We start from the raw sequence: 57671 nt of genomic DNA, 5'->3' as shown, positions 1-57671 counted from the left end.
ATGATCCTCGATGTAGCGCTGGGATGAAAAGAAAAGACGCGGCGGGGAGCTGTCGCGGAAAGACAGATTGCGTTGCCGAAAGAAAAATTCGAGTCGGCCTCTTTACAAATCGGAAGGGATGCTCTAAACTGTGAATAGTTATACAAGACTAACCAATCGAAACAGAGTTCGCTCAAACCAGAATTTGGCCAACCCGGAATTTGGTCAAAACGGAATGGAGGCGCTGTCCAGCGCCTTATTTCCGGGCGATTGGTTAGTTAAATCTAACCGATTGGAGTATAACAGCGATGTCCGAGCAATTCCTGATCGAGCATTGTTCGCCGACGCTGGCGGGCCTGAAATCCGCAAATCTTTTTTCCGCAGAGTACAAAGGCGCAAAGCGTCTCGCCGGAGAGCTCCGGCGGCTTAACCGGATGCTGGGGCCGGTGGGGCTCCGCGTGGTGCCGGTCCGTGCAAGACGCGGACGCGTGCTTCTGTATATGTACCGCCCGGCTCTTCTGCAAAGAGATTTCGGAGACGCGCAGGCGAGCGGCATGCTGCGGGCGCGCGGCTACCGGGGCGGGAATGCGGAGCAGCTGGTGAAAGAAATGATCGGCCGTGTTCGGGAATCGGAAGAATTTCCGCATGAGATCGGACTTTTTCTCGGCTATCCGCCGGAGGACGTGGAGGGCTTTATCCGCAGTCCGCAGGAGGGCTGCAAGCTGACCGGCTACTGGAAGGTGTACGGCGATGTGAACCGCGCGGCGCGCTGCTTTGCGGAGTACCGCCGCTGTACCGAATGCTACCGGCAGAGCCTCGCGGCCGGCAGATGCCTCCGGGATCTGGCCGTGCGGATCTGAACAGACACTCTGCGGAGCGGTGATCACGAACCCGCGGGGACCGGAATCGGCGGAAAACGCAGGCAACAGCAGCGGGCAGCGGCAACAGACAACGGCAGGACAGTAAGTACATACAGAAAGAGGGAGATTACAATGAGCAAGGTAGCAGTGGTTTTTTGGAGCGGCACCGGCAACACCGCAGCGATGGCGGATGCGGTTGCAGAGGGAGCGCGGGCAAAGGGCGCCGAGGTCACGGTCCTCGGGCCGGCGGAGTTCTCTGCGGGCGATGTGTCGAACTATGATGCGATCGCGTTCGGCTGCCCTTCGATGGGTGCGGAGGTTCTGGAGGAGACGGAGTTTGAACCGATGTTCTCCTCGGTGGAGGGACAGCTCTCCGGAAAGAAGATCGCCCTGTTCGGCTCATGGGGCTGGGGCGGCGGGGCGTGGATGCTCGACTGGGAAGCCCGCTGCCAGAGCGCTGGCGCGGCGCTTTGCTGCGACAGCGTGACCTGCCAGAATGAACCGGACGACGCGGCAAAGGCGGAGTGCAGAGCCCTCGGGGAAGCGCTGGCATAAGCAGCGCTTCGGGAAGCGGGGTGATTCTGTGAGACCTACGATACAGAAGAGAATCGATGAGCTGACAAGGCTTGTGGAGCTGATCCGCAGGTGCGTAAAGTGAATCCGCAGACGGCGGCGATGATTTTTCAGAGCCTGCGGGCAGACATGCGCCGTTATATGGCAGGATCCGGCTGTTTCCCGGTCAGAGGGGGAGCAGCCGGATTTTTGATGTGTTCGTGGAGCGCCTCGAGATAGCACTTGCCGTAGCGGGAGAGTATCATATCTTTCTGGGTCACGGCGCCGATGCGCATGATTTCGTCCGAGACGAGGGGGCGGGCGATGATGCCGGAGCCGTCCAGCGTTTCGCTGATGACGCCGGAGCTCACGGTATAGCCGTCGAGACCGATGAGGAGGCTGAACAGGGTGGCCCGGTCGCGTACCTTGATGTTTTTGGGACTGTCCGCTGCGCTCAGAATTTCCTCCGAAAAATAAAACGAATTGTATTCGCCCTGCTCGAACGAGAAATACGGGTACGACTGCAGCTCCTCGAGCCGGATCTGCTCCCGTCCGGCGAGCGGGTGTCCGCGCCGGAGAAAGACGTGGGGCTTCGCCTCAAAGAGAAGCTGGAAGCGGAGCCGGTTCCGGTGGAGGAGCTTGCGGATGATCTCTTCGTTCCGGGACGAGAGATAGAGGACACCGATTTCGCTGGTCAGGCGGCTCACATCCTCGATGATCTCATGGGTCTGCGTTTCCCGCAGTGTGAAATCGTAGTCGGAGGCGTCGAAGCGGCGGATGACGTCGACGAACGCCTCGACAGCAAAGGAATAGTGCTGGCACGAGACGGAGAAGCGCGGGCTCTGCCGCTGCGTGTTCTTGTATTTTTCCTCGAGAAGATTGGCCTGCTCGAGAACCTGCCGCGCGTAGGAGAGAAAAGTCTTTCCCTCAGAGCTGGGCTCGACGCCGCGGCTGCTTCGGACAAAGAGAGAGAGGTTCATTTCCTCTTCCAGATGACGGACGGCATTTGTGAGGCTGGGCTGGCTGACGAAGAGTCTTGCCGCGGCAGCAGTGATGCTGCGGGTCTCGGTGATGGCGACGATGTAGCGGAGCTGCTGGAGTGTCATAGGGGCCTCCTTTTATCGTGAAGCGGTTTGATTGGTGATGAAAATGTTATTTTGTGATAGCCTGAAACTATTACAGAATAACATTTTTATGTATTTTGCAAAATGTTTTGTAACGGCTACAATTCATGTAAACGATTTCGAAAAGCGTGTCAATGACTTTACAAAGCATGCAGCCGGACGCAGTGTGTCCGGCAGAGGAGGATTGGATGAGTACAGGGACGATAACATCTCCGTCGCGCTATGATGTGGTGGGAAGCTTTCTCCGCCCGGAGGCGCTGAAGAAAGCGCGGGCTGATTTTGAGGCCGGACGGATCGGCGCCGGGGAGCTGAAAGAGGCTGAGGACGCGGCGATTCGCGATCTGGTGGACAAGGAGAAAGCGGCGGGCCTGAAGACTATTACGGACGGCGAATTCCGCCGGGCGACATGGCATCTGGATTTCATGTGGGGCTTTGAGGGCGTCGGACACCGGCCGACGGAGACAGGGCTCCCCTTTCACGGCGAGACGGCAAAGATCGATGATACCTATCTGACCGGCAGGCTTTCTCTGGCGGAGCATCATCCCTTTATCGAGCATTTTCGCTTTGTCAATTCCCTGACGGACGAAAGGACGGCCGCAAAGCTCACGATCCCCGCGCCGGCGCAGTTTCTCGAGCAGTTCACGATGCCCTTTGCCGCGGAGCACAGCCGGCAGTTTTACCCGGATTTTGACGAGCTGATCGCGGACATCGCCGCGGGCTACCGCAGCTTTATCCGGCAGATCTACGAGGCGGGCTGCCGGACACTTCAGTTTGACGACTGCTCGTGGGGACTCTTTGTCGATCCGCTCGCCAAGCGCTTTTTTGATACCGACGACGCCGGGCTCGAGAGACTCAAGCAGCAGTATCTCGAGATCAATAATCTTGCGATCGAGGGAAAGCCGGCGGATCTGGCGATCAACACGCATGTGTGCCGCGGCAATTTTCATTCCACATGGGCGGCGCAGGGCGCTTATAATGACGTCGCAAAATTTCTGTTTGCGCGGGAGAATGTCGACGCGTTCTATCTGGAATTTGACGACGCCCGTTCCGGGGGCTTTGAACCGCTCGCCGAGGTTGCGGAGGGCAAGACCGTTGTTCTGGGCCTTGTCACGACCAAATCGCCGAAGCTCGAGGACCGCTATGCGGTGAAGAAGCGGATCTTTGAGGCTGCAGAATATCTTCCTCTGGAACGGCTCTGCCTCAGTCCGCAGTGCGGCTTTGCCTCCTGCGAGATCGGGAACCGGCTCACCGAGGAGGAGCAGTGGAAGAAAGTCGCTCTGGTGCGCGAGATTGCCGAGGATACATGGCAGGATGCGTGAGCAGAGAGCCGGCAGGGCAGTTTTTTCGCGGCAACGCAACATTCGTTATTGAATGTATCAGATTAGTTGGTAATATGGATATGGGCGCTCCGGGTGTGCTGACCCGAGGCGTCTGTTTTTGTCCGACAACAGGGAACAGAACTCCGCTGCGGCAGCGCCCGGCTTCGGAGCAAAGGAGGATCCATGCAGTTTTACATGCCGGTACAGGTATATGATGAAGCGGACTGTGTGCGGCGGCATGCGGAGGTGTTTGCCGGAGCGGGCAGGCGCGCGCTCGTCGTCACGGGGCGTCATTCCGCCCGGGCGAACGGCTCGTATGATGATGTGTGCGCTGCGCTGAAAGCCTGCGGCACGGAGCATGTGCTGTTCGATGCCATAGAGGAGAATCCGTCGGTGGAGACGGTGATGCGGGCGCGGGATTTCGGCCTTGCGGAGGGAGCGGACTGCGTGATCGGCATCGGCGGCGGCTCGCCTCTCGACGCGGCAAAGGCGATTGCGCTGATGCTTGCGTATCCGGAGGAACCGGCAGATTTTCTTTTTCACGGAGAGCTGAAAAACGGGCGTCACCGCCTGCCGCTCGTGCTGATTCCCACGACCTGCGGGACCGGCTCCGAGGTGACGGCGGCCAGCGTCCTTACGCTCCATGATCAGCAGACAAAGGCGGCGATTCCGCACCGGATCTTCTGCGATACGGCTCTGGTTGACGGGAAATATCTGGCGGTCGCGCCGGAGACGGTTATCCGCAACACCGCGGTGGATGCGTTGGGACATCTCTGGGAGAGCTGCCTCAACGCCGATGTGAGCGATGCCGCGCGGATGTGCGCCGATGCCGGGCTGAAAGTGTGGAGCCGGAGCCGGGAGCTGCTGCTCCGCGCGGCGAAGTCCGGAGACGGAAAGCGGCTTTACACGGCGGAGGACTATACGAATCTGATGCGCGCATCCATGTTCGCCGGCATGGCGATCGCACAGTCCGGCACCTCTCTGCCGCATGCGCTGTCCTATCCGATCACTTATTCCGAGCATATGGCGCACGGCGCGGCCATCGGATACTTTCAGGCGGGATATCTCGCGGAGGGGCCGGAGGAGCTGAGGCGCTATCTTCTCGAGACGGCGGGCTTTGCGGATCTCGTCGACTGGCAGCGCTGCTATGAGCTGCTGTGCGGCGGCGGGAAGCTTCCGGAGAGCATTCTCGAGCATGCTGTGGATACCGCCATGGAGAACACGGCGAAGCTGAAAAAAGCGCCGTTTGCCGTGAGCCGTGAGACGCTGCGGCGAATCGCATACTGGGGACGCTGAGGGGGAATCATGAAAGAGCTTCACAGAAGAATTCTTATGACGGTGCTGGGCGTATCGGTTGCCGGGCTTTCCGTCGGTATTTTCAGCTACTCCGATCTGGGGCTTGACCCCTTTCAGGTGTTTGCGCACGGCGTCTGGGGACTGACGCCGATCGGCTTCGGAACGTTTTACGCGATTCTGAACGCGGTGATGCTGGTCGTGATTTTTTTTGTGAACCGGCGCAAGATTGGTCTGGGGACAGTGATCAATCTGTTCCTTATCGGATATCTTGCGGAATTTATGGAATGGTGTCTTGACCGGCTCCACCCGAATCCGGGCTTTGCGCTGAGGCTGGCGGCGCTCTTCACAGCGGTCGTGATCATGTGCTTTGCGTCGGCTCTCTACATGACGGCGGATATGGGAATTTCGACCTACGACGCGGTCGCCGTGACCATTGACGAGCGGGTGCCGAAGTGGAAATTCAAGTATATCCGGATCGCGACGGATCTGATCTGCGTCGTGATCGGGGGGCTCCTCGGCGCGACGTTCGGCCTCGGAACGATCATCACGGCGTTCTTCATGGGGCCGCTGATTTCCTTTTTCAATCATACGGTCGCGGAACCGCTCCGCTACGGGAAGAAAAAATGACGGTGGCCCGCGGCTTATCATCGCAGAGGGGCCGGCGTAAAACGGACGGCTTCGCAGCGGCGGCGGAGCCTGCGGCGTATACAGCGGCGCGCTGTATTTGCACTTTCTGCCGCGCTGTGCTAATATTTCTATGTTTGCAGTGAATACAGAGAGAGCTGGTCTGGCAAATGGCGTCGGATCAGCTTTTTTGCGCGGAGAGCAGAGCCCTCTGCGCGGGAGGGTCCGCTCCGAAGCCCGGGCCGCTCCGTGAGCCGGCGCTTCGGTAGGGTGAGAACTTTGTCATTTAAGGAACTGAAACTGAAACGGGACATTCAAAGTGCGGTCGGCAAGGCGGGATACAGCGAGCCGACGCCGATACAGGAAAAGGCGATTCCGGAGATCATCGCCGGACGGGATCTGATCGCCTGCGCGCAGACCGGAACCGGAAAGACAGCGGCCTTTGCGCTGCCGATTTTGAACCGGCTCGAGGAGATCCGGCCGAAGAAAATCCGCGCGCTGGTGCTTACGCCGACGAGAGAGCTGGCGATACAGATTTTTGACAGCTTCCGGAAATACGGGCGCTATCTGAAGCTGCGCACCGTCTGCGTCTACGGCGGTGCAAAGCCGGGCGCGCAGATCGCGGCGCTGGAGAGGGGCTGTGACATTCTGGTCGCGACGCCGGGGCGCCTGCAGGATTTCATGAACAGCGGATACATCCGCATTTCGGAGGTGGAGATCTTCGTCCTCGATGAGGCAGACCGTATGCTGGATATGGGTTTTATCGGCGATGTGCGTAAGATCGCTTCCCATCTTCCCGGAGAGAGGCAGACTGTCATGTTTTCCGCGACCATGCCGCCGAAGATCGAGGAGCTCGCAGGAGAGCTGCTGACAGACCCGGCGATCGTCAAGGTGGCGCAGACCACTGATCCCGCGGACACGGTGAACCAGTCTCTGGTCTTTACGGAAAAGGTGGATAAAAAGCATCTTCTCGGCGATCTTTTGAAGAAAGAGGAGGTGAAGAAATCCATCGTCTTCACACGGACAAAGCACGGCGCGGACCGTCTTGTCCGGGATCTGGGAAAGGAGGGGGTCGCGGCCATCGCGATCCACGGCGACAAGACGCAGGGACAGAGGCAGAATGCGCTCGAGCGCTTCCGTTCCGGCGGCGTAAAGGTGCTGGTGGCGACGGACGTGGCCTCCCGGGGAATCGATATTCCGAAGATCACTCATGTGTTCAATTACGATCTGCCGATGGAGAGCGAGTCGTATATTCACCGCATCGGACGCGCGGGCCGGGCCGGGGAGAGCGGCGAGGCGGTGACGCTCTGCTGCGAGGAGGAGCTGGAGCTTCTGCGCGATATCGAAAAAATGATGAAGAAAGAGATCCCGGAGATCGAGACGAGCTATTCCGTTCCCTTGGAGAGGAAAGCCGCGCGCGCCGCCCGGCGAAAGAGCGGCGCGGACAGGAGACACTCTGCGGGGAGAGGCTATGGCAGCTCCGGCGCGGCAGGCGGCAGGAACAGCCGCCCGGGCATAAGCGGAAGACGCCGCAGCGGCCGGGACGGAAGCCCGGACAGGAGACCGGGCAGCGGGACGTCGCGATATGGAAAAAGTCAGTATCAATCACATAGCGGAACAGTTTCTGTATGAATATTACTGCCGCCCGGAGGCGTATGACTTCGAGGACGGCAGGGAGCTGGAAGCCCTCCTTGCACAGGCGGAGGAGGCGGAGCGGCGGGCGGCGGAGAGCGCCGGGCAGACTCTGCATGAAGAAGGTCCGGCGCTGCGCGAAGAGGCCGGGGCCGGGAGTTCCGCCGCGTGTGAAGCCTTAAAGACCGCGGCCGTGCTTCGCCGGCAGGCGTGCGACTGCTACCGCATGGTGTACGACCTCACGGGAGAGAGAAAACTGGCGGAGCGGATCCGCAGACTTTCGTAATGGAAACTCGTAATGGAGACATTACGGAGACATCACGGAAACATCGCGGGAACATCGTCGTGGGAACGTCTTTTATGAGCGGGATGCGTACGCAGTCTTTGTGCGGATCCCCGGGAGCCGTCCGATCCGTCCGGTGAGCGCCGAGGTGATATCGGTGGGCGCGTCGATGGCAATGGAGATGATGTGCACATCTTTTTTCCGGTAGGGGATGCCCATGCGGCCGATGATGTATTCGCTGTATTCGTGCAGAATTTCATTGAGCGGCGCGGCGGCTGCGGTGTCCTCGATGATGATGCCGATGACGGCGATGCGCGACTCCTCTGTGGCAGAATTCGTATTCATGTTTCTCCTTTCATGCGGGGGAGCGCTGCGCGGCGGCGCCCTTGAAGAAAGCCCCCGAAAACAGACGGCAGATGATGCGCTCCAATTCCTCGGCGGATTCCTCCGCGCCCTGCTGGATATAGGTTTTGGCAATGGCGGACAGACCGCCTGCAAAAAATTCGGCGCAGTAGATCCGCTCGGACTCGCTCCGGGCAGGAAGAAAGCAGCGGCAGGAAAGAAACGAGGTATAAAGACTCTCGTGCATCAGGTAGATGATGTCGTTGCGGACGAGAAGCGAGAGAACATGCTTTTTTTTCGTGATATAGACGGCGCAGCTGGTGCTCAGCTCGGCGAGAGAAACCGCAGTCCGGCTGCACTTCTCGCCGGGATCGTAGCCGTGCTTTTTTTCGAGCACGTAGCTGATGATATTTTCCCGGGAAGCAAAAAGAGAATAGAAGGTCTGACGCGACACGCCGGCTTTCTTGCATATTTCACTGATGCTGATAGAGGAATAGGCCCTGTTTTCGAGCAGCGAGACGAACGCTTCGGCGATCTGCTGCTGGGAGGACAGGGCTGTTTTGTTGGAACCGGTATACATGGACAGAATCCCCGCAGATGTAAAGATATAAACAGTTTGTGAAAAGTAAACCATGAACGTTGACAGTTGTCAAACCGCGGCGTAATATCGAGAGTAGTTAGCACTCCTTTGATTTGAGTGCTAACAGAATAAAACAGAATGAGGAATGATGCGCTTCGGCGCGGAGGATATGATTATGTTAGTGATTCCCGTATACAACAAGATTGTGATGCCCGATACTAATATTTATTTTCAGACGCAGGAGTTTTACAAGCTGGCCGGCCGCGGCGGCGCACTGGACGAGAAGGTGGTGCTCCTTGTTGCAAAGGAAAACGGGACCCGCGAGGCGATGAACGAGGAGAGCTTTCACCCGATTGGCGTGCAGGGCGTTATCAGTGAGGTGAGTCAGGAAGGCTATATCGGCATCAAGACGCTGGGGCGCGTCAACATCGATATGATATGGATGAACAGCGACCGCAGCTTTGATCTCACCATTTCGCGCCGGGCCGATCAGCATGACATGGACGAGGCCGAGAGCTATGAGCGCCTGCAGGCCCTGAAGAAAGCGATGGAGACCTACGCGGACGGCTTCGACTGGGCAGAGCAGGCAAAGGCATGGATCGGTCAGATCGAAAATATGAACGGCGTCGTGGTCTCGCTCTCTCCGTGGCTTTCCATCGATCATGAGGAGCGCTACGCGCTGCTCGCGGAGGACAGCATTGCGAAGCGGACGGCGATGATCGAGCGCGTGTCCTATGAGTTCCTCGAGATCTCGCGGGTGACGAACGAGGCGCATTCCGAGCGTCAGCAGGAATATCAGAACATGTACCGTGAGTCTGCGATCCGCAAGCAGATGGAACTGTTGCAGAAAGAGCTTGACGCGCTGCATCCCGAGAACGTCTCCGATGTGCAGCGCTTTGAAAAGAAGATCGCCGAGTCCGGCATGAACGAGACGGCCCGGAAAGAGGCCGAGAAGATTCTGAACCGCCTGAAGCAGGAGGGCAGGGAAAACTCGGAGACGGCGATGCTTTATGATTATCTCGATTTTGTGACAAGCCTTTCGTGGAAAAAGGAGGAGGCGCGCTTCATCGATCTGGGAGAGGCGGAACGCATTCTCGACGAGGATCATTACGGACTGAAAAAGGTCAAGCGCAGAATACTTCAGCAGATCGCAGTCATGAATCTCAGGAAGCAGCAGGCGGGCTCCATTCTTCTCTTTGTCGGCGCTCCGGGCACCGGCAAGACCAGCATCGGACGGAGCATTGCACGGGCGCTCGGCAGAGAATACGTCCGCATCGCGCTCGGCGGTGTCCGTGATGAAGCGGATATCCGCGGACACCGGAGAACCTATATCGGGGCGATGCCCGGCCGTATCATGAACGGCATTCAAAGGAGCGGTGTTTCCAACCCGGTTGTGGTGCTCGATGAGGTGGACAAGCTCGCCGTCTCCTACAACGGCGATCCGGCGAGCGCACTGCTCGAGGTGCTGGACCCGGAGCAGAACAACAGCTTTACGGACCACTACATGAATGTCCCGTATGATCTGTCGAATGTCATGTTCATCTGCACTGCGAATACGACGGACACGATCCCTGCGCCGCTCCTCAACCGTATGGAGGTGATCAGCTTCACCGGCTATACGCCGGAGGAGAAGCTCCGTATCACCAAGGAGCACCTGCTTCCCCGGGCGATGGAGGCGATGGGAATCGCGGAGGATCAGCTCTCAATCAGTGAAGAAACGCTGCGCAGCATCATCGAGGACTATACCATGGAGGGCGGCGTGCGGGGCCTGCGCAAGCGGATTGACACGCTGTGCCGGACGGCGGCCGTCCGGATCTCCAGGACGCCGGAGGAGCACGTTTCCGTGAAACCGGAGGAACTGCGCGAGCTCCTCGACATGCCCCCGGTGCGGCACGACCGCATTCTCGATGAGGGCAGGCCCGGTGTGGTGACGGGGCTTGCGTGGACACAGGCCGGAGGCGAAATTCTGCATATTGAGACATTGTTTACCGGGGGAAACGGGAAACTCACGATTACCGGGCAGCTCGGCGACGTGATGAAAGAGTCGGCGCAGATCGCCGTCAGTCTTGTAAAAGATATGTTTCCGGATAAGGCAGAGCTCTTTGAGAAGAATGACCTTCACATCCATGTCCCGGCCGGGGCGGTGCCGAAAGACGGTCCGTCGGCAGGCATCACGCTGACAACGGCGCTCGCCTCTCTGGTGACAGGAAGCGTCGTTCCGCAGGATGTGGCAATGACGGGCGAGGTTTCGCTCCGCGGTGCCGTCACGGCGATCGGCGGACTGCCGGAAAAGCTCCTCGCCGCGCAGAGAGCCGGTGTGCACAGGGTCTTTATCCCGGAGGAAAATGCAGAGGATCTGACAGAAGTCTCCCCTGAGGTGAGAGAAAGTCTCACTCTTGTCCCCGTGCGGACGGCGGGTGAGGTGCTCGCGGCGATCGGCGTGGGCTGAGAGAAAAACAGTCAGCGCAGCGTCACGATGATGGAGGGCATGGCGGAAAAGCGCAGGCCCTCATCGGTAAAGACAGCGGTAAAGCGATAGTCGCCGGCGCGGTTCGGCTGATAGCCGCGGCAGACCCAGTTGACTTCTTCGGTCACCTCGTTTGTGGAGGTGACGCCGCCGGACTTTGTCGTGAAGACGACATTCAGCCGCTCCGGAAACAGCGCGGTGATCTCTTCGATATCGGAGCCGAGCCTCCGGACATAGGAGCTGGCCGCGGGGGAAGCAACGCGGGTGATCTGTGTGGCGTCGGAGAGTATGACCCGGATTACCGGCATGTCGAGCGCAGCGGCGCAGGGGCTTCCGCCCTCCGAAGCATCCGGCAGCTCGCAGTCGAGCCAGTAGCTTCCCGCTGTGCCGGCGTCGTAATACCCTTTCCAGTCGACCTCGGAGACGCTCTGGATTTCAGCCCCCTTGTCCGTCGTCATCGTGATGTTCAGACGGGCGGGCAGGCCCATGCTTTCCAGCGAGGTTCCGACAGGAAAGTGGTATTCACGGACCGCAGGGGCACTGACAGCGGTGACCTTGCCCTCTGCTCCTGCGGCCGCATAGACGCTGCCGGACGGGGCGGAGAGAAAGGCCGCGGCGCCCAGTGCGCACAGAGCGGCGGACAGACGGAAATGGATGGAACGGGAATGGCGGAAAAAACGATCCATGGAAGTCCTCGAAGATGAAGCATCCTGTGCAGAATATACTAAATATTGTGGATTATTGTCCTTAGTCTACACAAGTTGACTTATTTAGTCAAGAATCAAAAGAAAATATTTCGCATTTTTATGGCAGGAATATCCGGTCAATATGAGAAGCGAAAGTATGTTCGAATATGCGTGCAGGTAGTATAATAGCGGCATGACGACAGAAATGCGGGTATCTGTTCGCAGTCTTGTGGAATTTGTGCTGCGGAACGGCGATCTGGATAACAGGGCGGGAGCAGCGCCGGAAGAGGCCATGCTTGCGGGGGCAAGGATGCACCGCAGGCTTCAGAAGCAGGCGGGGCCGGATTATCAGCCGGAGGTTTCGCTGTGCTGCCGCTGGGAATATACCGAACCGAACTTCCGTCCGTTTTCCGTCCTTGTGGAAGGACGGGCGGACGGTATCTTTACGGGGCGCCTCCCGGACGATCCGGCGAGCGAGGAGGGACCGGTCATCGATGAAATCAAGTCCACCTACCGCAACCTCGCCCGGATGACAGAGCCGGACCCGGTGCATCTCGCACAGGCCAGATGCTACGCATGGATGTACTGTGCGGAACAGGGGGCGGAGTTTGTCTATGTGCGCCTCAGCTATGTCAATTTGGACAACGAGGATATCCATTATTTTTATGAAAGGCAGACCCGCGAAGAGCTGGCGGCATGGTTCGGGGCGCTGATGCGGGAATACCGGAAATGGGCGGAGTATGCTCTGGGCTGGCTGGAAAAGCGGCAGAATTCGATTCGGGCGCTGGCCTTTCCCTTTCCCTACCGCGAGGGACAGCGGGAGCTGATGGGGCATGTCTACCGGACGATTGTGCGCGGACGGAAGCTTTTTCTCGAGGCCCCGACCGGGACAGGCAAAACCATCGCAGCTCTTTTCCCGGCGCTTAAGGCCATGGGGGAGGGTAAGGCGGAACGCATCTTTTACCTCACGGCGCGGACGGTTGCGGGAGCTGTCGCCGAGGATACGCTGCAGCTCTGCCGTGCGGGGGGACTTGCCGCAAAGAGCGTGACCCTCACCGCAAAGGAAAAGCTCTGTGTTCTCGGCCGGCCCGACTGCAATCCGGATGCCTGTCCCCGTGCGCAGGGGCACTATGATCGGATCAACCGTGCGATTTACGAGCTGCTGACGCAGGCGGATCATTTCGACCGCGGGACGATCGCGGCCTGTGCGGAGAAGCACAATGTCTGCCCCTTTGAAATGACGCTGGACATGAGCCTGTTTTCGGACGTCGTGATCGGGGATTACAATTACGTGTTCGATCCGCATGTCTATCTCCGGCGCTTTTTCGGGGAGGGCGAGCTGCGGCGGGCGTATCTTTTTCTTGTGGATGAGGCCCATAACCTCGTGGATCGCGGGAGAGAGATGTACAGCGCGGCCATCGATCAGGGCTTTCTGGAGAGTATGGAGGCGGTTCTGCGAGGGACGCGCTCGGAGCTTGCGGACGGCACGGTGGGCTGTCTTCTCGCGCTCGGGGCGCTGCGGCGCAGGCAGCAGACGGAGGCTCTGCTTGTCCGCGGAGAGGACGAGACCGCGACCTTTCATGACGCGGTGACGGCGCTGCACGGCCGGGTAGGGAAGTGGCTGGAGGAGGAGCGCCGGAGGGCGCGCCGCCGTGTGAGGAAGCCGTCCCGGAGGAAAAAGGAGCTGCAGGAAAAGATCCTGAATCTGTACTTCGAGCTCTCGCACTATCTCCTTATCCGGGAGCTGATGGACGAGCATTACCGCATCTACACTGAATTTGCGGATGGGAGCTTCCGCATCCGGCTGTTCTGCGTGGACCCGGGCAGGAATCTGCAGCGGTGTATGGACAGAGGTGTGTCCTCCATCCTCTTTTCGGCGACGCTCCTGCCGATTCAGTATTACAAGAAGCTCCTCGGCGGCGGGGCGGAGGATTATGAGGTGTACGCGCATTCTGTCTTTGATCCCGAGAGGCGGGCGCTTCTTATCGTGCGGGATGTGACCAGCCGCTACGCGCGGCGGGGGCCGGAGCAGTATGACCGTCTCGCGCGCGGCATTCATTACATGACCTCGGGGCGACACGGAAATTATCTCGTCTTTTTCCCCTCGTTCGTCTTTCTCCGTGAGGTGGCAGAGGTCTATGCGCGGCGCTATCAGGATGCATCCGTGACGGAGTGCATTTGTCAGCAGGAGAGAATGGACGAGGCGGCGCGAAGTGCTTTCCTCGCGCGCTTTGCGCAGAGCTCGGATGAGCACACGCTGATTGGCTTCGCGGTGCTCGGCGGTATCTTCTCGGAGGGCATCGATCTCCGGCGGGATTCCCTCATCGGCGCCGCCGTGGTCGGGACCGGGATCCCGCAGATCTGCGGAGAGCGCGAGCTCCTCCGCGAGTACTTCAATGAAACCGGTGTGAACGGCTACGATTATGCCTACTGTTTCCCCGGCATGAACAAGGTGATGCAGGCGGCGGGACGGGTGATCCGGACGCAGCAGGATATCGGTGTGATCGCGCTGCTCGACGAGCGTTTTCTGACGAGTGGGTACCGGCGTCTGTTTCCGCGCGAGTGGTCGGATTACGAGGAGATCTCTACGGAGGAACTCCCGGGGCGGATCGACCGCTTCTGGAATGAGTGGCTGTAATGCTGGTTTGAATATCAGCATCCCTATTCGCATCCGCTTCGCGGATTGCTCATACGGGCGCTGAATTGGTATAAATCGTAGAGAAAATTCAAAAAATTTCAGAAACAGTTAGATATCTACTGAACAAGTCACTGTGGAAAACTGCGTCGAAATGAGTCAAAAGGCCTATTATTGTGGATAACTCTGTGGATTCTGGGGATTTCTCGGCCAATTAGGCTCCAGTTCCGGGGGAAAAACCGTTCGGACCGGTCAATCATGAAATTGTGTACAAAGTCATGATAATTTAATTGACTAATACAGTCAAACAATGAAAAATGCCCGGATGCGCCGTGGAGATTGCATTCTCGGAAAAATGCAGTTACACTGGGACGGTATGGGACGTTTCCCGGAGAGGCGTCCGGGAGGAAGCAGACAGATGTGGGCTGACGAGAGTGTTTTTTACCATATTTATCCATTGGGGATGTGCGGCGCGCCGCTTCAAAATGATGGAGTCGAAGCGCATCGGATCCGCGAGGTGCTGGACTACATTCCCCATCTTGTGAGGCTGGGCGTGGGTGCTGTCTATTTCGGCCCTGTGTTTGAATCGGACGCGCACGGCTACGATACTCGGGATTACCGCAGAATTGACGTGCGCCTCGGGACGAACGAGGATTTTCGCGAGATCTGTGACGCGCTCCACAAAGCGGGAATCCGTGTCGTGCTGGATGCGGTGTTTAATCATGTCGGCCGGGGCTTCGGCCCGTTCCGTGATGTGCAGGAGCACCGCCGGGAATCTTCCTATAAGAACTGGTTTCATATCAGCTTCGACGGGGATTCCGCCTATCATGACGGCTTCTGGTATGACGGCTGGGAGGGACATTACGAGCTGGTGAAGCTGAACCTGCGTGAAGATGCGGTGGTGCAGTATCTTCTCGATACCGTGCGCTTCTGGACGGAGGAATTCGGCATCGACGGCCTGCGGCTCGATGTGGCGTACTGCCTTGACCGGGATTTTCTCCGGAGACTTCGGCGCTTCACCGATGAGCTGAAGCCGGATTTCTGGATGGTGGGCGAGATCCTCGGGGGCGATTATAAGACCATTATGGCAGACGACATGCTGCATTCGGCGACGAACTACGAATGCTACAAGGGGCTGTTTTCGAGCTTCAACAGCATGAATATGTTTGAAATCAACCATTCGCTCCAGCGGCAGTTCGGTTCGGAGCCGTGGTGCCTGTACCGCGGGAAGAACCTCCTGACCTTTGTCGATAACCACGATGTCACGCGCGTTGCCAGTATTCTATCGAACCCGGCGCATCTTCCTCTTATTTATGCGCTGGCATTCGGGATGCCCGGGATCCCCTGCATCTATTATGGAAGCGAATGGGGACTGCGCGGTGATAAAAAAGACGGCGATCCGGCGCTCCGCGTACCGGCGCCAAAACCGGAATGGACGGAGCTCACGGATTTCATCCGCAGGCTGTCCGAGGCGAGACGAGGGTCGGAGGCGCTCTGCTTCGGCGATTTCCGCAGCATTCTTCTGACAAACCGCCAGTGCATTTTCGAGCGCAGGACAGAGCGGGAGAGAGTTCTTGTCGCGATCAATGCGGACGGAGCGGACTTTATGGCGCATTTCGACGCGGGATGCGGGACGGCGGAGGAGCTCCTCACCGGAAAGACGCACGACTTCGGCGGAGGAAGTCTTCTTCCGGCATACAGCGCCGCGTTCTGGCGGATGGAGCGCTGAGCGTGAGCGGAGGAGCCGGCTTTTTTTGAAAATCTGTTGTTGACAAACAGACAGGCGCAGTGTACAGTACGGTAAAGAAATTCAAAGCATATTGAAACAGTAGGAAATAAAAGAGATTCATCGCACGGCGCGGGGCGGGAGATATTCCCGTATCGCGCGGGCGCCGGCAGGTATGTATTCGTTCCGCAGAAAGTACAGAGAGTCTGCTGTGCAGACAGGGCAATGGCAACGGGCCCGCAGTACGGATTTTGCAAGAAGAGCTCTTCGGGACAGCGCATACGACGGCGGCTGTCTTTTTTTGTTTCGGAAAGCGGTGCTTTGAGCGGCGGGGGCAGTTATGTCTTACATTATTGAAGTAAAGGATCTGTTCAAAACCTTTCAGACCAAGGAAGCGTCGGTGGATGCGCTGAAGAATATTTCTCTCCGGATCGAGGAGGGGGATGTCTACGGTATCATCGGGATGTCCGGCGCAGGCAAGAGCACGCTTGTGCGCTGCCTCAATTTCCTTGAGCGGCCGACCTCCGGCACCGTGACGGTGGAGGGGAGGGACCTCTCATCCCTCAGCGATGCAGAGCTGCGAAAGCTGCGCGGCAGCATCGGCATGATCTTCCAGAGCTTCAATCTTCTGATGCAGAGCACCGTCATCAGCAATGTCATGTTTCCTCTCGAGATTGCGGGCATGAAAAAGAGCGCGGCCAGACAGAAAGCAAAGGAGCTTCTGCGGACGGTGGACCTCTCGGACAAGGAGCTTGCCTACCCGGCGCAGCTCTCCGGCGGACAGCGTCAGCGGGTGGCGATTGCCCGTGCGCTCGCCACAGATCCGAAGATTCTGCTCTGCGACGAGGCGACCTCGGCGCTCGATCCGCAGACGACGCAGTCGATTCTGCAGCTCCTGCGGCGAATCAATCGTGAGATGGGGGTCACGATCGTCGTGATCACGCATCAGATGTCGGTCGTTCGGGAAATCTGCAGCAACGTCGCGATCGTCGAGGCCGGGAATCTTGTGGAGAGCGGCCGGGTCGTCGATATTTTCAGTCATCCGAGGTCGGCCGCGGCAAAGCGTCTTATCATAGAGGGAAAGGACCCGGATGAGTGGCAGGTTCCGCAGGAGGAGCGCCCCGCACCCGCGAAGACGGGATTTCTCCGTGAGCTTCGGGGAAGCCGCTGCATCCGCATCGTGTTTTCTACAAATTCGGCCTACGAGCCGGTGATCGCCAACATGATCCTGCGCTTCGGCGCGCCGGTCAATATTCTCAAGGCCGATACCAAGGATGTTGGGGGCACGGCGCGGGGAGAGATGATACTGGGACTGCCGGAGGGCCGGGAGCTGCAGCAGGAAATGATAGCCTATCTCCGGGGCAGAAAGCTGGACGTTGAGGAAATAGAGCTGAATGGCGGGGAGGTGGACAGGTGATGTTTGACAGCAAGGTGGTATCCATGATCGTACAGGGCATCGGAGAAACCCTGTATATGACCTGCGTCTCAACGGTGTTCGGCTATCTTCTGGGACTTCCGGTCGGCGTGCTCTGCGCTGTCACGGATCGTGACGGGATCCATCCGAACCGCGTCGTTTACCGCACGCTCGATTTTATGATCAATATTCTGCGCTCCGTTCCATTTTTGATTCTGCTGATTCTGCTGATTCCGTTCACTCGTTTTGTGGTGGGCAAGAGCTACGGCCCCACCGGTGCGATCGTTCCTCTGGTCATTTCCGCCGCGCCGTTTATTGCCCGCATGGTCGAATCCTCTCTTAAGGAGGTGGATCACGGCGTTATCGAGGCGGCGCAGGCGATGGGGGCCGGCAACGGCACCATCATCCGCCGGGTGCTTCTTCCCGAAGCGCGGGTTTCGCTGATTGTCGGCGTCACCATTGTATTCGGAACGGTGCTCGGGTATTCGGCGATGGCGGGAATCGTGGGCGGCGGAGGGCTCGGCGATATCGCGATCCGCTACGGCTATTACCGCTATCAGACGGATATCATGATGGTGACGGTGTTTCTGCTGGTTCTGCTCACCCAGCTCTTCCAGCTTGCGGGGACAGGGTTCGCGGCCAAGCTGGACCGGCGGCATTCGTAAGATATACCGGGCGGCAGTCTGTGCGGCTGTTCGCCTTGTATATAGATTTTTAAGGAGGTGTGCGCAGACAGACCGCGCGTGCCGGCATCAGATGCTTCGGCAAGGAGGAGATTTATGAAAAAGAAAGTATTGGCAGGACTGCTGACCGCGGCTCTTGCGGCGGGCGCGCTTGTCGGCTGCGGAAGCGGCGCGGGCGCGGCATCGCAGGCGGACGCCCTGGAAGCGGCAGAGGCACAGACCGCAGAGGACGGCGGGACAGAGGCATCGGCGGTCCCGGTGACGCTCAAAATCGCGGCGAGCCCCACGCCCCACGCGGAGATTCTGGAAAAGGCGGCGGAGCTTCTCGCCGCAGAGGGCGTCACCCTTGAGGTGACGGAGTTTGAGGATTACGTGCAGCCCAACGAGGTAGTCGAGTCCGGCGATTTTGATGCCAACTACTTCCAGCATGTTCCGTATCTGGAATCGTTCAACGAGGAGAAAGGGACGCACCTTGTCGTGGCCGGCAAAATTCATTACGAGCCGTTCGGCATTTACCCGGGCACGAAGAAGAGCCTCTCGGAGCTGGCGGACGGCGATACCGTTGCGGTTCCGAACGATACGACGAACGAGGCGCGGGCACTTCTTCTGCTGCAGGACAACGGTCTGATTACGCTGACCGAGGATGCGGGACTTACCGCGACCGTCAATGACATCACGGAGAATCCGAAGAATCTGAAAATTCAGGAGGTGGAGGCCGCGCAGGTTCCTCATCTCATTGGAGAGGTATCCTACGCTGTCATGAACGGAAACTATGCGCTGGCGGCAGGCTACACCGTCTCCGGCGATGCGCTGGCCTATGAGTCGTCCGAGTCCGAGGCGGCGAAGACCTATGTCAACGTCATCGCGGTCAAAGAGGGGAACGAGAACAACGAGGCGGTCAAAAAGCTCGTTGAGGTTTTGAAATCCGATGAGATCCGCCAGTTCATCAACGACAATTACAACGGGAACGTCATTCCCTACGACGGAGAATAAGGCTCTTTCAGTGGAGAAGCTCCGCGGCGATCGTCTGCGCCATCAGCATACAGCCGGTGGCGTTCGGATGGACGCCGTCGGCTGTGGTGAGCAGCGCGCCGTTTTCGGGAGTGATGCCGCAGCCGTGCACGTCGATCACTTGGATCCCGTGTGCGGCTGCCGTCACCCGGATCACGTCGTTGAAATCCCGGATGGAGGCGCCGAAGACATTGGTCGGCGCAAACCATTTTGTGTGCGTTTCATCGGTATAGGTAATGATTTCCGTGCAGGTGAACGCAATGATCTCGCTGTCCGGGTAGGCTTCTTGGAGCTTTGTGAGCAGCAGATCGTAGGCATCCGAGAACACAATGATATTATCCGGTCCCTCGGGATCGCCGAAGCTGATGACAGCCTGCTGAAAGGCGTCGGGGCGCACCGGACGGTTCTGTGCAAAATCATTGATGCCCCCCTCGACGAAAATGATGTCGGGAGAGACGCCGCGCGGTCCCGCGAGCTTTTGAATGCGGACGTCGCTGGTGAAGCACTTCCCGGTCGGGTCCTGCGGATTTCCGCAGACGGTTGCTCCTCCGACAGAGGCGTCGGAGAGGAGACGCAGGCCGGTGAGACCGGAGAGCTGGCCCCACCATGTTTTGGAGGGCGAATCCACGTCCGTATCTTTCGGATAATAGAAAATATCCGAATCCACATATCCCTCATAGGTCGAAATGCTGTCGCCGCAGATGGAAAAGCTCCTGCCTGCCAGCTCCGCGGCCGCCGCCGTGAGCGGCGCCGGAAGAAACGCGGCGAGAGCGGAGATAAAGGCGAGAGCGGCAGAAAATCTCTGCGCGGCACGCCGGGATTTTTTATTTTTTATAAGAAAAGACAGTTTTTTCAATATCATATCCCCCATAAATCTGTTGTGCGCTTTTATTGTCTTTGCATGGAGGCCCTCTGTCAAGCGGAAAGGGCCGGTGTGCGGATTTTTCTATCAGGAAGCAGGGCTCTATGCCTTTATGGAGCAGGAAAGCTATATGCTTATCCCGGGTTCTGCCGCAAAATCCGGCTTTGCCGGGGAATGTGCAGACAGGGCGGCAGAGTAAGGGCGGCAGAGTATGGAGATGTAAGTCTTGTGAGGTATCGTGATATTCTGGGTAAAATTCTTATGCTAAAATAAAAACACATTCACTAATCGCTCCGAAAATTCGTTATGATCTTCTTGATGCTTGGTGGATGCGGAGGACAATATTATGATACGGAAACTGACGGAGGAGACACTGCAGGGTTTTGTACGGCGCCTTTCTGAGGAAGAGAAAAGTGCGGTCACCATAGAGAAATATCTGCGGGATGCGCGGGCGTTCCTACGCTATATGGGGGGCTGTACGGTGACTAGGGAAAGGGTGATCGGATATAAGAAGGCGTTGCAGAACGAGGGCTATGCGCCGGCCAGCATCAATTCCATGCTGGCAAGCCTTCACAAGCTGTTCGGCTTTCTTTGCTGGAAAGACTGTTGTGTGCGTACACTTCGGATTCAGAAGCCGGTTTATTGTCCGGTGGAGCGGGAACTGACAAGAGAGGAATATTTCCGTCTTCTGCAGGCGGCGGAGAAGAAACCTCGGCTGAGCCTTGTTCTGCAGACTCTGGGGAGCACGGGAATCCGCATCTCGGAGCTGTGCTTTTTCACAGTGGAGGCGGTCCGGAAGGGGAGCGTCACGGTGTCGTGCAAAAATAAAATGCGAACGGTGCTGCTCCCGGTAAAGCTCCGCCGCAAGCTTCTTTTGTATGCGAGGTCGGAGGGAATCCGTGAGGGGATCCTTTTCCGGACGCGCGGCGGCCGGCCCCTTGATCGGAGCAATGTGTGGTCGGAGATGAAAAGGCTTTGTCTTTTGGCCAAGGTAAACCCATCTAAGGTATACCCCCACAGCCTGCGTCGTCTGTTTGCCAGAGCGTTCTATCAGATCAAAAGGGACCTGGTCAGACTGGCGGATATTCTTGGCCACTCGACGGTGAATACCACGCGGATCTACCTTGTGAGCAGCGGACGGGAGCATCTGCGTCTCATCGAAAAGTTGAGGCTTGTGACCTAGCGGCCAGGTATGTACCACATAATAAGAATTATGTGGTAAACGACAGAATCAGAACCATGAAGACGTTCCTTGAGAAATGTTTTGCCCGGCAAACCACGAACAAAAAACGAAACTATAATGCTATATTATACGATTTTTCGGTAATTTTCATTGCCTCCTGCGGCAACTCTGCATAGAAGCCGTTGCCTCCTGCGGCAATCAGAGCCTGAACATGCGTTCAGGCTTTTTGCTGTCCATAAGACGACCGATCGCCTCAAGCAGTCGCGGATGGTGCAGTACAAGGTGAAGATTCGGCGCTCTGTTCCTTGAGATGACGGCATATTCCCCTGGACGGAGCGTGATCTGGATGTTCCGGAGACAGGGGGTCCGGTCAAATGTGAGCTGATACCCTTTGCAATGAGCGGCAAATGCCTCGGTTTCCCGGAGATGTTCCCGGTATTCCTCGTAGCTGTAGTACACGTCGGTTCCGCCGGAGAGATAGATAAGGGAGAGCGGGACGGGGGCGCGGGTATATTCCTCCGGAGACCACAGGGAGATGATTTCTTCAAGTGTGCTGCGCTTTAAGAGATGCCGTATCCTTTTTCTCGATGCCCGGACATATGCCCGGATGGGTTCCGCCATGTCCGGGGTGATATGACTGCGGGCAAGGAGCTTTTCGAGAAGATGGTCGCTGATGGTATGGACTGGGGGCGCGGTCAGAAGCCGCCGGCAGGGGGCGGAGGAAGCCATTTCCTGCTGAAGAAGCCTTTCGAGCGCCTCGGCGCAGCTTTCCTCGCAGATATCCATGAGAAGATGGGAGTGCCGCAGGAGGTGATTGGCCCGGAAGCGGCCGCACGCGACATCAGTACCTGTTCTGCAGAGCGTGTAGTGCCCGCTCTCCGGGCAGTCGGGCATGACATTGCCGGAGAACGTCGCACCGCCGGAAACCAGAAGCAGATGAGAAAAAAGTTTTTCTTTCGGTCCGTCAAGGTAGTAGCCGGAAAGCCGACCGGTCATGTAGAGAGGAAGCCATGCCTCAAGGCCCGGAAGCAACTCAGAAAAAGGCCGGCCGATATGATGGATCACATGGACGTGAAGTCCTTTTCGGAGGAGAGCGGCCATCCCCTGCATCCACTGGCCGAGGAATTCAGGACTGCCGAGGCAGTGTTCCATCGGGTGATCGCCGTACAGCACGATATCCTGCCGGGATTTTGCGGAAACCGTCGCCTGGAGAAACTCCACGAGCCCCTGCTCCATGCCCGGTGTGCCATGGTAGCTTTTTATAGAAGGGAACGACAAGGGGAACGGAAGAAGCGCCTCTGTTCCAAACAAGCGTGCGCAGAAAAACTCCTCTGGAGCAAAGACCGCGTGATGCTCCGGCGGCGTGAAGACGGCCGTTTTGCCTGTCCTTTTCTTCCCTGAAAGCCAGGCAGCGAGCATTTCCCGATATGCATCCTCATCCGCAGAACAGGTGCTATGATACCCGATAAGCGCAAAGACCCTCCTCCTGTCGCCCTCTCCAGTATAGCTGTGCACGACATAGCGGGAAACCCGGTCGATGACCCATTCTGGTTCGTGCGGCCGTCTTTTCCCGGAGCAGATGCGGGAAAGGAATGACTTGTCTATGCTGCAGTAAAGAGCGAGCTCTCCCAGACGGATGTCCAATTCCCGGACAAGGAGGGAGAGACGGACGCGCAGGATCTCATACGGGAAGTTCTCACCTGCCTTTTGAGAAGCCTGAGAAAGTTCATCATACACGCGCTCCCAGGAAAGCGCTGTGAGCTGTCTTTCTGCGGCTAACCGTGCAATACCCGCCGCAAGTCGGCGAAGTGCAGCTTCGTCCGGCAGGCGGTGTCCGTTTCGATAGCGGCTGAGAGCCGCCTCGGAGCAGCCGCAGGTCCCGGCCAGTCTTCTGGCACTGCTGCCGAGTTCTTCGATGTATTGGTTCAGTATTTCTGAAAAGGTCATGACGGTCTCCCCTTCCTGTGCACTTTGTGTGCAAAGAGGCCAGCGGACCGGCGCTTCCAGACAGAAGACGCTGCAATACCACATAATTCTTATTATGTGGTATTGCGCTGGCACACCGCAGAAGAACAGGGAAAAGATGAAAGCGATGGAACTTTGGCTGTTTCGGAAGCTTTCAGCTATGTTTCTTTCGGGAATGGAAAACAAAAAGGGAAAATGATGAAACGGAAACATCGGACGCTGGCTGTCGTTGCAGGCCCAGCAAGGGAACCGTCGGGGAAGCTTCGGGAGTACAGCCGCGCGGAGCTGCTGGAGGTGATATTCCTCCAGTCGAAGAAGCTCGAGGAGCAGGAAGAACAACTTTCCGCGTTGGAAACGGAGCGGAACGAGCGGCGGATCGCGCTTCAGGATGCGGGGAATATCGCGGAGGCGTCGTTGCAGCTCAGTCATATCTTTGCGGATGCGGAGCAGGCGGTGGTTCAGTATAAGGAGAATATCGAGCGTCTGAGCAGGGACCAGCGCTCGCTTTCACTGCAGTTGATCTCGGATGCACAGAAGAAAGCGGAGGCAATTCTTGCGGAGGCAAAGCAGGAGGCCGAGGGGATTCGCCTGGAGGCACAGAGACAAAATGAGCGAAGTCGGGAGGAGGCAGAGCGGTACTGGAGCGATCTGTCGTCTCGTCTGGAGGCACTGTATCACGAGCGGCAGGGGCTCAGGGAGTTTGTAGGGCTTCTTGCTGAAAAGCAGACGCAGTCATGAGGAGTGGACAAAAGGAGCGTATGAAACAGAGAGGAACCGTTGTCATACTCCCGACGTCCGGAGAGGCGGAGGAAGCACTGCGGAGGGAGCAGGATGCCCGCCGGTATCATGCGACCTTGCGCAGCACCCTTTTTTCTCTTGTGGTGGTGGCGGCGGTATCGGTGCTGGTCGCGACAATCTGGCTGCCGGTGTTGCGCATCTATGGTAAGTCCATGACTCCGACCCTCTGTGAGGGAGAGATCGTTGTTTCGCTGAAGGGAAGTAGCTTTCGGACCGGGGATATCGTCGGTCTGTACGTGGGGAATAAACTCCTTGTTAAGCGTGTGATCGCAGGACCGGGGCAGTGGGTGGATATCGACGGTGAGGGCACCGTGTATGTCGACGGAGAGATGCTCGAGGAGCCGTATCTTATGGATAAAGCGCTGGGAGATGTCAACATTGGTCTTCCCTATCAGGTACCGGATGAACGTTACTTTGTCATGGGAGATCACCGCTCGACATCGGCGGACAGCCGGAATACCGCGGTGGGATGCATCGCGGAAGAACAGATTGTGGGCCGTATCGTGTTCCGCGTCTGGCCGCTGTCGCATTTCGGCGGGGTCGGGGACGGACAGAACGGGAGATTTTAAGGGATGGATAAGGCAGTAAAGCGGCGGACGGAGGAAATCAGAGCGCAGCGCGGCCGAAGAAAGTGCTGGCGGCGCTGCGTCAGTGTGCTTTCGGCGGTCGTTGTTTTTGTGACAACCTATGCGCTGATTCTTCCGGCAATCACGATGGAGCATACTTCGGTCTGTGGCCGGGAGGAGCATGTGCACAGCGAAGCATGCTATGAGGAGAGGATGTACCTTTCCTGTGATCTCGAGGAGACCCCGGGTCATATGCATGACGGGAGCTGCTGTGACGAGGAGGGGCAGCTTTCCTGCGGTCTTGAGGAGATGCCGGGCCATACGCATGACGAGAACTGCTACTCGACGGAACGCATCCTGCTCTGCGGAAAGGAGGAGCATGTGCACACGCCGTCCTGCTATCCGGACACGGAGGAGTCAGAGGAAGAGGCCGGAGAGGGGATCACGGAGGAACCGGAGACCGAGGAAGAAGAGGAGAAAAAAGAGGAAGAGCTCCTTGCGGAGGGGGATCCGACAGCGGATGTGGAATCACAGGAAGCGTGGGAATCCTTGTTCTGCGGCATACATCGGAGCGGAAACTGGGCAGAGGATGTGCTGGCTGTTGCTGACATGCAGCTTGGTTATGCCGAGAGCACGCGGAATTTCATCTATGACGAGAGAGGGGAGCGGCGGGGTTATACCCGGTACGGCGACTGGTATGGGGATCGATACGGCAACTGGTGTGCGATGTTCTGTTCATTCTGCCTGCATTATGCAGGCGTGGATCCCGCACTTTTTCCCTTTGACTCAAGCTGCCCGCGCTGGGTGGATGCGCTGGAAGCGAAAGGGCTGTGCTTTTCGGCTGCCGAGGGACCGGAGCGGGGGGATCTCGTATTTTTTGATCGTGACGGCTCGGGAGAGGCAGACCATGTAGGTCTTGTATGGGAAGCAGAGAGGGATGAGAGCGGAGTTCCGGAAGCGGTGCAGGTGATCGAGGGAAATGCGGGGGATCGTGTGGTGAGCCGCCGCTATGATCTTTCGAATTCTTCGATCCTTTGCTACGGGCGGCTTCCGGAAAACCCGGATGCTCCGCGAAAGCAGGAGGAGAAAGCAGAGAAAGAGGGAAAAGCGGAGAAGAAAGAGGAGATCGTGCTTCAGGCGAAAGCCGGGGACGGTGTGACGATCACGCTGCGGGCGCCTGCGGCTTCGTTCGACGCGGCCGGGAGGGAGCTCTCTTTGTCTGTTTCTGAGACACAGGACGCTGCGGCGAAGCGTCTGATTGAGTCGGAGGCAGGAGCGGAAGATAAGAAGAGCGTGCGGCGGGAGACTTTGCTCTTTGACATCCGTGTGCTGCGTGGGAAAGAAGAAGTGCAGCCGGAGGGAGCGGTCACTGTTTCCTTTGCGGGAATTGAGGCACCGAAAGCCGATGCACAGGTATTCCATGTGGATACGGGGAATAAAACGGCGGAGGACATGTCGGGCACGACGGACAGAAACGGAGAAATCTTTTTAGAGACGGATCATTTTTCGCTTTACGGAGTCACCTTTACCGTGGATTTCCATTACGGAGAGTACGATTACAGTATCCTCGGCAAGGACGAGCTGCTTCTTTCTGAACTGTTCGAGAGTCTGAATATCGACCGTGATACCGGTTCTGTGATCGGTGTCACATTCAGCGATCCCGCGCTTATCTCGGCGGAAGAAACCGGGGAGGGGTGGAAGCTGATCTCCCGGAAAGCTTTTAATACCGAAGAGAGGCTGATAATCACGTTTTCCGATGGAAGTGAGCTGGTGATCGGCGTGACCGACGCACCAGCGGGCGGAGTGGGTGAAAGCTATGTGGCGAACACCGGTGAGGTGACGGCGGTGAACTGCAGGATGGTCACGGGCACGGCTCCGTGGGATGCGGATAATGCGCCGGGGAATGATTCCAGCTCGCTCAACGACATCGTGCGTTCCTTTGATACGATTTTCTATAATGTCGGCTACACGCTGAACCTGACGGATAAATATCAGGGGGTCTTTTCCGGTTACCGGAAAGGAAAGTTGTACGTGGAGGCGGTTCTTCCCTTATCTAAGGAGAAAGCGGCCTTCGATCTGGGTGCCATGCCGTGGATGAAAGATGCGGCGATTACAGATCACGGCGCAAGCCAGACGCTTACGGGCTGCTATGCCATGGATGCGGGGGATCATGATTTTGCCATCCCGGCCACCGGTACGCTGAAGCTTGCTGTGGCGGTCAAGGGGATGCCAAATGGGAGCATGGTGGAGCCTTCTTTCAAACTGTGGCTGGATAAGCCGAAGGCAAAGAGTATTACACCGGGGGCCGTAACTGTCAGTGCGGCGGCGCATTATAACGTTTCCATCCGGCCGATCAATATTGTGAAGAACATTAAGCTTGACACGAATACAGGACAACTTGGCAGCGGCACAGTCGGCCAGCTTGTGGATTGTGGGATATATATATCTGCCGTGAGTACAGACAGTGCCAAGGGACTGCGGGGAATCTATGTGGATCTGCAATCTGTCTCGTTCTATGTGCAGCCGCAGTTTTATAAGGATGGATCGTTGCTCTCATCCTATGTCTCTGATGGTCCGGAAATGTGGGAATATGCGCTTGTGACAAACTCCGGTAATGGATTACAGGGACGGGATCTGTGTGCGCCTTTTTTGAACGTTGATACGAACGTTTCGTCAGGAAGAAACCAGCTGCCCTATTCTGACAGAAGCTTGGGAAATGAGAAAAATGCGGTTTTCAAGTCCGGCAATATGACGGCGGCTAAGGTATCCGGGCAGGGAATCAAAATAGATTTTATCGGAATTGATTCGGACTACATATTTCCGACCCATTCGGCGACTATGGCGTCCGCCTTTAACAGTTCAGAGGCGCTTCTTGCCAGTGGCGTGATACAGGTGTTCTATCCGACGGGAGAGTTGACTGAGCCTGGCAAATACACTTCTTTCTGTGACATTGCTGACATGATTACAATCAATGGGACTTCGGTGGCAGATGCCGATACGGATAAATCGGAAACCGGTACGTCAGACAATCGGGCGCGTCTGTTTTTTAATAATGTACCAAACGGGGATTTTATTCAGGCAATCGGAATTGGAACTATCAATTCCTCGGCGGCAGCATATGTGAAAGAAACACCATTTGTTACTGCTTTGTGGCATCAGAGTACATACAATTCCAAATTATATTGTGCGGATTTTTTTATTAAATTCACAGACGGCATCAGCCCGGATGCGGCAGGGGCCCATTTCACAAATACAGATTTGATTGCAGCTAATGCGAATAGTGTGAATTTAAACATCAGAACATTATATGTGGCCAAAGCGGATGGGACGACATGGATTAACAGAGAAGAGATGCTGACAACCAATATGCATGAAAGCGGAAATCTTCGGGTTTATACATCCCTCAGTGCGTTGGAGGCAGCAGGGGCAACATGTGTAGGCGTATGGCTGGAAATCAGGAATCCGGCGGGACTGCCGGTACTGGAGGATACCAACGGCAATATAGTTTTTCAGCCATGGATAAAGATGATGGTAAAGGAATCTGCGCCCGTAGATTCCATACAGGAGCTGATTTTAGAGAGCCGGTCATATGCAACAAACATTACGACTTCGCGCGAAACCAGTGCCGTGCTTCCAAAAGCCACAAATTATATTCATAGTTATACCAACCCCAATCAAATTCCTGATTATTCTGTTTACACGGAAAAAGTTGGCTTTTTCAAGCATGTTCTGTCGTCATTTGATCAGCAATATGATATTTCGCAGATAGGCACAACGATGCAGAAATATTATCTTGCAGGATATGTAGTTGCTGAGCGCGATGTATACCGAGAGGCATTTTCAGGCAGTACCATCAAAGTCATCGGTGAAAATGCCCAAATTACCAAGAGCGTTGCGCAGGAGCAGGACGGTGCACCGCGAAGCAGCTATTTCATCGACAGCGGGGAACGGAACGTGGACTATGTTCTCTCTCCCCGCGTGATGGCGAATGCCTCCAATGTTCCGACTTCCGGTGTCGCGATGACAACTGTGACGGTTACGGATACGCTGCCCAAGGGGCTGCGCTATGTTCCCGGGAGCGCAGTCCTTGGCGGCACATACAGTCAGCCGCCGGACCGCAAGAGCCATGGAACTGTCACGGGTGGCACGGCACTTACCGATAACGGAACCGTTACAGGTGCGCCTGTTTCGGCGGCAACCGTCGGCGATGTAACGCTGGCTATCACGCCGAACGGAGATGGTTCAACACAGCTTAAATGGATCCTTACCAACGTGCAGGTCGGACAGGAGATGCCCAGGCTCTACTACAGTGCCCGGATCGGCAATGTGGACGATCCGCTGTATGATGTGCGGGACGGAGAGTCCCTTACCAATACGGCGAACATCTTTTCGACCAACAGCCGCAAGACGTTCCATGGTTCTTACGGCAATCTTTCCACAGCGACCATCCATGTGTTCCGTCTGGAGAATGCGACCATTCAGAAGAATATTGTCACGCCGGAAATCGATGTCAACAAGCCGGCGATCTACACGATCACTTACATTAACAACAGCAGTGTGGCGATCCCGACGATGCACATCGCTGATCTCCTGCCATACAACGGAGACCAGAGGGGAAGCAGCTTTCACGGGAGCTATACAGTGAGTGCGGTGACGGTGGAGCGTCTGAATGACGCGGCGGGGCAGTATGCGTTGGATTATACGACGGAAACCTCCGTGCAGGGGCATGAGGATGCGGTATTCGACCCCGGATTTACATCGTCCTATACGGCGGCCGTGGCATCTGTTTCCGGTCATGTTACGACATTGACGCTCCCCGCGGGGACAACGCCGACTCTTTTGCACTTCAAGGGGACAAATGTCGGGGCCTACGCCAAGATCCGGATCACCGTCACGCTGAACCTTTCGGGAAACAGAGACAGGGATGTGTACTATAATGACGCAGCCTACAATACACCGTCGATCCCGGCTCCGGTTTATACTGTACCGGTCTCTGCCGAGGTGAAACAGGCGAGGGTGGCGCTTACGGTCAAGAAGACGGTCATCGGCGGCGGGGCGGGCAGCTTCCCGTTCAAGATAACGCTCCGGGATGCGGATGGCGGAACGGTGATCCTCCCGGCGGATACGGCGAGCCCGGCGCTGTATGCAGTGGATTCGATTACGGGAGATGTGACATTTTCCCTCCGGAACGGGGAGAGTGTGACGCTCCCAGGGGTTCCCGTGGGTACGACGGCGACCGTTACGGAGACGGGCCATGAGGGCTATTCGGTTCTTATCAAAAATACCACCGCGGGAGGGACAACGCTCAGTCAGGGCGATACGGCCTCTGTCACCGTCATGCGGGATCAGGCGGTCGAGGTGGTGAATAATACCGGAGTGACGCTCCCCTCAACGGGGGGGCACGGCATACTTCCTTATCTGCTTGGCGGGACGGCGCTGTGCACGGCTGCCATGGCAGCGGGCTATATACTGCTGAGGTACGAACAGGAAAGGAGGGAAAGGCAGAATAAGAGACGCACCTTCCCCGGCGATATTTCGTAAGCACCGAACGGAACTCCCGGGAAACAGAATCATTATCATTTGGAGGAGAGAGCACCATGAAAGGAATGAAACGAATTTTTTCCGCCCTGCTGGCCGTTCTGCTGTTCCTTGCGACAGCGACGACGGTTCTTGCGGACAACAACGGGCAGATTACGGTCAACGGAGCCACGACGGGCAAGACCTATGATGTCTACAAGATATTTGACCTGACGAAGTCGGCGACGGGGACGAATGTCTCGTACACGATCGATCCCGATTGGGTGAATTTTTTCATCGGAGCGGGAGCGCCGGGGGCAGCCTACCTGGCCCAGACGGCGACGCCGGGGCTCAATCAACTGACGCATAACGGGACCACTTACTACATCAACATCACGGACAGCAACATCGCGGCATTTGCGCAGGCGGCGCTCGCCTATGCGGCGGCAAAGCCCGCGGATGACACCAAGGTTGCCACGGGGACGACGGTGCAGTTTACGGGTCTTCCTCTTGGCTACTATTTGGTTTATCCGCAGGGGGCAACGGATATCGGGGGGAGTTATGGCTCGATCTGCTCTCTAACCTCGACGGTGCCGACGGCGACGGTGAATGTGAAGGCAACCTATCCTGAGATCGAAAAGAGTGTGAACGATCAGGATGTGGAGGTTGGACAGACAGTGACATTCACCGTCACAGGCAAGGTGCCAGATACGACAGGGTACGCGAGCTATAAGTATGAGGTGAAAGATACCATGAGCCCCGGGCTCACATTCAACAATACCACGGCGAATTTCAGTGTGAAGTTCGGAGGAACGCCGATCAGCGTGGCACCAAGCTATGCGAGCAACGGATTTACCCTGAGTTTCGACATGGTGAATTATCAGCAGTATAAGGGGCAGGCGATCACGATTACCTACAGCGCGGTGGTGAATAAGAATGCAGTAGTGACGCTGACGAAGAACAGTGCGACGCTCGAGTATAGCAATGACCCCATGGGAGGAACGACGACCACACCTCCGGTGGAGAAGGAGGTTTATACCTCGAAGATTGTGGTGGACAAATACGATGCGTCCGCGCCGTCAAAGAAGCTGCCGGATGCCTCATTCATTCTTGTGAAGAAGAGTGGCGGGGTTGAGAGCTTTTATAAATATGATGCCGCGACTGACACTGTGTCATGGGTAAGTGATATGACGCAGGCGACGGTGAAGAAGACGGATAGCCAGGGCGCGCTGGAATTCATTGGCCTGTCGGATGGCACCTACTATCTTCGCGAGACAATTGCGCCACAGGGTTTTAATTTGCTCGATCATGACGTGGAGGTGAAAATAACCCACACCACGACATCGGGCGGCGGTGGTACTTTCGGCATCGGTGTATCGCAGAAATCAGAGATCCCCAATAAGTCCGGTACGACGCTTCCGGAGACGGGCGGTATCGGCACGACGCTCTTCTATGCGGTGGGCGGACTGCTTCTTGTCGGCACGGTCACGGTCTTCATCACCCGCAGAAAGCTGAGAGCGGAGCGGAAGTGAGCCGGTCCTTTTACGGTGGCGTGCCGGGGGGGAGGAGAGAGCTGCTTCCCGGCGCTGCGCCTGAGAGGAGGTACCCCTCCCGTGAAAAAAACAGGAAAACGGCGGCGTTCGGTCTCCTTGCGGCATTTGTGACAGGCCTGTCGCTGGTGCTGTATCCCTCGCTCAGCAACTATATCAATGTGCTCCATCAGACGAGAGAGATCGCTGCTTATGCGCAGGAGGTGGAGGGGCTTGATGCGGCGGTATGTGGGGAGCTGCGGCAGAAAGCGGAGATCTATAATGCTTCTCTTTCTTCGCGGGACAATCCCTATCAACTCACGGAAGAACAGGAAGTGGCATATCCGGGGCTTCTTGATATCAGCAGGAGCGGTGCGATGGGCTATATTGAGATCCCTTCTCTGGAGGTGATGCTTCCGATCTACCACGGCACCTCGGACGCGGTGCTGCAGAGGGCGGTGGGGCATCTTGCGTGGACGAGCCTGCCGGTGGGGGGCGAAAGCACCCACAGCGTGCTGTCCGGACACCGGGGGCTTCCCTCGAGCCGTCTCTTTACGGATCTGGACAAGCTGTCTGCGGGGGATATTTTTCTGCTCAGGGTACTCGATGAGACGCTCACATATGAAGTGGATCAGATCCTGATCGTGGAGCCGCAGGATGTGTCCGCGCTGCAGATCGCGGAGGGGAAGGACTACTGCACGCTGATCACCTGTACGCCCTACGGGATCAATACGCACCGGCTTCTGATCCGGGGACACCGGATAGAAAACCGGACAGAGGCGGGGAATATCCGCCTCATTGCCGAGGCCGTGCAGATCGAGCCTCTGGTGATCGCGCCGCTTCTTTCCATACCGCTCCTTCTTCTTCTGGTTCTGCTTACGTTGTTTTAGGCATCCGAATAAGAGATGACAGACGGCATACAGAGGTGTAGATGCATGCAGAAAATCCGAATGACAATGTGGCGCCTGTTTCTTTCTGCGCTTCTTATTGCCCTGCTGTTTCCGGCACGGGCGGAGGCGGCCGGATCCATCGATACAGGGCGTGACGTGACACTGACGCTTCGCTATATCCATGAAGGAAAGGCGATTTCCGGAGCGACGTTTACTCTCTATAAGGTGGCGGAGGTGGATGCTTACGGGACATTTACGCGGACGCCGGCATTTTCCGGCTACCCTCTCCATACAGAGAGCGTAAGCGGACAGGGCTGGACATCCCTGGCGCTTACGCTCTCGGGATATGCGCTGCGGGATCAGCTTCCCCCCTCGGGAAGCGGGAAGACGGATGGAAACGGGACGCTCACTTTCCCTACGGACGGCGGGCGTCTGAAACCGGGGCTCTATCTCGTCGTTGGTGAAAAGTGCGTGGCGGACGGTTATCTTTATACAGCGTCTCCGTTTCTTGTGATGCTTCCTGGGGCGGAGACGGAGAAGAATGACTGGCGCTATGCCCTGACGGTATCTCCAAAGCATGAGAGAAAGAAAGAGCAGAAGGGAGGAATGACCTCCCGCCGGGTGCTCAAGCTTTGGGACGATGCGGGGAGCGAGAGCCTGCGTCCCGCCGGAGTTACGGTGGATCTTCTGCGGAACCGGGAGGTCTATGCCACGGTGACGCTTAATAAGGACAACAACTGGCGTTTTACCTGGGAAAAGCTGAGCGAGAGCGATGACTGGACGGTCGTAGAAAGGGAGCTCCCAGGCTATACGGTAAAGACGGAGAGAAGCGGGACGACGGATACGATCACGAATACGCGGCACACAACGCCGTCGCCGGAGGCCGGTAGAACGGCGGCGGGAAAAAGGGCGCTCGGAACAAAGCTTCCCCAAACCGGACAGCTCTGGTGGCCGGTGCAGCTCCTTGCCGTTTCGGGTATGGCGCTGATCCTTCTCGGTATTCTGCATCGGAGGGGGGAATAGTATGGGGAGAAGGCGTGTGAGACAGGGACAAATTGAGATCAGCGCAGGAGTGCTCCTCATCGGAGCGGCGCTCTTTCTTATGCTCTGTCATCTTCGAGAGGCCTCGCTGGCGGCGCGATCAAGTGCGCGCGTGCTGTATCGTCTGAGTGCCGCGCTCCCTGAGGAGGGTTCGGCGGGAGACGTTCTCAGAGAGCCGGGAGAAAATGCTTTGGAGGAGAGTACAGAGTCCTCGGAGATGCTGCCGGACTATGTGCTTCATCCTGAGATGGCGATGCCGGTACAGACCGTGGACGGCATGGATTATGTCGCTTCGCTGTCCATCCCCTCGCTTTCTTTGGAGCTTCCGGTCGCGGATAGCTGGAGCTATGAGAACCTTCGCGTGTCCCCCTGCCGCTATACAGGAACGGCGTACCGGAGCGGCATGGTGATCGCGGCACACAATTACCGCGCGCATTTCGGCCTGCTTGACACGCTTTCTGTGGGTGCGGTGGTAGTGCTTACGGATATGGACGGGAATAAGTTTCACTATGCGGTGTCGGAGATCACGACGCTTCCAGCCACAGCCATCCGGGATATGACGGATGCGCGTTATGATCTGACGTTGTTTACCTGCACAGTGGGGGGCTATGCCCGAGTGACCGTCCGCTGCATGCGGACAGAAGAGCAGGGTGCTCCAGATAAGCACGGCGTCGCTCCTCCCGGCCGGGCAGCGAGCTGTGGGCGCCGGAAAGTGAAGTCTTGAGTAAGCTGGAGCGGTGGGAAGTTTCTTGTCCGTTGTAATCTCAAGGATCTGGAGAAAGGAGACAGGCCGAACTGAGTGCAGGAGAAACTGCTGTTGCAGGGGAATTCCGCAAGAGCGTGGATTTCGAGGGGAAAGCCTTGACAGAGAGAGGGATATATAGTAAATTATCACTTGCGTGTGAGCAATCTGTTTTCTGATTTTTACAGCAGCAGTTTTGGGAGAGTGTTTTCTGCGATAGTAGCTTAGCTGGTAAAGCGCCACCTTGCCAAGGTGGAGACCACGGGTTCGAATCCCGCCTATCGCTCTTGGCAGCTTCGTTGCCATAGTTTCATGATCGTGGTTTTGCAATCATAGCTTCCAAGATGTTTGCGATAGTAGCTTAGCTGGTAAAGCGCCACCTTGCCAAGGTGGAGACCACGGGTTCGAATCCCGCCTGTCGCTCTTTAAGCCTCCGGTTTTGCCGGAGGCTTTTGTGTTAGAAGCGGATAAAATGACGGTTTGCGGCAGAGAGGAGAGCGGCTTTTATGCTGAGAGCAAATTTTCATACGCACACAGCGTTCTGTGACGGCAAAAATACAGCGGAGGAGATGGCGGAACGTGCCGCCGCACTGGGCTTTGCGCAGCTCGGCTTTTCCGGACATATGGATGCGGACATTCATATGGATTTCGACGCTTATGCGGCGGAAATCATGCGGCTTCGGGAAAAGTACCGGAGACGGCTCGACATTCTTCTCGGTGTTGAGCTGGACTGCCTCTACGACCCCTGCTGGGCAGAGCGCGCGGAGTACGTGATCGGCTCTACGCATTTTCTCGATACAGGGGGTGATCTGCTGCCGGTCGACAGCACGCCGGAGCTGTTCCGGAGGCTGGCGGAGGAATATTACGGGGGGGATTATTACCGGCTTGCAAAAGCCTATTTCGCGCTGGAAGCAGAGGTTTATGACCGTACACACTGCACCTTTGTGGGGCATTTTGATCTGGTGACGCGTTTTAATGACGAGTTGCACGTTCTCGATGAAGAGGATCCGCGCTACATCGGCCCGGCGCTCGAAGCGATGGAATATCTTGTCCGCGAGGGGGTGCCCTTTGAAATCAACTGCGGGGCGTTCAACCGGGAGCGGAAAAGGGAGCTGTACCCAAACCGGCGTCTGCTCCGGGCGCTGCGGGACTTCGGAGGTGAAATCTTTATCAGCTCGGACGCGCATCAGGCGGAGCTTCTGGACGGCGGCTTTCCGACGGCGCTGCGCACGGCCGCCGCGTGCGGCTTCCGCTGTGTCAGCATTCTGAAGCATGACGAAAGGGGGAACGTTGTGCGGGAGGAGCTGGCGCTCGATACGCTTTTGACGGATTCTTAACGGAAAAACTCATTCTCTTTACGCCGCTTTAGCGGGTGCCCGTGCTAGTATCGGCTCAGAAACGGACGACGCGGCTGTGCGGTGCAGGACGCCGCGGACGGGACAGGAGGCGCGGCGATCTGGTTCGGGCTCTGGTACAATCTCACCGGGAAAAAGCCGGGGGATTCCGGGGACAGGAAACAGGATGGGGAGTGAGGGAGGAAACGGCATGAGCGGCACGGGAGTTTTTATTCTGGACTGCATCGTATCCTGCGCGCTGATAGCGGCGCTGGTATACAAGGTGAAGCGGGACGAGAAAAAGAAAGACCGATAAAATCGGCGGGGGTTTCAGTATGCTTCTCCGCGAATCGGAATAGGATGACAGCAAGGCTGCGGACGGGGATTCCCGTCCGCTCAGAGTGAAGACAAAGTGGGTAATCGGCACTGCAAGATTATCCACTTTTCTGTTATCTAGAAACATTTATGCTGCTGAAAACAAAAAATAAGCATTTATAAGATGAGGATCCGCCCTCTCTTTTAGCCTTTCTTTGAAGCATTCCTGCCAGTTTTTTGAGATTCATGCATGTGTAAGTAAACCCGGCTTTCATTTCCATACGGGCTTTACCTATCATCTGTGTATAGCGGAAGCCATGGGCTTCCTTTGCTGTTCCGAAGATTCGCTCTGTCGTTTCTTTCCGGATATCGTAGAGCTGCTTCATGCCGATGGTGTATCGGATGTCTTCCGCTATCTCCATGTATGGTTCCCGGATATGTCTGGTGACCAGTTTCACACGGTTCTTACTCTGAGTGCATTTCGCCAGATAGGGTCTTCAAGAATTTTTTTCCCTGCTGTAAACTGATTTTATCAGACAAAGGAAGCGCTGTCTGTACAATAAGGCAAGAGACGATTATACAATGGAAACAGCACAGAACTGTTCATGAAAACCGGTGGGAAAGGACAAGGATAATGAATTATGGATACGATGAAGCTGGTACTGGTAAGACACGGTGAGAGCGAGTGGAACAGTAAAAATCTGTTCACAGGATGGACGGATGTTGACCTGAGCGAAAAGGGGCATGAGGAGGTGAAGAATGCCGGAAGACTGTTAAAGCAGGAGGGGTACGATTTTGATGTCTGCTACACTTCTTATCTGAAAAGAGCCATTCACACACTCGATCATATCCTGGATGAGATGGACAGGGACTGGCTGCCTGTCGTAAAGAGCTGGAAGCTAAATGAGCGGCATTACGGAGCTCTTCAGGGTCTCAACAAATCGGAAACGGCAGCCAAATACGGCGAGGAACAGGTAAAAATCTGGCGCCGCTCCTTCGATGTAAAGCCGCCGGTTCTGGATCCGTCTGACAACAGAAATCCGGCGCTTCAGGAGATGTACCGCGGGATTGATCCCAAGGAGCTCCCTCTCGCCGAGAGCCTTGAGACGACGATCGCCCGCGTTGTTCCCTATTTTGAATCAGTGATCAAAAAGGATATGCTGGCGGGGAAGCGCGTCATCATTGCGGCGCACGGCAATTCTCTGCGGGCTCTGGTGAAGTATTTTGAAAATATCGACAGGGATACTATTGTCGGTGTCAATATTCCGACAGGGACCCCGCTGGTCTATGAACTCGATCAGGACTTCCATGTCCTCTCTAAGCACTACCTCGGCGATCAGGAGGTTATCCGCCGGAAAATGGAGGCGGTGGCAAATCAGGGGAAGAAAGCCTGATCAGAAGGTTCCAGCCATATTTTCACGTTTGGGACAGCATTTTGGCTGTTGCGTTTGGCATGTAGCGCTGCAGTTCACTGAAGCGGAGCACTTTATCCTCAAAATCAGAGCGCGCAGTATCTCTCCATCGGAGCTGTGATCGGCAAGTGCTGGAGCGCCGGTAAATCCTGGCAGGGATCAGCAAAATATTTTCATTCGGGACAATGATATATATGACCTTTGAGAAAACAGCAATGGCGACAGGAAAGACGGTGATCACGATGACAGCACAGCTGGCCGGCGCGATTCATATGCCATTTATGGTCAATACAGACATTGCACCGATGGTGGATCAGTATGAGAGCAATCCGCTCCATCCATCAGACCAACTGATCCGTTTTTGTCAGGAACATGGTATCGCATTTCGGGCATGGAGACTTGGGGACAGGGACAAGGAGGCCTCTTTGAAAATTCTGTGATTACCGCAGCTGCAGATGCGCATCAAAAGACGCCGTCACAGATATGAGATGCAGAAGATCAGAGGGATAGTATAGAAAGACCTCAAGAATCGTTTATAGACAGCCCGGATTTTGTGAAGATGCTCTGCAGCAAATGGCACGGTGCATCCTCTCCTGTATGTCAGGAGGAATGGAAAATGGCAGAGCGTGAGGATCGCGGCAGACTGATCAAACAGATCAATGACCAGTTGGAAAAAAATGCCAATAACGATCTGTGATCGCAGGATCTTACTTTAATCCAGACAAGTGTGTTGACTGAGCTTGTCAATAATGGCAAGGAAACCGTTTCTCTGAAGGAGATTGAAGGGTTCCTTGGCGTCGCCCAGCCGACCGCTGCCGGCATTGTAAAGCGCATGGAAAAGAACCTGGTCTCTTCCTATCAGGCTGCGGATGACCGGAGGGTCAAGATGATCCGCATCACAGAAGAGGGCAGACAAAAAGCGGCGTATGGATGCAACAGAAGAAAAGCTTTTGTCGCCGCTCTCTGAAAAGGAAAGAGGCTTGTTCCTTGGCTTGGGACCATCTTTGGTATCGGCGGTACATCCGTTATCTCCAGATCAATGGGAGAGGGGAAGAAGGAGTATGCCAAACATGTCTGCGCCTTCTGTTTCCGGATGTGCGCTCTCGTAGGCATTGTTTTTGCAGCCCTGATTCTCATCTTTATTGATCCGATTCTGAAAGTCATCGGCGCAAGCGCTGATACTTGGGAATATGCAAAGCAGTATCTGACGATTGTCGCCTTTGGAGGGCCTTTTGTCCTGATTGCCAACTGCTATGCCAACATCATCCGCTCGGAAGGCAAGGCCGGCACGGCCATGATCGGGCAGCTCGCAGGAAATCTCTTTATTCGCCTGAAGGACTTGGCCTTCAGAAACGGCATCATGAAAAATGTGCTGGCGATTGGCATTCCGGCATCCATCGGCGATATTCTGATGAGCGTATCCAACATAGTCGCCAACGCATTGGCAGCTTCTTATGGAGATATGGCGGTTGCAGGTTTCGGCGTCGCCATGAAGGTGACAATGATCACTGGCATGTTCTACATGTTTTCCAATGCGCTGCAGGCCATGGGTGCGGCACTGTCCGCGCTCATCATAAATTTCTCAAGACAGGGCTTTGTCTATATTCCATGTTTGTACCTGTCTGATCTGATCGGTGTCGGCAGAGCAATGATGAGAAACCCGTTATGGGGGAGGGAATGATAGACAATGCATTTTATGTGAGATCCGGAAAATTTCAGGAGGCAACAGAGGGAGAGAAAATCCTTGAGCGGATTGAATTTCTGAAGGGTCTGCAGAACGACACCCTCATTGATGCGACCAACGCGTCGATCATCACCTCGATCTATGGGCGGATTCCCGAGCAGAAGCAGGAGATGATCACACGACTTCAGTCGATCTACAGCACGTACGGTGAGAAGGGGCTGCACCGCATGCGTGACTCTTTAGGCGCGATCTGATTTTTCTGTATGGATGGTCAAGCGCACTTATCTTCATAGATGCGGACAAGCCTGTCCAATCATAAGGACAGGGAAAATATTACAGCCCAAATATTATTTGCCCTCCGACATTTGCGCAGAACAGATGCCGGAGAGTATTTTTTTAAAAATTGTTGCCTGGGCCTTTACTCTACAACGATTATAGAGTTTATGATATAGAGGTCATTAGAGATGAGAAAGGAACGAGCGTAATGGAGAAAAATCTGACGACCGGCAGCGTATTAAAAAATGTCATTCTGTTCTCACTGCCTTACCTGCTCTCCTATTTTCTGCAGACGCTCTATGGAATGGCTGACCTCTTTATTATCGGACAGTTTGACGGCGTTGCCAGCACAACCGCTGTTTCGATCGGCTCGCAGGTCATGCACATGCTCACCGTTATGATCGTCGGGCTTGCCATGGGAACGACCGTCAGCATCGGTCAGGCCATCGGTGCGGGCAACCGCAGACAGGCAGCAAGAGATGTAGGCAATACTATCGTATTGTTTATGGCGGTGTCTGTCTCATTGATGGCTGTTCTGCTCATGCTGGTGCATCCAATCGTCTCAGCCATGTCCACACCGGCGGAGGCTGTAGACGGCACAGCGGCATACCTGACGATCTGCTTTATTGGCATCCCGTTCATTACAGCGTATAACATCATCAGCTCCATCTTCCGGGGAATGGGTGACAGCAAGAGTCCGATGTACTTTATCGCCATAGCCTGTGCCGCCAACATCGTCCTGGATTATTTATTTATGGGCTTTTTGCGCCTGGGGCCAGCCGGTGCTGCTCTCGGCACAACAATTTCTCAAGCCATCAGCGTCGCTGTTTCTTTGACCGCTGTCATGAAAAGAAAGAGCATTGTACTGAAAAAAAATGACTTAAGACCGCGCTGCCCGGTGATGGGAAAGATACTGAAAATCGGTATTCCCATCGCCGTGCAGGACGGATTGATCCAAATCGCTTTTATCGTCATCACGATCATTGTCAATCACCGCGGATTGAATGAAGCAGCGGCGGTCGGCATTGTGGAAAAGGTGATCAGTTTTCTGTTCCTGGTGCCATCCTCGATGCTCTCTGCCGTTTCGGCCTTGGGCGCCCAGAATATCGGCGCCGGCAAGCCGGACCGGGCGGTCCAAACCCTGCGGTATGCTGTTATGATTGCCGTAGGATTCGGTATTCTTGTTTCGATTATCATTCAGTTTACAGCAGAACCCATTGTTGCCCTGTTTACCGATCCGGGCACAGCAGACGGTGCGAGCGTTGTTCGCTTTGGCGGTCAATATATACGGGGCTACATTTTTGACTGCATTTTTGCGGGTATCCATTTCAGCTTCAGCGGTTATTTCTGCGCCTGCAGAAAATCAGGGCTCTCGTTCCTGCATAATATCATCGCGATTGTGCTGGTGCGTATACCCGGCGTATATCTGACTTCGAAGCTGTTTCCGACAACACTTTTCCCGATGGGCCTTGCTACGGCGACGGGGTCTCTGCTGTCTGTTGTGATTTGCGTCACCGCTTTTACGGTTATACGAAGGAAAGACAGGCAGACAGAGTCAGAAGGCTGAGGGTATGGACAAAAATAAACTCTTTTCTATTGGAGAAGTATCCAGACTGTTTCATGTCAGCGTCAGCAGCCTGCGTCACTATGAGAATATCGAACTGCTGACCCCTGCCTATATTTCTCCGGATTCGGGCTACCGCTACTATGGCGCAGAACAATTCGAGGTGTTTAATACGATACGCTACCTGAGGGTGCTGGATATGCCTTTGTCTGAGATTGAGGATTTTCTGAAAAACAGGGACATCAATTGTATCGAAGAAAAACTCTGCCAGCAGAAACAGGCAGTGCTCAAAAAACAGCAGGAATTGAAACGCATTGAGCAGAAGATCGACCACCGACTGAACTGGCTTACGGACGCTGAAAATACACCGCTGGACATTATTTCCCTAATTGCGCTTCCGGCCTGCCGCATTGTGTGGATGGACGATCCGCTGAAAATTGAAGGATCTGCCGATATGGAAGCACCGATCCGGAAGCTGGATCAGTCCGACGCAGAAGCCGTTGTCTTTCTCGGTAAAGTAGGGCTTGGTATTTCGGCAGAGCATCTGAAAAAAGCAGAAACAGCACAATATGATGGTATTTTTCTGATCCTGGACCAGGAGGATATTTTCACCGGCGAAACGATGGAACTGCCGGAAACCCTATGCGTGCGACTGCGCTTTCGGGGCAGTCATACAGAAGCTCAGGATCCGTATAAGAAGCTCCTGCACTATATTGGCAGGCATAAAATGCAAATTGTTGGTTTTTCCCGTGAGGTCACGCTCATCGACTATGGCGTTACCAACGATACGAAAAAGTTTGTGACCGAGATCTGTATTCCGGTCAGGGCATGATGAAAAAATGAGGAAAATCTTAAAATTCACTTTTCGCTATATTGACTTAAGTTGGTTATTATTCTTGATTATTGCCTGCCTTGTTTTACAGGGAATCCCCGTCCGCCATGAGATATCCGACGCCGGTTTCGGTGCATATGTACTCGGGCTGGGCGGGATTCTTTTCTATTTTCCGCCGGATATTTGCCATGTTCACCCGCAGAATCTTGTTGTCGCGCTGCGCGCCGGGACCCCAGATTTCCCGGATGATCGAGTCGTAGGTGATGACGCGCCCGGCATGGCGGCCCAGCATGGCGACGATGCGGAATTCATTCTGCGTAAGGCCGGCATCTCTCCCGTCCACATAAACGCGGTGTCTGGCGTAGTCGATGCGGAGCGCGCCGGTCTGGAAGAAATCGCCCTGCGGACTGCTCCCTGCGCCGGTGCGCAGGCGGTAATGGCGGAGCGCCGCGCGGATGCGGGCGAGCAGCTCCGGCGTGCCGAACGGCTTTGCGATGTAGTCGTCAGCGCCGAGATCCAGCGCCTCGACCTTGTCCCGCTCATGGGTGCGCGCGGAGACGACGAGAATCGGCATGGCGGACCATGTCCGCACCTGCTGCAGAACCGAGACGCCGTCCATGTCCGGGAGGCCGAGATCGAGAATCACGAGGTCAGGGCAGTGGGAGGTGATGAGGCTGATTGCCTCGGCACCGGTGGAGGCGGTGAGCACCTCATAGTTGTTTGCCCGGAGGACGGTTTTCATGAGATTGGTGATGCTGCTGTCGTCCTCGACGACGAGTACTCTGTCTCTGACTTCCATAATCTCTTACCTGTCTGATCGCTTATGCAGCTGATCATCTATTTATCTGATCCGTTTATCTGTCCGCCGCGGGGCAGGGCAGCGTGAACTGGACGCGCGCTCCGCCGGTTTTTTTGTTCTCCGCGCTCATGCTGCCGTGGTGCGCCTTGAGATGGACATACAGACCGAGAGGCCGATGCGCATGCTGCTGCGGGAATCGCTGTCGCTTTCCTTAAGGGGCAGCGTGCCGTCGAAGAGATGAGGCAGTACCCCGGGGTCGATTCCGGCTCCGTTGTCCTCCACACAGAAGCGGGCTTCGCCCGGACGGGCGGTCACATCGATCCGGATCTGCGAGGGCTTCTTCCCGTGAATATAAGCGTTGTCGAGAAGATTGACAAGCACCTGCTCGATGAGGACGGGATCCATCGGGACGAGCAGCGCCTCGGCGGGGACCTGCACGGCGACGGCGGCGTCGGGATAGCGCTTCCGGAATTTGACGGCGGCGCTGCCGACGATCTCCTCGGCGAGCTCCTCGCTCGTCTGGAGCTCTGTGTCCGCGTTGTTCATGCGGGTGATGGAGAGGATATTTTCCACGATGCGTGTGAGCCACTGCGCCTCTGTCTGAATATCCTTCAGCAGCGCCCGGATCTGCCCGCTGTCAAGGGCGTCCCCGCTCTCCAGAATGGCCGACGCGCTGCCGACGATGGAGGTGAGCGGCGTCCGGATGTCATGAGACACGGCGCGGAGAAGATTTCCGCGCATTTTTTCCCTCTCCATATCGAGCGTCACCTGCTCCTGCTGCTTGATCTGGGTGGTCAGCGCACAGACGAGCACCGAGACGGCCAGCATGATCACGAACGTCAGGGGATAGCCGGTCGGCGTGAAGCCCAGCCGGAAATAGGGATAGGTAAAAACATAATTCACGCCCACGACGGCGACGACGGAGCCGAGAATGCCGTAAAAGTATCCGTCCGTGAGGCGGGATATCACGACGACGGCGAGAACAAAAACAAGCGGCACATGGGTGTCGGCAGAGGCGAAGCGCTGCAGGGCAAGACATCCGGCCGCGCTGCCATTGTGCCGGGGAGCTCTGTTTTATGCCTTTTCCTGAGCCGGCGCCCAGAACGGCCATGGGGATAAAGATCAGTAAAACAAGTGTGTTGGACATAATAGGATACCTCCGCGTGGATGCTCTGCGATTCGGAGCATCAGAAGCTTACGGGAGAATATCACAGCTGCCCGGCCTGTTGTTCTATTGTAACGGAATCTTAGCCGCTCTTTTGACGTTCTCCAGACGTATCATGGCATTGTTGGACAAAAACAGAGAGCACGATTTGTACAATTTGCCGGGCGATTCCTCATTGTGATATGGAAACTGAATTGGTAAAATTAGTTTTGTGTGATGTCAGGAACGGAGGGAGACGATGAGCGACAAAGCGTTTGAAATTCTGGAAACCAAAACGAGGCTCCTTGCAGACAATGACAGAGAGGCGGAGGCAGTTCGCGCGCTTCTTGCGGGGGAGGGAGTATTCCTTGTGAATCTGATGGCGTCCCCGGGGGCCGGCAAGACGACGACGCTGGTACGGACCATCGAAGCGCTGAAAGATCGTTACCGCATCGGGGTCATGGAGGCGGATGTGGACAGTGATATCGATGCGAAAGCCATCGCGGCCACCGGAGCGCGCGTCATTCAGCTTCATACGGGCGGGAGCTGCCACATGGACGCGGACATGACGAGGCGCGGTCTCGAGGGAATGGGAATCCGGGATCTCGATCTGGTTTTTCTTGAGAATGTGGGAAATCTGGTGTGCCCCGCGGAGTTCGATGTCGGCGCGCAGAAGAAGGTCATGATTCTCAGTGTGCCGGAGGGGGACGACAAGTCTCTCAAATATCCGTTGATGTTCCGTGTTTCGGACTGCATGCTCGTCAATAAGATCGACACGGCGCCGGTGTTCGACTTTGACATGGAGGCCTGCCGGGAGCGCGTTCTCGCTCTGAATCCGGATATGAAAATCATTCCGCTCTCATCGGGGACCGGAGAGAATTTCGAGGAATGGCTCGACTGGCTCGAGGCGGAGCTTCAGGCATTCCGCGCGAAGAAAGGGTGACGCGCAGAGAGAATACAGGGACAGTCTGCGGGGGAGCTCCGCAGGCGGAAAGGCTACCATGAAGGTCATAGAACTGAATAAATCCGTCACGGCGTCGAACGACCGCGACGCAGAGCAGCTCCGGGAGGAGCTGCGGGAACAGGGGACGCTTCTTGTGAATCTGATGTCTTCGCCGGGTTCCGGCAAGACGACCCTCCTCGGGAGGACCGTCTCGGATATGAAAGAAGAGCTGCACATCGGTGTGCTCGAGGCGGACATCGCCTCGGATGTGGATGCGGTCCGCATGGAGGCGTCGGGTGCCCGCGCCGTGCAGGCGCATACGGACGGCATGTGCCATATGGACGCCGGCATGACGAGACGGGCGCTTGAGGCCATGGGAACCGGGGGGCTCGATCTTGTTTTTCTCGAGAATGTGGGGAACCTTATCTGTCCCGCGGAATTTGACACCGGCGCGGGGCGGAACGTCATGATTCTCAGCGTGCCGGAGGGGGATGACAAGCCGCTCAAATATCCGCTGATGTTTGCAAAGAGCGATGTGCTCCTTATCACCAAAACCGATGCGCTGCCGTACTTCTGCTTCGACATGGACGCCGTGCGGGAGAGAGCGCTCCGGTTGAATCCGGCGATCCGCATTTTTCCGGTGTCGGCGAGGACCGGCGAGGGCATGGAGGAGTGGGAGAAGTGGCTCCGGGAAGAGGTTCTCGCGTGGCGGGAGACGGTTCCGTCCGTTTCATAGGCGGGATTTGCCGGCGCGTCAGAAAAGCGGTGCGCAGAACAGGCCCGGCGCGGATGTGCGGCCGCGCGGAGGGGCTTTGACTTTGACAACTTTTATGAGGAGAGGATTTTCACATGAGTGTAAAAGAACAGCCGAGACGTCTTACGAATGAGAGAGATTTCCGTCAGGATCCGAATTATGTCGCGCCGGATGAGGAAAAAAAGAAGCTGATCCTCAAGCTGGGTGAGATGATCACGGACCGTTATGCGGTGAAGCTGACGCATTCCATGGACACCTCCGACCCGGAATACTGGGCGCTGGATTCGGTGCTCACCAAGGAAGAGGCGAAGTTCATGCTGAGCTTCGGGAAGATCCGCAAACCCTACCGGGTGGAGGAGCTGGCGAAGAAAAACAATATAACCGTGGAGCATGCCAAGGAGCTGATCGATCACCTGTGCTGGATCGGCGTTGTCGAGATGAACCGGGAGAATCCGGAGAAAGAGAAGCAGTACAACGTCCCGATCTTTGTTCCCGGCTCCGCCGAGTTCATGATGATGAACGACCGGCTCACGGACGAGCACCCGCATCTGGCGTCGTTCTTCAATCTGATGACGCAGGTTCCGCTGGAGGGCATGACGGAGAATATCCCGCTCGGCGGCGCGGGCGTCGGAATGCATGTCATTCCGGTCGAGAAAGCGATCGAGACGGAGAGCCGCTCGGTCAGCGTGGAGCACATTTCACACTGGCTGAACAAATATGACAAGTATGCGGTCGGCATCTGCACCTGCCGCAAGCAGCAGACCATGCGCGGCGAGGGCTCCGGCGAGATCGGCGGCGAGTTCTGCATCTCGGTCGGCGATATGGCGGAGTTCATGGTTGACCGCGAATGCAGCCGCTACATCACCTACGAGGAGGCGCTCGAGATTCTCGACCGCTCGGAAAAGCACGGCTTTGTCCACCAGATCACCAACGTCGACGGCTCGGACAAGATCGTCGCGATCTGCAACTGTGCGCCCGGCGTCTGCAATGCGCTGCGCACCTCGCAGCTCTACAACACGCCGAATCTGTCCCGGTCGGCGTACCGTGCGCACGTGGACAGGGAGAAATGCGTGGCCTGCGGCAAGTGCGTCGAGGTCTGCCCGGTCGGCGCGGCGAAGCTCGGCCAGAAGCTCTGCCGGAAAGACGGAAGCGAGGTCAGCTATCCCCTCTCCGAACTGCCGGATGCGGTGAAGTGGGGGCCGGAGAAGTGGAATCCGGATTACCGCGACACGGCAAAAATCAACTGCTACGACAGCGGCACCGCGCCCTGCAAGACAAACTGCCCGGCGCATCTGGCCGTTCAGGGCTATGTGAAGATGGCCTCCGAGGGCCGCTATATGGAGGCGCTCCGTCTCATCAAGCAGGACAACCCGTTCCCCGCGGTCTGCGGCGCGATCTGCAACCGCCGCTGTGAGGATGCCTGCACGCGCGGAAGCGTCGATCAGCCCATCGCGATCGACGAGATCAAGAAGTTCATCGCCGCGAGGGAACTGGAGGCGGATCAGCGCTTTATCCCCGTCTGCGAGAAAGACGACGGCGGCATGTGGGGCCCGAAATACAAAATGGCGGTGATCGGCGCGGGACCTGCCGGCATGACGGCGGCGTATTATCTTCGCACGCGCGGCTATGACGTCACAGTGTTCGAAAAGGATGAGCGGCCCGGCGGCATGCTGATGAACGGCGTTCCGAATTTTCGTCTTGAGAAAGATGTCCTCGAGGCGGAGATCGAGGTGCTGCGCACCATGGGCGTCGAGTTCCGCTGCGGCGTCGAGGTCGGAAAGGATGTCACGATTCCGGAGCTGCGCGAGCAGGGCTACAAGGCGTTTTACCTCTCCATCGGACTGCAGGGCGGCCGCAAGGCGGGCGTGCCCGGCGAGGACGCGGAGGGCGTCGAATCCGGCGTGGCGTTCCTTAAGCGGGTCGCCTCGGGAATGAGCGCGGACGGCGCAGAGGCGGCCGTGAAGCTCCCCGGGGATGTCGTTGTGGTCGGCGGCGGAAACGTTGCGGTCGACGTAGCCAGAACCGCGGCGCGCTGCACGTCCGGCAGGGTCACGATGCTCTGCCTTGAGAGCGCGGAGGAAATGCCCGCGGCCCGCGATGAGGTCGAGGACGCGGAGAGCGAGGGCATTGTTGTAAAGAACGGCTGGGGACCGAAAGAGGTTCTGACGGAAAACGGCCGTGTCACGGGCATCGTCTTCAAGCGCTGTACGCAGGTCAAGGATGCGGAAGGACGCTTCCAGCCGCAGTATGATGAGAACGACACCATTGCGGTTCCGTGCAGCACCGTGCTGCAGGCGATCGGCCAGTCCGCCGAGTGGGGAGCCCTCCTCGAGGGGACAAAGGTCGAGCTGGGACGGGGCGCCACCGTGGTGCACGATCCGGTGACATTCCAGACCGGGGAGCCGGATATCTTTGTCGGAGGGGACATCGGGCACGGCGCGCGCTTTGCCATCGACGCGATTGCGGATGGCAAGAAAGGCGCGGAATCCATGCACCGCTTTGTCCATCCGGGACAGTCGCTCACGATCGGCCGCGACAGAAGAGAGTTCATTCAGCTCGACAAGGAAAACATTGCGCTGCCCGACTATGACCGGACGGCGCGTCAGGCGCCCGGACATAAAGCGGGCGATCCGAAAGGGACGTTCCACGATCTGCGGCTGCCGCTTACGGAGGAGCAGATCCGGGCCGAGGCAAACCGGTGTCTTGGCTGCGGGGCGACGACGGTCGATCTGAACCGCTGCATCGGCTGCGGTCTGTGCACAACCCGCTGCGAGTTTGACGCGATCCATCTCACGCGGGACCTGCCGGAGGCATCGAACATGATCGCGTGCGACAACAAGATCGGGCCGGTCGCAAAATATGCGGCAAAGCGTCAGATTAAAATACTGCTGAACAAAAAGTGATTTGATGGGACTGCCCGTATGACCGGCGTCATGCGGGCAGTTTTCTTTTGTATCGGCCGGACAGATCCGGCCGGGAGGAAGCTATGCACGAAATGGGGATTGTCGTCAATCTCGCAAAGACCGTGAGCGAGCTGGCGGAGGAGAACCGCATCATCCGCGTCGGCTCCGTCACGCTCTCGGTCGGAGAGGTCTCCGGCATCATGACGGATATGTTTGTCGACTGCTGGAATTATTTCAAGGGGAGGTACCCGGTTCTCGCGGATTCGGAGCTTTGTCTTGAGGCAATTCCTGCGGTTACTTACTGCAGCAGTTGCGGACGGCGCTATGAAACGGTACAATACGGACGCGAGTGTCCTTACTGCCACAGCGGTGAAACGTGGCTCGAAACCGGAAACGAATGTGTGATCAAGCAGATCGAGGCCGAGACGGAGGAGGGACGCAGCGAAGAACATCAAGTGGAGGATGGGAACTGATTATGGAAAAGAAACGCAGCAGCTTTTCCGGCAGGCTGGGCTATGTGCTCGCAGCGGCCGGAGCCTCGGTGGGACTGGGAAATATCTGGAGATTTCCGTATCTGGCGGCAAAGTATGGCGGGGGAATCTTTCTTCTTATTTATATCCTGTTGGCGTTGACGTTCGGCTATACGATGATCATGGCTGAGACGGCGCTCGGCCGCATGACGGGCAAGAGCCCGGTAGGCGCCTTTGCGCATTTCGGAAAAACCGGCTCGTTCCGCTTCGGCGGCTGGATCAACGCGATTATTCCGCTGCTGATCGTGCCCTATTACTCGGTGATCGGCGGTTGGGTCGTCCGCTATCTCATCTCGTATGTGACGGACGGCGCGGAAGCGGCGGCGCAGGACGGCTACTTCACGGCATTCATCACCGGGGGCTGGCAGTCCGAGATATACTTTGTGACTTTTGCGATGATGACGCTCGTCATTATTTTCATGGGCGTGCGCAGCGGTATCGAGAGAGTTTCGCGCATCATGATGCCGATCCTTGTGCTGCTTTCGGTGATTATCGCCGTGTATTCCATGACGAGGCCGGGCGCCGTGGAGGGGATACGCTACATGATGATTCCCGACATCTCGAGGTTTTCATGGATGACGGTCGTCGCGGCCATGGGACAGATGTTCTATTCTCTGTCCATTGCCATGGGGATTCTCATCACCTTCGGTTCCTATATGAAAAAGGAGGTCTCGATCGAGAGCTCGACGAATCAGGTGGAGCTCTTTGACACGGCGATTGCCGTGATGGCCGGCCTGATGATCATTCCCGCGGTCTTTGCCTTTTCCGGCGAGGGCGCGGGCGAGACGCTGCAGGCGGGGCCGGCCCTGATGTTCATTACCATGCCGAAGATTTTTGCTTCTATGGGGATCGGCCGTCTCATCGGGCTTCTGTTCTTTGTGCTGGTGCTGTTTGCGGCGCTGACCTCGTCCATCGCCCTCACGGAGAGCGCGGTTTCAACCATCGAGGATGAGTTTCACTGGGGCAGAAAAAAAGCCACGGCAGCGGTCGGCGCGGTCATGCTGGCGCTGGGCTCGCTCTCGGCGCTCGGCTATGGTCTGCTGGCGGAGGTGAAGCTGATCGGAATGCAGTTTCTCGACTTCTTTGATTTCATCACCAACTCGGTCATGATGCCGCTGGCGGCGATGTCCATCTGCGTGCTCATCAATCAGGTCGTCGGCGTCAAGGCCATCGAGGAGGAGGTGACGCGGGACGGCGCAAAATTTGCGCGCCGGCCGGTATTCAACTTCATGATCCGGTATCTCTGTCCGTTCTTTGTCGCGGTCATTCTGTTTTCGTCGGTGGCGAATGTGTTCGGTCTGATCAGCATGTAAGAACCGGACGGAGAGACAGAGCGCGGCGGCCGGGATGCCGGCCGGAGGAGCTTCCGGATCCGGATGGGAGGAAGCGTATGGAACAGGATAAGGATAAGAGGGAAAAAACAGGACTGGTGCTGGAGGGCGGCGCGATGCGCGGCATGTTTACGGCGGGCGTCATCGATGTGCTGATGGAGAACGCGGTGGACTTTGATTCGGTCATCGGCGTCTCCGCGGGCGCGGCATTCGGCTGCAATTATAAATCGAGGCAGCCGGGGAGAGTGCTCCGCTACAATCTGCGCTTTGCCAGAGACCCCAGATACGGCAGCCTCCGCTCGCTTCTTCGAACGGGGGATCTGTACAACGCGGAGTTCTGCTATCATGCGCTTCCGGGAGTTTTCGATCCGATGGATGTCCGGACTTATGAGAATAATCCGCAGGAATTTTACGTCGTGGCAACGGATGCGGAGACGGGAGAGCCGGTTTACCGCCGCTGCGACCGCTGCGATGACGAGACGTTCGAGTGGTTCCGCGCCTCGGCATCCCTCCCGGTTGCGGCGCGGCCGGTTCCGATCGGAGGACGTTTTTACATGGACGGCGGCATTGCCGACCCGATCCCGTTCCGCTGGCTTCAGTCGCAGGGCAATACCCGGATGGTTGCGGTTCTCACGCAGCCCCGCGGCTACCGCAAAAGCGGAAACGGCGGGAATCCGGCGCTGACCCGGCTCGCGCTCCGGCGCTATCCGAAGTTGTTCCAGCGTCTGGAGGTCCGGCCGGCGGCCTATAACCGGACGCTGGACGAGCTCCGGGGGGAAGAAGAGAGCGGCCGGATCTTTGTCATCGCGCCCCCGCAGGCGCTGGAAATCGGCAGAATTGAGCACCGCGCCGCGAAGATCCATCAGGTGTACGAGATCGGACGAACCGAGGGGACAAGGCAGCTCGAGGCCGTGCGGCGCTTTCTTGCGGGATAATATTTTATAAAGATGTTTTCATGAAAAAAGGTCATCTGCCGACATGCCAGACATGTCGGCAGATGACCTTTTTACCCGTGTGATACGTTATGTTTCTTTATGCCTGCCAAGGAGAGCGCGTCATCCATTTGCCATTGGTGAAGTCCGGGACGGGAACAGGCATACCACCCATCGCGACGCTCTGTTCGCTTAGGGCTGAAATACTCATCCATGCCGCCGTATCATATACATCGATGGGAGCGGGCGCGTCTGCCTTTGCCGCTTCGAAGAACGCGCGGAACACCAGCCAATCCATGCCGTCATGACCGCCGCGAACACCCTCGGCCAGATATTTTTTCCACACTGGATGGTCGTACTGCTCACGGTATTCCTCTGCGCTGTTCCATCGCTCGTTCCATTTGAAGTCATACGCATTGTCTTTGCCGTCCAGAAAGACGCTTCTGTTATCCTCCATATACATGCCCTTTGTCCCCTGCACATGGAAACCGCGGGAATAAGGCCGCGGCAGAGTGGTGTCCAGCGTCAGGCAGATCGTTTCGCCCCGGGCGCATTTGATGATGGTCGTCACCACGTCGCCCTGCGCAAAATTCATTTTTGCCGCGTCGCAGCCCGGGCCCTTTTCCCGCAGCAGATATTCGTGCAGGCCTGCCGCCTTTGACGCGACGGAGACGAGCGTCAGCATCCGGTTGCCGTGGTTTATGTCCAGCACGTTTGCAATGGGGCCCAGCTCGTGCGTGGGATAATTTTCACAGCTGCGGTGCAGATAATTGCGGAAACGGTAGTGCCGGTTTTCCCTGCCGTTTGCGACCTCTTCACGCAGGTCATGGCGATATCCGCCCTGACAGTGCACCAGTTCGCTCAGCAGACCATGACGAACCATGTTCAGAACCATCAGCTCGTCCCGGCCATAGCAGCAATTCTCCAGCATCATGCAGGACACGCCCGTGTCCTCGTGTGTGCGCACCAGCTTCCAGCAGTCCTCAACGGAGTAGGCGCCCGCCACCTCCATCGCGGTGTACTTGCCGGCCCGCATCGAGTCGCAGGCGAGATTCAGATGGGATTCCCATGCTGCGCCCGCGCAGCGTGCCGGACCTCTCTGCGGCTCATGCCGCCCCGCAGCCTGACAGCATTTTTCGTTTACCGAAAAACCCGTGCAGGCGGCTTACCGGAGCGTAACGAGCTCGTACTCGCGCGAGCCGATGCCGAGCTTCTCGGCATGCTCCAGCGTCTCTTTCCAGCTCACGTTCGGATTGGAATCCTTGAAATGATCGTGGTGATGCTCGGCGCCTGCCCTTGCAAGGTTGTCGGAGAGCTGGCTGTTCGGCATAGGCTCCGCGGCCTGACACAGATCGACACAGGCCTGATCGAGAGCGACCGGGTCAAAGGAGCAGAGCATTCCGAGATCCGGCAGGATCGGCGCGTCGTTTTCGCCGTGGCAGTCGCAGTTCGGCGAGACATCGGTGATGAGGCTGATGTGGAAGCACGGACGTCCGGTGACGACAGCGGCGGTGTACTCCGCCATTTTGCAGCCGAGAATATCGTTGGCATTGGCGTTGTCGTTGTGGATGGCGTCAAAGGCGCAGGCGCCGATGCAGCGGCCGCAGCCCTTGCAGAGCGTCTGGTCGATCCACGCCTTTCCCGATTCGTAAGAGATGGCGTCGGAGCCGCACTCCTTTGCACAGCGGCGGCAGGCGCGGCAGAGCTCCTGCTCGACGTGGGGCTTGCCCTGATTGTGCTGGTGCATTTTGCCGGCGCGGCTTCCGCAGCCCATGCCGATGTTCTTGATGGTGCCGCCGAAGCCGGTCATTTCATGTCCCTTGAAATGCGTGAGAGAGATGAAGATATCGGCGTCCATAATGGCCTGCCCGATGTAGGCCTCCTTGCAGTATTCACCGTTCGGAACCGGTACGGTCGCCTCGTCCATGCCGCGCAGTCCGTCGCCGATGATGATCTGGCAGCCGGTCGTGATGGTGTTGAAGCCGTTGATGTTCGCGCAGTCGAGATGCTCGAGCGCGTTCTTGCGGCTGCCGGGATAGAGCGTGTTGCAGTCGGTGAGAAAAGGCCTGCCGCCGTTCTCCTTTACGACGTCGGCGACAGCCTTCGCATAATTGGGACGCAGATAGGCGAGATTCCCCAGCTCGCCGAAGTGCATTTTAATGGCGACAAATTTGCCGTTCATGTCGATCTGTCCGATGCCCGCCGCCCGGATGAGCCTCTGGAGCTTTTCTGTGAGGGGATGCTCCGCGTGCGTGCGGAAATCTGTGAAATAAACCTTCGCTTTCTCCATGCTGTTCTCCCTGCCGCGCTGCTTTGCGGCTGAGAAGCCTCTGCGGCCGCGCTGTGACAGCGCCGCGCACAGGCCGGTGATATAATTAGAAGCCGATGAAATGAAAAATGACGCCCCGGCTGCAGGAGGACGGAATCTACCGGAACTGTCGAGGAATATACAAGTGTCCGGCGGGGCAGCCTGCTATAATCAGGGGGTCTGCACAGCTTTATTGTAGCGAAAACAATCGGTGAAGTATAGAAAAAACTTGCGGGAAAACGGATGAATATGAATAAGAATGTCGGGAAAAGCAAAAGAAGAGGCGGGAGTGCGCTCCGCTACGACCATACATTATATGCCTGCTTCATGGGGTACATCGTGCAGGCGATCGTCAACAATTTTGTGCCGCTTCTGTTTCTGACGTTCGGTGCACAGTACGGGCTTCCGCTGTCGCGGATCACGTTTCTTGCAACCTTTAATTTTGCGCTGCAGCTTCTGATCGATATGGTTTCGGCAGGCTTTATCGACCGCATCGGCTACCGTGCCGCAATGATTCTGGCCGATGCCTTTGCGGCGGCGGGCCTGCTTCTTCTCACCGTTCTGCCGGAGCGGATGTCGGATCCCTTTGCGGGAATATTGATTTCGGTGCTTATCTATGCGGTGGGCGGCGGTCTTCTCGAGGTGGTGGTCAGCCCCATCGTGGAGGCGTGCCCGACAAAACGCAAGGAGCAGGCCATGAGCCTGCTCCACTCGTTCTACTGCTGGGGTCAGATGGGAGTTGTTCTGATTTCCACGCTGTTTTTTCATTTTGCCGGGATACGGCAGTGGAAAATCATGGCGGTTCTCTGGGCGCTGGTGCCGCTCTGCAATCTGCTGCTGTTTTTCTTTGTGCCGGTGGCGCACCTCATCGGAGAGGGAGAAAAAGGGCTGCGCCTTAGAGAGCTTGTCCGGCTGCGCCTGTTCTGGCTCATCATGCTGATGATGCTCTGCGCGGGGGCGTCGGAGCAGGCGGTGAGTCAGTGGGCGTCTGCCTTTGCGGAGTCGGGTCTCGGCGTCAGCAAGACGCTGGGCGATCTCGCGGGACCGATGATGTTCGCGCTCTTTATGGGGGCGTCGCGGTCTGTCTTTGCAAAATTCGGGGAGAGGCTCCGGCTGGAGCGCTTCATGCTGTGGAGCGCGCTGCTGTGCGTGGCCTGCTATCTTCTCATCGCGCTGAGCAGGGCGCCGGCTCTGGGGCTTCTCGGCTGCGCGCTGTGCGGCTTTTCCGTCGGTATTTTCTGGCCGGGGACGTTCAGCATTGCTTCGCCGAGAATACGGAACGGCGGGACGCTGATGTTCGCTCTCTTCGCTCTCGCGGGGGACGCGGGCTGCTCGCTGGGGCCGACCGTGGTCGGAACCGTGGCGGCCGCCTCCGGCAATCATCTGAAAACCGGTATTCTTGCGGCGATCGTGTTTCCGATTCTGATGCTGCTCTGGCTCCTGCTTTTGCAGAAGAGAAATAAAAAGCGGGGCGCACTGCCGCCCCGCGTGTGAAGCTTTCCCGTATTCTTATTTCTTGGATGTCTTTGTGATGCCGATGCCTGTTGCGGCCCAGATTAAAGCAAACACTATACCGGAATAGTTCAGTATTGCATATGGCAGGTAGCTGAGTGTGGCGACTCCCAACGTAGTCGCCATATATGCTCCGGCTGCGGTCCATGGAATAAGACATTCCGTACATGTAACCGAATCCTCAAGGGTTCTGGATAATACCTTGGGATGCAGCCCTCTTTTGATATATGCATCACGGAACGCCTCACCCGGCATCAATATAGACACCTGCCCGTTGCTTGTTACCCCCGTTGTTATGAGGCAGGTGACAATAGTGGATGCAATCAGGCCGAATACGGTATTTACTCTGCTCAGCAGACCCTCAACCAGCACTGTCAGTGCCCCTGTCACAGTCATAGTACCTGCAAATGAAATCGCACATATGGCAATCAATAAAGTATTCATCATAGCCATCATGCCGCCGCGGTGCAAAAGGCGAAGCAATTCCGCAGGCATATCGGCCTCGGTAAATCCCAGCATGGATACGTTAAAGCCGTTTATGGTCGCATTGACCAGATTTGTCAAATCGATGTGCTGAAAAATTGCTCCATTGATCAGAGCAAATAATGATGCGGCAAGCATGACCGGAATCGTCGGTTTTCTCATAATGGAGCCTGCAAGAACAATGATTAAAGGCAACAGCAATAAAATATTCCAGTGAAACATGCTGTCAAGGCTGGAGGTCAGCAGCCCTACCATCTCGGGAACCTCTCCCTGACCGGACGCTCCCATCTGCCCAATAATCAGATAGCATATAACAGACAGGACAGCGGCAAAGCCAGTTGTCCACAGCTGATTGTAAACATGCTCATACAGATCCACTCCGCATACGGCGGATGACAGATTGGTCGTGTCTGAAAGCGGTGACAGCTTATCACCAAAATATGCTCCCGATACAACCGCACCGGCGACCAAAGGCAGATTTGCGTTCATTCCTACAGCCACGCCCATAAAAGCCACGCCGATCGTACCGGCTGATCCCCATGAGGTACCTGTAAGCACAGAAACCAAAGCGGTAACGATAAACGCGGTCACAGCCAGAAACTTAGGATTAATAAGCTTTAATCCATAATATATCAGCATGGGTATCGTTCCGCCTGCCATAAAGGAACCGATCATGAACCCTACGATTACCAGAATTAACAGCGCTCCCCATATCTTGGAAATTTTTTCCGCTATCTCGTTCATGATATCGTTATATGAATAACCTAACAGAACGGCCTCTATTCCGGACACAACCGCCGCAAGCAGCATGAGCGGCTCTGCCGGCAGTCCGAATCTGCCGATTCCTATTCCGAATATCAAAAGCATTGCAATAACAGGCAGCACCGCCTGCGCGAATGTAGGTGTTTTCTTGGTTTTTGTACTTTTCATTATTTTCCCCCAATCAAATGCTTTCTTTGAAACGATGTAATGCCTCCTTTAATAACGCCTGCGGCAAAGCGACGTTTATTCTTATAAAACCCACCCCCTCTCGTCCGAAATCGCTGCCTGTGGAAAATACGACATTCGCTTTATGGTACATAATATTTTTTAATTCATCCTCCGACAAATTGCTCTCTCTGTAATCAACCCAGAGGAGAAAGGTGCCGTCGGAATTCATTACCTTAAAGCCTTTGAGTTCATTTTCAAAAAAATTCCTTGCAAAGCATCGGTTATCATTAATCGCTTTTTTGGCAAGCAAAAGCCATTCTTCTCCCGATTCATATGCGGCCTCAACCGCAGGGATACAGAAATAGCTGGGATTGTGAATGCCGGCCTGCCTTAAATACAGTCTCAGTTCATTTCTCAGCTTTTCATTTTTGATTATGATATTGCTTGCCTCAAGCCCGGGAATATTGAATGTTTTGGATGCTGAGGTTCCTATAATAATATTTTCATATGTGTCAAAAAAGCGACCGAAGCTGATGAAATTTTTTTCCCATGTGAAATCGGCATGTACTTCATCGGAAAAAATAAGGACATGATATTCTCTGCATATTTCAATCATTTTGCGGATTTCTGCCTCATCCCAGACTCTGCCCGTCGGGTTGTGAGGAGAAACCATAATGAACATCTTTACGCCGCCCGCTATCTTTGCCCGGAAATCTTCAAAATCGATCTGATAGCTCCGCCCTTTTATCACCAGCGATGAGGTCACCAATTCCCTTTTATTGATCCTTACCGCGCTTTGGATTGGATCGTACAGGGGAGTGAGAACCATTATTTTATCTCCCACGGCGGTATTGTTCTGAATAAACAGGGATATCGCCTGAATAATTCTGGGACAATACACAATCCATTCTTTCTCTGCCGGATACGCATAGTGATCTTCAATCCATTTTTTTGACAGTGCAAGATATTTCTCACTGACATTGGTGTACCCGTAAATACCGTGAGCCGCCGCCCGGATTATTTCGCTCATAATCTCCGGCGCAACAGGAAAATCCATATCCGCAACCGTCAGCGGAATCAGGAGCGGATTGCCGTTCTTTTCAATTATTTCATCCCATTTCGCACAATTTGTACCGATTCTCGATATTTTCTGCTTAAACATTTCGCCTCCTTAAGATATAAAATGTTTGTTTTAATTGTTCTGCAGGTTTGTTTTAATTGTTCTATCTACCATATTTTATTAATATTATACACACTGTAACCTCAAATTTTACGTAATAGGTCGACTCCGAGCGTGTCCAGCACGTTCTTTGTCTTCTTCTGGATTGCGGAAACTTTGATTCCCTGTTTGTCTCCGTTGTCCACACGGTAGATGTTCT

General features: G+C 56.2%; 49 protein-coding genes, 2 tRNA genes and 1 pseudogene (1 of these 52 running past the window's edge). 39 read left to right on the top strand and 13 right to left on the bottom strand.

Translation table 11 applies throughout. The annotated features are described in order from the left end of the window. The 3 genes from E0E20_RS09745 to E0E20_RS09735 all read left to right on the top strand — a co-directional run. Positions 1-27 carry the final stretch of a ZIP family metal transporter gene (locus tag E0E20_RS09745; RefSeq protein WP_130838019.1) on the top strand. 753 nt of this gene lie to the left of the window's left edge, so 27 of the gene's 780 nt are visible here — the last part of the coding sequence; the start codon falls outside the window, past its left edge; the stop codon is at positions 25-27. 260 nt (positions 28-287) lie between these two features. Continuing rightward, positions 288-839, top strand: coding sequence for a DUF3793 family protein (locus E0E20_RS09740; protein WP_130838018.1), 552 nt, complete (start codon positions 288-290; stop codon positions 837-839). 132 nt (positions 840-971) lie between these two features. Further along, entirely contained in the window at positions 972-1394 is a 423-nt protein-coding gene (locus E0E20_RS09735) for a flavodoxin (RefSeq protein WP_130838017.1), read from the top strand. A 155-nt stretch (positions 1395-1549) separates the two neighbouring features. On the opposite strand, the gene E0E20_RS09730 is transcribed toward E0E20_RS09735, so the two are convergent. Further along, a complete protein-coding gene (locus tag E0E20_RS09730; RefSeq protein ID WP_130838016.1) occupies positions 1550-2497 on the bottom strand; it encodes a LysR family transcriptional regulator in 948 nt (315 codons plus the stop codon). A gap of 206 nt (positions 2498-2703) precedes the next feature. Between E0E20_RS09730 and E0E20_RS09725 the strand changes: the two genes are divergently transcribed. From E0E20_RS09725 to E0E20_RS09705, 5 genes are all read left to right on the top strand, one after another. Next, entirely contained in the window at positions 2704-3834 is a 1131-nt protein-coding gene (locus E0E20_RS09725) for a 5-methyltetrahydropteroyltriglutamate--homocysteine S-methyltransferase (RefSeq protein WP_130838015.1), read from the top strand. 183 nt (positions 3835-4017) lie between these two features. Then, the gene (locus E0E20_RS09720) at positions 4018-5130 is read left to right on the top strand and encodes an iron-containing alcohol dehydrogenase family protein (protein WP_130838014.1); all 1113 of its coding nucleotides are present in this window, start codon (positions 4018-4020) and stop codon (positions 5128-5130) included. 9 nt (positions 5131-5139) lie between these two features. Then, positions 5140-5757 carry a YczE/YyaS/YitT family protein gene (locus E0E20_RS09715; RefSeq protein WP_242622748.1) on the top strand — a complete coding sequence of 206 codons (618 nt, stop codon included), beginning with the start codon at positions 5140-5142 and terminating at the stop codon, positions 5755-5757. A gap of 276 nt (positions 5758-6033) precedes the next feature. Beyond that, complete coding sequence (locus E0E20_RS09710) at positions 6034-7386, top strand: DEAD/DEAH box helicase (protein WP_130838012.1); 1353 nt, start codon at positions 6034-6036, stop codon at positions 7384-7386. Continuing rightward, on the top strand, positions 7340-7672 hold the full coding sequence (locus E0E20_RS09705) for a hypothetical protein (RefSeq protein ID WP_130838011.1): 333 nt from the start codon (positions 7340-7342) through the stop codon (positions 7670-7672). The genes E0E20_RS09710 and E0E20_RS09705 overlap by 47 nt, the downstream gene beginning before the upstream one ends. Positions 7673-7744: 72 nt before the next feature. Here the strand turns inward: E0E20_RS09705 and E0E20_RS09700 are convergent, their stop codons facing one another. Both E0E20_RS09700 and E0E20_RS09695 read right to left on the bottom strand, forming a co-directional pair. Further along, positions 7745-8014 carry a TM1266 family iron-only hydrogenase system putative regulator gene (locus E0E20_RS09700; RefSeq protein WP_130838010.1) on the bottom strand — a complete coding sequence of 90 codons (270 nt, stop codon included), beginning with the start codon at positions 8012-8014 and terminating at the stop codon, positions 7745-7747. Positions 8015-8024: 10 nt separating this feature from the next. Next, positions 8025-8591 carry a TetR/AcrR family transcriptional regulator gene (locus tag E0E20_RS09695; RefSeq protein WP_165444057.1) on the bottom strand — a complete coding sequence of 189 codons (567 nt, stop codon included), beginning with the start codon at positions 8589-8591 and terminating at the stop codon, positions 8025-8027. Between the two features lie 169 nt (positions 8592-8760). Here E0E20_RS09695 and lon point away from each other — a divergent pair, with 169 nt between their 5' ends. Next, positions 8761-11040, top strand: coding sequence for an endopeptidase La (lon, locus tag E0E20_RS09690; RefSeq protein ID WP_330508918.1), 2280 nt, complete (start codon positions 8761-8763; stop codon positions 11038-11040). Positions 11041-11051: 11 nt separating this feature from the next. Here the strand turns inward: lon and E0E20_RS09685 are convergent, their stop codons facing one another. Beyond that, positions 11052-11744 (bottom strand): hypothetical protein, encoded by a 693-nt coding sequence (locus E0E20_RS09685; protein WP_130838008.1) that lies wholly within the window; start codon positions 11742-11744, stop codon positions 11052-11054. A 193-nt stretch (positions 11745-11937) separates the two neighbouring features. Between E0E20_RS09685 and E0E20_RS09680 the strand changes: the two genes are divergently transcribed. From E0E20_RS09680 to E0E20_RS09660, 5 genes are all read left to right on the top strand, one after another. After that, positions 11938-14382: an ATP-dependent DNA helicase gene (locus E0E20_RS09680; RefSeq protein ID WP_130838007.1), complete on the top strand. Its 2445-nt coding sequence runs from the start codon at positions 11938-11940 to the stop codon at positions 14380-14382. Between the two features lie 415 nt (positions 14383-14797). Continuing rightward, positions 14798-16108: an alpha-amylase family glycosyl hydrolase gene (locus E0E20_RS09675; protein ID WP_130838006.1), complete on the top strand. Its 1311-nt coding sequence runs from the start codon at positions 14798-14800 to the stop codon at positions 16106-16108. A gap of 337 nt (positions 16109-16445) precedes the next feature. Next, complete coding sequence (locus tag E0E20_RS09670; RefSeq protein ID WP_130838005.1) at positions 16446-17522, top strand: methionine ABC transporter ATP-binding protein; 1077 nt, start codon at positions 16446-16448, stop codon at positions 17520-17522. Further along, entirely contained in the window at positions 17522-18184 is a 663-nt protein-coding gene (locus E0E20_RS09665; RefSeq protein ID WP_130838004.1) for a methionine ABC transporter permease, read from the top strand. The genes E0E20_RS09670 and E0E20_RS09665 overlap by 1 nt, the downstream gene beginning before the upstream one ends. Before the next feature lie 114 nt (positions 18185-18298). Continuing rightward, entirely contained in the window at positions 18299-19195 is an 897-nt protein-coding gene (locus tag E0E20_RS09660; RefSeq protein WP_130838003.1) for a MetQ/NlpA family ABC transporter substrate-binding protein, read from the top strand. A 7-nt stretch (positions 19196-19202) separates the two neighbouring features. On the opposite strand, the gene E0E20_RS09655 is transcribed toward E0E20_RS09660, so the two are convergent. Next, positions 19203-20069, bottom strand: a complete 867-nt coding sequence (locus E0E20_RS09655) for an SGNH/GDSL hydrolase family protein (protein WP_165444056.1) — start codon at positions 20067-20069, stop codon at positions 19203-19205. A 352-nt stretch (positions 20070-20421) separates the two neighbouring features. On the opposite strand from E0E20_RS09655, the gene E0E20_RS09650 reads away from it, so the two are divergent. Continuing rightward, complete coding sequence (locus E0E20_RS09650; protein WP_130838001.1) at positions 20422-21258, top strand: tyrosine-type recombinase/integrase; 837 nt, start codon at positions 20422-20424, stop codon at positions 21256-21258. 198 nt (positions 21259-21456) lie between these two features. On the opposite strand, the gene E0E20_RS09645 is transcribed toward E0E20_RS09650, so the two are convergent. Beyond that, a complete protein-coding gene (locus E0E20_RS09645) occupies positions 21457-23205 on the bottom strand; it encodes a helix-turn-helix domain-containing protein (protein ID WP_130838000.1) in 1749 nt (582 codons plus the stop codon). A gap of 216 nt (positions 23206-23421) precedes the next feature. On the opposite strand from E0E20_RS09645, the gene E0E20_RS09640 reads away from it, so the two are divergent. The 10 genes from E0E20_RS09640 to E0E20_RS09595 all read left to right on the top strand — a co-directional run bounded on the left by E0E20_RS09640 (position 23422) and on the right by E0E20_RS09595 (position 35643). Continuing rightward, a complete protein-coding gene (locus tag E0E20_RS09640) occupies positions 23422-23961 on the top strand; it encodes a hypothetical protein (RefSeq protein WP_130837999.1) in 540 nt (179 codons plus the stop codon). 20 nt (positions 23962-23981) lie between these two features. Then, positions 23982-24590, top strand: coding sequence for a signal peptidase I (gene lepB, locus E0E20_RS09635; protein WP_207302852.1), 609 nt, complete (start codon positions 23982-23984; stop codon positions 24588-24590). 3 nt (positions 24591-24593) lie between these two features. Next, positions 24594-30128, top strand: coding sequence for a DUF7601 domain-containing protein (locus E0E20_RS09630; protein WP_130837997.1), 5535 nt, complete (start codon positions 24594-24596; stop codon positions 30126-30128). 56 nt (positions 30129-30184) lie between these two features. Further along, positions 30185-31636: a SpaH/EbpB family LPXTG-anchored major pilin gene (locus tag E0E20_RS09625; RefSeq protein WP_130837996.1), complete on the top strand. Its 1452-nt coding sequence runs from the start codon at positions 30185-30187 to the stop codon at positions 31634-31636. Continuing rightward, positions 31633-32523, top strand: coding sequence for a class C sortase (locus E0E20_RS09620; protein WP_242622747.1), 891 nt, complete (start codon positions 31633-31635; stop codon positions 32521-32523). The genes E0E20_RS09625 and E0E20_RS09620 overlap by 4 nt, the downstream gene beginning before the upstream one ends. Before the next feature lie 45 nt (positions 32524-32568). Then, positions 32569-33546: a Cna B-type domain-containing protein gene (locus E0E20_RS09615; RefSeq protein ID WP_165444055.1), complete on the top strand. Its 978-nt coding sequence runs from the start codon at positions 32569-32571 to the stop codon at positions 33544-33546. Positions 33547-33562: 16 nt separating this feature from the next. After that, positions 33563-34288 (top strand): sortase, encoded by a 726-nt coding sequence (locus E0E20_RS09610; RefSeq protein WP_165444054.1) that lies wholly within the window; start codon positions 33563-33565, stop codon positions 34286-34288. A gap of 231 nt (positions 34289-34519) precedes the next feature. Next, positions 34520-34592, top strand: a tRNA-Gly gene (locus E0E20_RS09605). A gap of 64 nt (positions 34593-34656) precedes the next feature. Continuing rightward, positions 34657-34729 (top strand) — tRNA-Gly (locus E0E20_RS09600). Positions 34730-34812: 83 nt separating this feature from the next. Then, positions 34813-35643 (top strand): histidinol-phosphatase HisJ family protein, encoded by an 831-nt coding sequence (locus E0E20_RS09595; RefSeq protein WP_130837993.1) that lies wholly within the window; start codon positions 34813-34815, stop codon positions 35641-35643. Positions 35644-36176: 533 nt separating this feature from the next. On the opposite strand, the pseudogene E0E20_RS09590 reads toward E0E20_RS09595, so the two are convergent. After that, positions 36177-36446, bottom strand: a pseudogene (locus E0E20_RS09590) (transposase); the annotation flags it as partial. A gap of 150 nt (positions 36447-36596) precedes the next feature. Here E0E20_RS09590 and gpmA point away from each other — a divergent pair. The 7 genes from gpmA to E0E20_RS09555 all read left to right on the top strand — a co-directional run bounded on the left by gpmA (position 36597) and on the right by E0E20_RS09555 (position 41723). Then, positions 36597-37349 (top strand): 2,3-diphosphoglycerate-dependent phosphoglycerate mutase, encoded by a 753-nt coding sequence (gene gpmA, locus E0E20_RS09585; protein ID WP_330508917.1) that lies wholly within the window; start codon positions 36597-36599, stop codon positions 37347-37349. Positions 37350-37582: 233 nt separating this feature from the next. Further along, the gene (locus E0E20_RS09580; protein ID WP_165444053.1) at positions 37583-37807 is read left to right on the top strand and encodes a hypothetical protein; all 225 of its coding nucleotides are present in this window, start codon (positions 37583-37585) and stop codon (positions 37805-37807) included. Between the two features lie 275 nt (positions 37808-38082). Beyond that, positions 38083-38334 carry a MarR family winged helix-turn-helix transcriptional regulator gene (locus E0E20_RS09575; protein WP_130837991.1) on the top strand — a complete coding sequence of 84 codons (252 nt, stop codon included), beginning with the start codon at positions 38083-38085 and terminating at the stop codon, positions 38332-38334. Between the two features lie 33 nt (positions 38335-38367). Beyond that, positions 38368-39048, top strand: coding sequence for an MATE family efflux transporter (locus E0E20_RS09570; RefSeq protein ID WP_278045070.1), 681 nt, complete (start codon positions 38368-38370; stop codon positions 39046-39048). Further along, positions 39045-39305, top strand: a complete 261-nt coding sequence (locus E0E20_RS09565; protein WP_130837989.1) for a hypothetical protein — start codon at positions 39045-39047, stop codon at positions 39303-39305. Before E0E20_RS09570 ends, E0E20_RS09565 begins: the two co-directional genes overlap by 4 nt. A 230-nt stretch (positions 39306-39535) precedes the next feature. Beyond that, positions 39536-40894 carry an MATE family efflux transporter gene (locus tag E0E20_RS09560; RefSeq protein WP_130837988.1) on the top strand — a complete coding sequence of 453 codons (1359 nt, stop codon included), beginning with the start codon at positions 39536-39538 and terminating at the stop codon, positions 40892-40894. A gap of 4 nt (positions 40895-40898) precedes the next feature. Beyond that, positions 40899-41723, top strand: coding sequence for a MerR family transcriptional regulator (locus E0E20_RS09555; protein WP_130837987.1), 825 nt, complete (start codon positions 40899-40901; stop codon positions 41721-41723). Positions 41724-41808: 85 nt separating this feature from the next. Here E0E20_RS09555 and E0E20_RS09550 read toward each other — a convergent pair whose 3' ends face one another. Together E0E20_RS09550 and E0E20_RS14605 are read right to left on the bottom strand one after the other, a co-directional pair. Then, positions 41809-42522 carry a response regulator transcription factor gene (locus E0E20_RS09550; RefSeq protein WP_130837986.1) on the bottom strand — a complete coding sequence of 238 codons (714 nt, stop codon included), beginning with the start codon at positions 42520-42522 and terminating at the stop codon, positions 41809-41811. 126 nt (positions 42523-42648) lie between these two features. After that, complete coding sequence (locus tag E0E20_RS14605; RefSeq protein ID WP_242622746.1) at positions 42649-43521, bottom strand: sensor histidine kinase; 873 nt, start codon at positions 43519-43521, stop codon at positions 42649-42651. A 404-nt stretch (positions 43522-43925) separates the two neighbouring features. Between E0E20_RS14605 and hypB (E0E20_RS09540) the strand changes: the two genes are divergently transcribed. The 6 genes from hypB (E0E20_RS09540) (at position 43926) to E0E20_RS09515 (ending at position 51062) form a co-directional block, all read left to right on the top strand. Then, the gene (hypB, locus tag E0E20_RS09540) at positions 43926-44609 is read left to right on the top strand and encodes a hydrogenase nickel incorporation protein HypB (RefSeq protein ID WP_130837985.1); all 684 of its coding nucleotides are present in this window, start codon (positions 43926-43928) and stop codon (positions 44607-44609) included. Between the two features lie 58 nt (positions 44610-44667). Further along, positions 44668-45345: a hydrogenase nickel incorporation protein HypB gene (hypB, locus tag E0E20_RS09535; RefSeq protein WP_130837984.1), complete on the top strand. Its 678-nt coding sequence runs from the start codon at positions 44668-44670 to the stop codon at positions 45343-45345. A 227-nt stretch (positions 45346-45572) separates the two neighbouring features. Then, positions 45573-48266 (top strand): FAD-dependent oxidoreductase, encoded by a 2694-nt coding sequence (locus tag E0E20_RS09530; RefSeq protein WP_242622753.1) that lies wholly within the window; start codon positions 45573-45575, stop codon positions 48264-48266. Positions 48267-48349: 83 nt separating this feature from the next. Beyond that, a complete protein-coding gene (locus E0E20_RS09525) occupies positions 48350-48739 on the top strand; it encodes a hydrogenase maturation nickel metallochaperone HypA (protein WP_130837982.1) in 390 nt (129 codons plus the stop codon). A gap of 2 nt (positions 48740-48741) precedes the next feature. Then, positions 48742-50109 carry a sodium-dependent transporter gene (locus E0E20_RS09520; protein WP_130837981.1) on the top strand — a complete coding sequence of 456 codons (1368 nt, stop codon included), beginning with the start codon at positions 48742-48744 and terminating at the stop codon, positions 50107-50109. 77 nt (positions 50110-50186) lie between these two features. After that, on the top strand, positions 50187-51062 hold the full coding sequence (locus tag E0E20_RS09515; protein WP_130837980.1) for a patatin-like phospholipase family protein: 876 nt from the start codon (positions 50187-50189) through the stop codon (positions 51060-51062). A gap of 97 nt (positions 51063-51159) precedes the next feature. On the opposite strand, the gene E0E20_RS09510 is transcribed toward E0E20_RS09515, so the two are convergent. Both E0E20_RS09510 and E0E20_RS09505 read right to left on the bottom strand, forming a co-directional pair. Then, on the bottom strand, positions 51160-52095 hold the full coding sequence (locus E0E20_RS09510; RefSeq protein ID WP_207302851.1) for a gfo/Idh/MocA family oxidoreductase: 936 nt from the start codon (positions 52093-52095) through the stop codon (positions 51160-51162). A gap of 129 nt (positions 52096-52224) precedes the next feature. Beyond that, positions 52225-53349 (bottom strand): DUF362 domain-containing protein, encoded by a 1125-nt coding sequence (locus E0E20_RS09505; RefSeq protein ID WP_130837979.1) that lies wholly within the window; start codon positions 53347-53349, stop codon positions 52225-52227. A 267-nt stretch (positions 53350-53616) separates the two neighbouring features. Here E0E20_RS09505 and E0E20_RS09500 point away from each other — a divergent pair, with 267 nt between their 5' ends. Next, positions 53617-54861: an MFS transporter gene (locus tag E0E20_RS09500; RefSeq protein WP_130837978.1), complete on the top strand. Its 1245-nt coding sequence runs from the start codon at positions 53617-53619 to the stop codon at positions 54859-54861. A 15-nt stretch (positions 54862-54876) separates the two neighbouring features. Here E0E20_RS09500 and nhaC read toward each other — a convergent pair whose 3' ends face one another. After that, positions 54877-56292, bottom strand: a complete 1416-nt coding sequence (gene nhaC, locus E0E20_RS09495; RefSeq protein WP_130837977.1) for a Na+/H+ antiporter NhaC — start codon at positions 56290-56292, stop codon at positions 54877-54879. A 13-nt stretch (positions 56293-56305) separates the two neighbouring features. Then, positions 56306-57454 (bottom strand): MalY/PatB family protein, encoded by a 1149-nt coding sequence (locus E0E20_RS09490; protein WP_130837976.1) that lies wholly within the window; start codon positions 57452-57454, stop codon positions 56306-56308. Positions 57455-57671 lie beyond the last annotated feature (217 nt).

The sequence above is a fragment of the Lachnoclostridium sp. Marseille-P6806 genome (genome assembly GCF_900625025.1).
Lineage (GTDB): Bacteria > Bacillota > Clostridia > Lachnospirales > Lachnospiraceae > CAG-791.
Note: the sequence above shows the minus strand (reverse complement) of the source record. Positions and strands in the feature narration are given on the sequence as shown.

Coding starts and splice junctions, on each gene's coding strand:
- E0E20_RS09740 (WP_130838018.1), top strand. CDS start 288: ATGTCCGAGCAATTCCTGATCGAGCATTGTTCGCCGACGCTGGCGGGC.
- E0E20_RS09735 (WP_130838017.1), top strand. CDS start 972: ATGAGCAAGGTAGCAGTGGTTTTTTGGAGCGGCACCGGCAACACCGCA.
- E0E20_RS09730 (WP_130838016.1), bottom strand. CDS start 2,497: ATGACACTCCAGCAGCTCCGCTACATCGTCGCCATCACCGAGACCCGC.
- E0E20_RS09725 (WP_130838015.1), top strand. CDS start 2,704: ATGAGTACAGGGACGATAACATCTCCGTCGCGCTATGATGTGGTGGGA.
- E0E20_RS09720 (WP_130838014.1), top strand. CDS start 4,018: ATGCAGTTTTACATGCCGGTACAGGTATATGATGAAGCGGACTGTGTG.
- E0E20_RS09715 (WP_242622748.1), top strand. CDS start 5,140: ATGAAAGAGCTTCACAGAAGAATTCTTATGACGGTGCTGGGCGTATCG.
- E0E20_RS09705 (WP_130838011.1), top strand. CDS start 7,340: ATGGAAAAAGTCAGTATCAATCACATAGCGGAACAGTTTCTGTATGAA.
- E0E20_RS09700 (WP_130838010.1), bottom strand. CDS start 8,014: ATGAATACGAATTCTGCCACAGAGGAGTCGCGCATCGCCGTCATCGGC.
- E0E20_RS09695 (WP_165444057.1), bottom strand. CDS start 8,591: ATGTATACCGGTTCCAACAAAACAGCCCTGTCCTCCCAGCAGCAGATC.
- lon (WP_330508918.1), top strand. CDS start 8,761: ATGATTATGTTAGTGATTCCCGTATACAACAAGATTGTGATGCCCGAT.
- E0E20_RS09685 (WP_130838008.1), bottom strand. CDS start 11,744: ATGGATCGTTTTTTCCGCCATTCCCGTTCCATCCATTTCCGTCTGTCC.
- E0E20_RS09680 (WP_130838007.1), top strand. CDS start 11,938: ATGACGACAGAAATGCGGGTATCTGTTCGCAGTCTTGTGGAATTTGTG.
- E0E20_RS09675 (WP_130838006.1), top strand. CDS start 14,798: ATGTGGGCTGACGAGAGTGTTTTTTACCATATTTATCCATTGGGGATG.
- E0E20_RS09670 (WP_130838005.1), top strand. CDS start 16,446: ATGTCTTACATTATTGAAGTAAAGGATCTGTTCAAAACCTTTCAGACC.
- E0E20_RS09665 (WP_130838004.1), top strand. CDS start 17,522: ATGTTTGACAGCAAGGTGGTATCCATGATCGTACAGGGCATCGGAGAA.
- E0E20_RS09660 (WP_130838003.1), top strand. CDS start 18,299: ATGAAAAAGAAAGTATTGGCAGGACTGCTGACCGCGGCTCTTGCGGCG.
- E0E20_RS09650 (WP_130838001.1), top strand. CDS start 20,422: ATGATACGGAAACTGACGGAGGAGACACTGCAGGGTTTTGTACGGCGC.
- E0E20_RS09645 (WP_130838000.1), bottom strand. CDS start 23,205: ATGACCTTTTCAGAAATACTGAACCAATACATCGAAGAACTCGGCAGC.
- E0E20_RS09640 (WP_130837999.1), top strand. CDS start 23,422: ATGAAACGGAAACATCGGACGCTGGCTGTCGTTGCAGGCCCAGCAAGG.
- lepB (WP_207302852.1), top strand. CDS start 23,982: ATGAAACAGAGAGGAACCGTTGTCATACTCCCGACGTCCGGAGAGGCG.
- E0E20_RS09630 (WP_130837997.1), top strand. CDS start 24,594: ATGGATAAGGCAGTAAAGCGGCGGACGGAGGAAATCAGAGCGCAGCGC.
- E0E20_RS09625 (WP_130837996.1), top strand. CDS start 30,185: ATGAAAGGAATGAAACGAATTTTTTCCGCCCTGCTGGCCGTTCTGCTG.
- E0E20_RS09615 (WP_165444055.1), top strand. CDS start 32,569: ATGCAGAAAATCCGAATGACAATGTGGCGCCTGTTTCTTTCTGCGCTT.
- E0E20_RS09595 (WP_130837993.1), top strand. CDS start 34,813: ATGCTGAGAGCAAATTTTCATACGCACACAGCGTTCTGTGACGGCAAA.
- gpmA (WP_330508917.1), top strand. CDS start 36,597: ATGGATACGATGAAGCTGGTACTGGTAAGACACGGTGAGAGCGAGTGG.
- E0E20_RS09580 (WP_165444053.1), top strand. CDS start 37,583: ATGGCGACAGGAAAGACGGTGATCACGATGACAGCACAGCTGGCCGGC.
- E0E20_RS09565 (WP_130837989.1), top strand. CDS start 39,045: ATGATAGACAATGCATTTTATGTGAGATCCGGAAAATTTCAGGAGGCA.
- E0E20_RS09560 (WP_130837988.1), top strand. CDS start 39,536: ATGGAGAAAAATCTGACGACCGGCAGCGTATTAAAAAATGTCATTCTG.
- E0E20_RS09555 (WP_130837987.1), top strand. CDS start 40,899: ATGGACAAAAATAAACTCTTTTCTATTGGAGAAGTATCCAGACTGTTT.
- E0E20_RS09550 (WP_130837986.1), bottom strand. CDS start 42,522: ATGGAAGTCAGAGACAGAGTACTCGTCGTCGAGGACGACAGCAGCATC.
- hypB (WP_130837985.1), top strand. CDS start 43,926: ATGAGCGACAAAGCGTTTGAAATTCTGGAAACCAAAACGAGGCTCCTT.
- hypB (WP_130837984.1), top strand. CDS start 44,668: ATGAAGGTCATAGAACTGAATAAATCCGTCACGGCGTCGAACGACCGC.
- E0E20_RS09530 (WP_242622753.1), top strand. CDS start 45,573: ATGATCACGGACCGTTATGCGGTGAAGCTGACGCATTCCATGGACACC.
- E0E20_RS09525 (WP_130837982.1), top strand. CDS start 48,350: ATGCACGAAATGGGGATTGTCGTCAATCTCGCAAAGACCGTGAGCGAG.
- E0E20_RS09520 (WP_130837981.1), top strand. CDS start 48,742: ATGGAAAAGAAACGCAGCAGCTTTTCCGGCAGGCTGGGCTATGTGCTC.
- E0E20_RS09515 (WP_130837980.1), top strand. CDS start 50,187: ATGGAACAGGATAAGGATAAGAGGGAAAAAACAGGACTGGTGCTGGAG.
- E0E20_RS09510 (WP_207302851.1), bottom strand. CDS start 52,095: ATGCGGGCCGGCAAGTACACCGCGATGGAGGTGGCGGGCGCCTACTCC.
- E0E20_RS09505 (WP_130837979.1), bottom strand. CDS start 53,349: ATGGAGAAAGCGAAGGTTTATTTCACAGATTTCCGCACGCACGCGGAG.
- E0E20_RS09500 (WP_130837978.1), top strand. CDS start 53,617: ATGAATAAGAATGTCGGGAAAAGCAAAAGAAGAGGCGGGAGTGCGCTC.
- nhaC (WP_130837977.1), bottom strand. CDS start 56,292: ATGAAAAGTACAAAAACCAAGAAAACACCTACATTCGCGCAGGCGGTG.
- E0E20_RS09490 (WP_130837976.1), bottom strand. CDS start 57,454: ATGTTTAAGCAGAAAATATCGAGAATCGGTACAAATTGTGCGAAATGG.